Genomic DNA, 47,153 nt, shown 5'->3' on the forward strand with positions numbered 1-47,153 from the left:
GGGCTGGAGTTGCCTGCGGCAACCCAGCCCGCAGGGCACCCCCAGCCCCGCCGGCGTTTGAGGCGCGGGGTCTGGGCGGAGCCCCCCACACGGCGGAGCCGCATATCAGGTACCGCGGGAAGGGGCGGGGAGGGGAAGGCCCCGCAGGGGGCCGCCCCGAGCGGCGGCCCCCTGTCAGGTCAAATCAGGTCAGAGCTTCTTGGCCTCGGGCTTCGCGTCCGCCACGGGAGCCTCGGCTTCGGCATCAGCCGGCTTCGCGTCCGCCGGCTCGGCGGAGTCGGCGGATTCGGCGTAGTCGGCGGAGTCAGCGGCCTCGGCGGCGTCGGTCGAGGCGGCAGCTTCGGGGTCGGACGGCTTCGCGTCGGCGGCATCGGCGGAGGCGGCGGCGGAAGCAGGCGCGTCCGAGGCCGGCTTCGGGGCCGTGCGGTCGGGTTCCACCACCGACTCCCGCCCCGGCCTCAACCTCGCCGAGAGGACGAAGTACGTCACGGCGAGCAGGAACACCACGATCGAGGTCCACACGTTCAGCCGCAGCCCGAGCACGTGGTGCGCCTCGTCGACCCGCATGTACTCGATCCAGCCGCGCCCCACGCAGTACGCCGCGACGTACAGCGCGAAGGCCCGCCCGTGGCCCAGCCGGAAGCGGCGGTCCGCCCAGATGACCAGGAGGGCGACGCCGATGCACCACAGGGACTCGTACAGGAAGGTCGGGTGGTAGATGCCGGCCACCCGGTTCGGGCCCTCGCTGATCTCCAGGCCCCAGGGCAGGTCGGTCTCCCGGCCGTACAGCTCCTGGTTGAACCAGTTGCCCCAGCGGCCGCAGGCCTGGGCCAGCGCGATGCCGGGGGCCAGGGCGTCCGCCCAGGCGGGCAGCGGGATGCCGCGGCGACGGCAGCCGATCCAGGCGCCGACCGCGCCCAGCGCGATCGCCCCCCAGATGCCGAGGCCGCCCTCCCAGATCTTGAAGGCGTCGACCCAGTTCTGGCCCTCGCCGAAGTAGAGCTGGTAGTCGGTGATCACGTGGTAGAGCCGGCCGCCGACCAGGCCGAACGGCACGGCCCAGACGGCGATGTCGGCCACCGTGCCCGGCTTTCCGCCGCGCGCGATCCAGCGCCTGTTGCCGATCCAGACGGCGAGGAAGACGCCGATGATGATGCAGAACGCGTAGCCGCGAAGCGGGATCGGTCCGAGATGGATCACGCCGGTCGACGGGCTGGGGATGTAAGCAAGGTCCATGGCAGGACCGACGCTACCTTGCCGGGCGGCCGGTACCGCAACCCGCCCGGCAAGCCGAAACCAAAACGTCGCACGGCGCGGCCGCCCGGCCGGCGGTCAGCCCCCGGCGGGCTTGGCGGGCTTGGCGGCCTTCGCGGCTGCTTCCACCTTCTCCTTGAGCTTCTGCGGGGTCAGCGGGTTGGCCTGGTCGGCGAAGATGTCCTTCCCGTCCAGCAGCACGGTCGGGGTCCCCCGGAACTTGCCGCCCCGGAAGGCTTCGTACGACTTGGCGACCCAGCTGTTGTGGGTGCCCTCCTCCACGCAGCTGCGGAACCCGGGGGTGTCCAGGCCCTCGACCTTGGCCGCCAGCTCCAGCAGCTTCGCGTTGTTGCCGTAGGCGTCGTCGGTCTCCTGCGGCTGGTTCACGAAGAGGAGGTCGTGGTAGGCGGGGAACAGGCCGGCGTCCTGGGAGCAGGCGGCCGCGTTGGCGGCCTTGAGGGAGCCGCTGCCGCCCATGTTGTTGTCGATCAGGGTGACCAGGTGGTACTCGACCTTGAGCTGCCCCTTGGCCTCCAGCTCGTGGATGACGCTCCGGTAGGCGTCCTCGAAGGACTTGCAGGCCGGGCAGCGGAAGTCCTCCCACACGGTGAGGGTGGACTTGGCCTCGTCCTTCCCGGTCTGGATCGCGAGCGCGTCCTTGCCGGTGGCGCCGGAGGGGGCGACCACCGGGCCGGCCGTGGACTTGCCGCCGTCCTTGCCGGTGTTGGCGGCGATCACGCCGACGACGGCCGCCAGGCCGAGTACGCCGGCCACCGCGGAGGCCACCAGGATGGTCCGCCGGCGCTTGTCCCGGGTCTTCTGCCGGTCCCGCTCGGCTTGGAGCCGCTCGCGGGCCGATCGTTTCGCATCGCGGTTCGCACCGTCGTTCTTCTCGCTCACGTCCCGCCAAACGAAGCGGGGAGGCACGCCAGTGCCTCCCCGCCGCCACATCCACCCGATCGGGCTACGGAACCCCTCGCGGGGTCAACGCCCGTGGACGTTTCTTCAGCTCCTGCGTACGCCTTCCGCAAGCTCGCCCGCCAGGGCGCGGACCGCGTCCAGGCCGGCCGGCAGGTCCGGCGCGTCCAGCAGCAGCTTCACGAAGGCCGAGCCGACGATCACGCCGTCGGCGAAGGCGGCCACCTCGCGGGCCTGCTCCGGGTTGGAGACGCCGAGGCCCACGCAGACGGGGAGTCCACGACGGGCACCAGCCGTGCGGCGGGTGCGCTCGACGAGCTCCTGGGCCTGGTTGCCGACCGATTCGCGGGTGCCGGTGACGCCCATCAGCGAGGCCGCGTACACGAAGCCGCTGCCGGCCGCCGTGATGGTGGCGAGCCGCTCGTCCTTGCTGGAGGGGGCGACCACGAACACGGTGGCCAGACCGTGCTTCTCGGCCTGCTCCCGCCACAGGGCGGACTCCTGGACCGGCAGGTCGGGCAGGATGCAGCCGGCCCCGCCGGCCGCCGCGAGCTCCTCGGTGAACCGCTCGACGCCGTAGCGGTCGATGGGGTTCCAGTACGTCATGACCAGGACCGGCGCGCCGGTGGCGGCGTGCGCCTCGCGGACGGTGCGCATCACGTCGGCGATCTTCACGCCGCCGCGCAGCGCGATGTCGTCCGCGGTCTGGATGATCGGGCCGTCCAGGACCGGGTCGCTGTGCGGCAGGCCGACCTCGACGATGTCGGCGCCGCCGGCGAGGACGGCCTTGACCGCCTCGATGCCGCCGTCGACGGTCGGGAACCCGGCCGGGAGGTAGGCGACCAGGGCCGCGCGGTCCTCGGACTTGGCCTTGGCCAGGGTGTCGCTCAGGAGCTGGATGTTGCCGGTACTCACTTCGACTCCCCCTCGGTGCCGTCGTACAGCCCGAAGTAGCGGGCCGCCGTGTCCATGTCCTTGTCGCCGCGGCCGGACAGGTTGACCACGAGCAGGCCGTCCTTGCCCAGTTCCTTGCCCAGGTCGAGGGCGCCGGCCAGGGCGTGCGCCGACTCGATCGCCGGGATGATGCCCTCCGTACGGGAGAGCAGGCGCAGGGCCTGCATCGCCGCGTCGTCGGTGACGGCGCGGTACTCGCCGCGGCCGCTGTCCTTGAGGAAGGCGTGCTCGGGGCCGATGCCCGGGTAGTCCAGACCGGCCGAGATCGAGTACGGCTCGGTGATCTGGCCCTCCTCGTCCTGGAGGACGTAACTGCGGGAGCCGTGCAGGATGCCCGGCTCGCCGGCGGTCAGGGTGGCCGCGTGCTCGCCGGTCTCCACGCCGTGGCCGGCCGGCTCGAAGCCGACCAGGCGGACCGACGCGTCCGGGATGAAGGCGTGGAACAGGCCGATGGCGTTGGAGCCGCCGCCGACACAGGCCGCGACCGCGTCCGGGAGGCGGCCGGCGCGCTCCAGGATCTGGCGGCGGGCCTCGACGCCGATGACCCGGTGGAAGTCGCGGACCATGGCCGGGAAGGGGTGCGGGCCGGCGACCGTACCGAAGAGGTAGTGGGTCTGGTCCACATTGGCGACCCAGTCGCGGAACGCCTCGTTGATGGCGTCCTTCAGGGTCCGGGAGCCGGACTTCACCGCGATGACCTCGGCGCCCAGCATCCGCATGCGGGCCACGTTCAGGGCCTGCCGCTGGGTGTCGATCTCGCCCATGTAGATGGTGCAGTCGAGGCCGAACAGGGCGCAGGCGGTGGCCGTGGCCACGCCGTGCTGGCCGGCGCCGGTCTCGGCGATGACCCGGGTCTTGCCCATGCGCTTTGTGAGGAGCGCCTGCCCCAGCACGTTGTTGATCTTGTGCGAGCCGGTGTGGTTCAGGTCCTCGCGCTTGAGGAAGATGCGCGCGCCGCCCGCGTGCTCGGCGAACCGCGGCACCTCGGTGAGTGCGCTGGGCCGGCCGGTGTAGTTGACGAGGAGATCGTTCAGCTCCGCCGCGAAGGCCGGGTCGTCCTTGGCCTTCTCGTACTCGACGGCGACCTCGTCCACGGCGGCGACCAGCGCCTCCGGGATGAACTTGCCGCCGAAGTCGCCGAAATAGCCCTCGGCGTTGGGGACGTGACCCTCCGGGTCGGGAATGAAGAACTGCTCGCTGGACATGGCCAGAACTCCTACGGAAGCGACGGTTGATGACAACGATTGCGCCGTCGGCCCGTGCGGCTGAGGCCCCGGTGGGGCGAACGCGGTACGGGCGGAGCAGCCTGCGGCCCGGCGGTCGGTTGCGACCGGATCCGGCGGCAGGCGGAGTGCATCAGCCGGACGGTACGCCTCGCGTACCGTTCCGCGGCTGCGCTACGGCGCGCCTCCGGCGTGCCATCGCATGCCGTTGACCTGACCCGGCTCGGAGCCGATCACGTAGCGCACCCGGCGGCCGAGGACTCGGCGGGCCGGCGCCCGGCAGCCCCGCGGCTTGCGGCCGCGTGCCAGGGACGCGTGCGGATCACGGGCCTGCAGTCCCGCCGCCGCGACCGCGGGCACACCGCCGGCCGGCCCGGCGGGTACGAGACCCTCGGGGCGGCGGCTGGCACCGGTGCGGACGGCGGGCTGCTGGGGCTTCATGGTGCTGGTTCAGCTCCGGCCGTGGCGCAGAGCGGGGTGGGCGCCGGCGGCGACCAGGTCGGCGACGGCGGCCTTGGGGTCGCGGCCGGTGACCAGGGACTCGCCGACGAGCACGGCGTCGGCGCCTTCGTTGGCGTACGCGATCAGGTCGTGCGGTCCGCGGATGCCGGACTCGGCGACCTTCACGATGTGCGCCGGGATCTCGGGCGCGACCCGCTCGAAGGTGGCACGGTCCACCTTCAGGTCCTTCAGGTTGCGGGCGTTGACGCCGATGATCTTGGCGCCGGCGGCGACGGCCCGCTCGGCCTCCTCCTCGTCGTGGACCTCGACGAGCGGGGTGAGGCCGATGGACTCGGCCCGCTCGATGAGGGAGACCAGGGCGTCCTGGTCCAGGGCCGCGACGATCAGCAGGGCGAGGTCGGCGCCGTAGGCGCGGGCCTCCCAGAGCTGGTACGCCGTGACGATGAAGTCCTTGCGGAGGATCGGGATGTCGACCCGGGCCCGGACGGCCTCCAGGTCGGCCAGCGAGCCGCCGAAGCGGCGCTGCTCGGTCAGGACCGAGATGACGGAGGCGCCGCCCGCCTCGTAGTCCGCTGCAAGCCCCGCCGGGTCGGCGATCGCGGCCAGCGCACCCTTGGACGGGCTGGAGCGCTTGACCTCACAGATCACCTTGACGCCGTCGCCGCGCAGGGCCGCGACGCCGTCCTTCGCCCGGGGCGCCTTGGCGGCGCGCTCCTTGAGCTCGTCGAGGCTGACGCGCGCCTGCCGTTCGGCAAGGTCTTCGCGGACCCCTTCGATGATCTCGTCGAGCACACTCACGCGAGCGGCCCCCTTCCGGGTCTGGTCGGCTGATTCAAGTCGTTTCAAGTGGTTCAAGGTCAGCACTCAAATGGTATCCGCAGGAGGCGTTGTGCCCGACATGCGGTTGACGCCATCCCACCACCCGGACACGCGGAATCAAATGTTCAGGTCGTGGTTCACGGCGCCGGCCAGAACCCGAAGGGCAGGTTCCGGACAGTGGCGAAAGCCAGTCCGATGACGCCCAGGGCCCACCAGTACTGGGTTTTCAGGCTCGGACGCGGCGCCGGCCGGCCTTGGTAGGCGCGTTTCAGCCACAGCGCAATGTAGCCCGCGAAAAGGAAATAGCCGATCACCGCGAGTGCATTCGCACCCGCCGCTTGGATCAAGTCGCCGTGTGCAAAGGCGTGCGCGCTGCGCAGTCCGCCGCACCCCGGGCACAGCACACCGGTCAGCCGCAGCAGCGGGCAGACCGGATAGTGGCCGGGTTCGTTCGGGTCCACGGCGCCGACGTACGCGAAGGCGGCCGCCGCGGCGGCCAGGGTGAGGACGGGGGCCGCCAGCCGGCGGGCGGGCCCTGGGGGCGCCACCGGGGGGCCGTGCAGCGCCTGCGGGCCCTGGAGCGGATCCCGCAGCGGCTGCGGGGCCCGTGGGGGCTCAGGGGCCGCGGGGACCGAAGTGGCCCCGGCGGGCGGCAGCGGCGGCGTGGGAGAGGCGGCCGAGGCCTTCGAGGCGTCCATCCGGCGATTGTCTCCGCCCATGGCAAAAGGCGCAGCCCGACCGGGCCGCGCCTTTCGAAAACCGCCGTGCCGGAGCGGGCGCCGTCAGGCGGCCCGGGCGGCGATGACCTCGGCCAGGTCGTGGTGCTCCGGCTTCTTCGCACCCATGCCGGCGGCCCTCATCGCCATGCCGACGACACCGCCGATGGCGACGACCACCAGGCCGGCCCAGAACCCGAGCGGGTTGGCCAGCACCATGAAGGCGCCGGAGACGCAGAAACCGATGAAGGCGATGATGACACCGGTCCAGGCGGCCGGGGTGTGTCCGTGGCTGCTGCCCGCCATGAGTTGCTCCTCGTTGCTCTGTCGAACGTGCTGTGTCGAACGCTCGGAAATCATTCTCCCGTACCCCGCGGAACCGGGCTCCGGCGGGTCCGCATTCAGCCGGTCGGGTCCTCGCCCCGGTCCAGGGCCTTCCACAGGTCCTCGGGGCGGTCCGTGTCCCCGGCATCCGCGGCCTTGCGGGCGCGGGGGCTCGGCCCGCCCTCCCGCTCGTACCGGCCGCCCATCGCGGGCCAGCTCCGCCCGTACCGCAGGGCCAGCAGCCCTGCGGCGAGTATGAGGATCCCGCCGGCGGCGGTGATGTACGGCCACGGGGTGTGCGTGAGGGCGCCCACCCGGGCTGCCGTGTCGGCGGTGGTGCTGGCGGCCTGGTCGTCCAGGGCCGCCCGGTCCGAGGCACCCGCCAGCGCGGCCAGCGCGGCACCCAGGCCGCTCAGTGCCAGCAGTCCGGCCACCAGCAGGCGGCCCTTGCTGCGCACCGCGAACACCGCCACCAGGGCGGCCAGGCCGACGATGGCGAGGGCGGCCGGCACACCGGTGACGGCACGGCCGTCGGCGGTCAGCTGCATGGAGCCGCCCGCCACGGCCGCGGTGCCGCGGGCCCAGACGCGGCCGGAGGCCAGCAGGACGACGGTGGCGCCGAGCGCGCCGCACAGCAGGGCGATCGCGACGCTTCGGCGGCCGGCGCGCGCCGCCGCCTCGGCGGCTTCGGCAGCGGCTTCGGCGGCGGACTCGGCCTCGGTACGGGGCTGGGGTACGGCACTCACGTACCCCACTATCCCCTACCGGCTCAAGAGCTGTGCAGCCGGTTGGCCGCTCCCACCGCGCGCAGCACCGCGGCGGCCTTGTTGCGGCACTCGTTGTCCTCCAGCTCGGGCACCGAGTCGGCCACCACCCCTGCCCCGGCCTGCACGTACGCCGTGCCGTCCCGCAGCAGCGCGGTACGGATGGCGATGGCGGTGTCGGAGTCCCCGGCGAAGTCGAGGTAGCCGACGCAGCCGCCGTACAGCCCGCGGCGGGAGGGCTCCAGCTCCTCGATGATCTGCATGGCCCGCGGCTTGGGCGCACCGGAGAGGGTGCCGGCCGGGAAGCAGGCGGTCAGCACGTCGAAGGCGGTCTTGCCCTCGGCGACCCGGCCGGTGACGGTCGACACGATGTGCATCACATGGGAGTACCGCTCGATCGACATGAAGTCGACGACCTCGACGGAACCCGGCTCGCAGACCCGGCCGAGGTCGTTGCGGCCCAGGTCGACCAGCATCAGGTGCTCGGCCCGCTCCTTGGGGTCGGCCAGCAGCTCCTCGGCGAGGTCGTGGTCCTCCTGCGGGGTGGCGCCGCGGTGCCGGGTGCCGGCGATCGGGTGGACCATGGCCCGCCCGTCCTCGACCTTGACCAGGGCCTCGGGGCTCGACCCGACCACGTCGAAGCCGTTCTCGAACCGGAACAGGTACATGTACGGCGACGGGTTCGTGGCCCGCAGCACCCGGTACACGTCCAGGGCGGAGGCCTTGCACGGGGTCTCGAACCGCTGCGAGGGCACCACCTGGAAGGCCTCGCCGGCCCGGATCCGCTCCTTGATGTCCTCGACGGCGTCCTGGTACTTCTTCCCGCCCCACAGAGCCGAGAACTCCGGCAGCTCGGAGGCGGGCAGCGGGGTCGGGGCGTACGGCGCCGCGCGGCCCAGGTCGGCCTCCATGGCGTCGAGCCGGGCCACCGCGTCCGCGTAGGCCTCGTCCACGCCGGTGTCGAGGTCGTTGTGGTTGATGGCGTTGGCGATGAGCAGGACCGTGCCGTCCCAGTGGTCCAGGACCGCCAGGTCGGAGGTGAGCAGCATGGTCAGCTCGGGGAGCTGGAGGTCGTCGGTGCCGTGCTCGCCGATGCGCTCCAGGCGGCGGACGATGTCGTAGCCCAGGTAGCCGACCATGCCGCCGGTGAACGGGGGCATGCCGGCGGCCAGGTCGCGGGGGGTGTGCAGGGTCTCGACGGTGCGGCGGAGCGCCTCGAGCGGGTCGCCGTCGACCGGGACGCCCACGGGCGGGGTGCCGATCCAGTGGGCCTGGCCGTCGCGGACGGTGAGGGTGGCATCGGACCGCACCCCGACGAAGGAGTAGCGGGACCAAGAGCGGCCGTTCTCGGCGGACTCCAGCAGGAAGGTGCCGGGTCGTTCGGCGGCCAGCTTCCGGTAGAGCCCTACCGGGGTGTCGCCGTCCGCCAGCAGCTTGCGGCTGACGGGGATGACACGGCGGTCGTTCGCGAGTTTGCGGAACGTCTCAAGATCCATGAGCTGGGACCTTACCTGTGGGAGATCGGCAGTACGTCGGCGTCGAAGCAGGTACGGGCGCCGGTGTGGCAGGCGGCGCCGACCTGGTCGACCTTGACGAGGAGGGTGTCGGCGTCGCAGTCGAGCGCCACGGACTTGACGTGCTGGACGTGGCCGGAGGTGTCGCCCTTGACCCAGTACTCCCGGCGGCTGCGGGACCAGTAGGTGCAGCGGCCGGTGGTCAGGGTGCGGTGCAGGGCCTCGTCGTCCATCCAGCCGAGCATGAGCACCTCACCGGTGTCGTACTGCTGGGCGATGGCGGGCACCAGGCCGTCCGCGGACCGCTTGAGGCGGGCGGCGATGGCGGGGTCGAGGTTGCTCGGGCGGGGGGTGGTACTCATGCGGGCCATTGTGCCGCGCGGTGGTGCCGGGTACGGCCGGCTGTCCGCCTGATGAGCGGGCATCTGTCAAGTCGCCGCCGTAGGCTTGGCCCCATGTCGACCCATGCGAAGCGTGAACGCCTCCTGCTGGCGGACCTGTTGGAGGCGGCCGGCCCGGAGGCCCCCACGTTGTGCGACGGCTGGACCTGCCGTGAGCTGGCCGCGCACGTGGTGGTGCGGGAACGGCGGCCGGATGCGGCGGGCGGGCTGCTGCTGGGGGTGCTGAAGGAGCGGCTGGACCGGGCGATGGCGGAGTACGCGGCCAAGCCGTACGAGGAGCTGATCCAGCTGATCCGGACGGGGCCGCCGAAGCTGTCGGTGTACGCGCTGAAGCAGATCGACGAGGCGGCGAACGCGGTGGAGTTCTACGTCCACGCGGAGGACGTCCGCCGGGCCCAGCCCGACTGGTCGCCGCGCGAGCTGGACCCGGTCTTCTCGGACGCGCTCTGGTCCCGCCTGGAGAAACTGGCCCGCCTGACCGGGCGCCGCTCGCCGGTGGGGCTGGTCCTGCGGCGGCCGGACGGGCGGACGGCGGTGGCGCGGAAGGGGGTGCCGGTGGTGACGGTCACGGGTGAGCCCGGGGAGCTGACCCTCTTCTGCTTCGGGAGGCAGGCGGCGGCGAGGATCGAGCTGGAGGGCGAAAAGCAGGCCATCGCAGCCCTGACCACCACCAAACTCGGCATCTGACCCCCGCGGGGCCATTTCAGCCCCGCCGGGCACTTCCCCGCTGGCCCTGCCGGCTGGGTTGCCGCGCAGCGGCAATTCCAGCCCCGCCGGCGATTGAGGCGCGGGGGCCCGGGGGCCGGCCCCCGGCAACGGCGCCGCACCCGGCAGGGCACCTCCAGCCCCGCCGGGCACCTCCCCCCGCCAGGCCTTACGGCTGGGCTGCCGCAGGCAACTCCAGCCCCGCCGGCGATTGAGGCGCGGGGGCCCGGGGGCCGGCCCCCGGCAACGGCGCCGCACCCGACGGGCGGCAGCTGCGCGGAGCCTTCCCCCACCCCGCCCCTTCCCGCAGTACCTGATACGCGGCTCCGCCGCGTGGCGGGCTCTGCCCGGACCCGCGCCTCAAACGCCGGCGGGGCTGGAAAGACCTGGGGCTCCGCCCCAGACCCCGCTCCTCAAACGCCGGAGGGGCTGAAATGCCAAACGCCGGCGAGGCCAGAGGGTGTCCCGGCTGACGGGACATGGGGGTGGGGGGCCTGGGGCGCAGCAGGAGGGCTAGCGGACGGGGTGGCCTGCCTGGCGGAGGGTGTCCTTGACCTGGGCGATGCGCAGGTCGCCGAAGTGGAACACGGAGGCGGCCAGCACCGCGTCCGCGCCCGCCGCAATGGCCGGCGGGAAGTCGGACAGCTTGCCGGCCCCGCCCGAGGCGATCACCGGGACGGTCACGTGCTTGCGGACCGCCGCGATCATCTCCACGTCGTACCCGTCCTTGGTCCCGTCCGCATCCATCGAGTTGAGCAGGATCTCGCCCGCCCCCAGCTCCGCCGCCCGGTGCGCCCACTCGACCGCGTCGATGCCGGTGCCCTGGCGGCCGCCGTGCGTGGTGACCTCGAAGGAGCCGGAGGCGGTGCGCCGGGCGTCGACCGACAGGACGAGCACCTGGCGGCCGAAGCGCTCGGCGATCTCCCGGATGAGGTCCGGGCGGGCGATGGCCGCCGTGTTGACGCCGACCTTGTCCGCGCCGGCCCGCAGCAGCTTGTCCACGTCCTCCGGGGTACGGACGCCGCCGCCCACGGTGAGCGGGATGAAGACCTGCTCGGCGGTGCGGCGCACCACGTCGTAGGTGGTCTCGCGGTTCCCGGAGGACGCGGTGATGTCGAGGAAGGTCAGCTCGTCGGCGCCTTCGGCGTCGTACAGCTTGGCCATCTCCACCGGGTCGCCCGCATCGCGCAGGTTCTGGAAGTTGACTCCCTTGACGACCCGGCCGTTGTCCACGTCCAGGCAGGGGATCACCCGTACGGCGAGGGTCATGAGGACTCTCCTCGGTAGGCCTCGACCTCGACCTCGACGACCAGGTTGGGGTCGACGAGACCGGCGACGATGACCATGGTGGTGGCGGGGCGGGCGGCGTCGAAGAGCTCCTTGTGGGCGCGGCCCACCTCGTCGACGTCCCGCGCGTGGGTGAGGTACATGCGGGTCCGGACCACGTGTTCCGCGCCGAGGCCGATCTGCTTCAGGGCGGCCAGGGCCACGTTGAAGGAGTTGACGGTCTGGTCGTACGGGCCGCCCGGGACGACCTGCCCGTCGACGACCGAGGTGCAGCCGGACACCAGCACCATGCCGTTGGGCAGCTCGACGGCGCGGGAGTACGCGATCACGTCCTCCCAGGGACCGCCCGAGGAGATGCGCTTGAGCTCGCTCACGCCGAGACCACCTCCAGCGCCTCCTGCAGGGTGAAGGCCTTGGCGTACAGCGCCTTGCCCACGATGGCGCCCTCGACGCCGGCCGGGACCAGCTGGGCCAGGGCCCGCAGGTCGTCCAGCGAGGAGACGCCGCCGGAGGCGACGACCGGCTTGTCGGTGGCGGCGCAGACGTTGCGGAGCAGCTCCAGGTTGGGGCCGGTCAGGGTGCCGTCCTTGCCGATGTCCGTCACCACGTACCGGGCGCAGCCCTCGGAGTCCAGCCGGGCCAGGGTCTCGTACAGGTCCCCGCCCTCGCTGGTCCAGCCGCGGCCCTTGAGGGTGGTGCCGCGCACGTCGAGGCCGACGGCGATCTTGTCGCCGTGCTCGGCGATGACCTTGGCGACCCACTCGGGGGTCTCCAGGGCGGCGGTGCCCAGGTTGACCCGGGTGCAGCCGGTGGCGAGGGCCTTGGCGAGGGAGGCGTCGTCGCGGATGCCGCCGGACAGTTCCACCTTGATGTCCATGGCGCGGGTGATCCCGGCGACCAGGTCGCGGTTGTCACCGGTGCCGAAGGCGGCGTCCAGGTCGACCAGGTGGAGCCATTCGGCGCCGGCCGCCTGCCAGGCCAGGGCGGCTTCCAGCGGGGAGCCGTACGAGGTCTCCGTGCCGGATTCGCCGTGGACGAGGCGGACCGCCTGGCCGTCGCGGACGTCCACCGCGGGGAGCAACTCGAGCGTCTTCGAGGACTCGGGCATCACAGGGTCTCGATCCAGTTGGTGAGGAGCTGGGCGCCGGCGTCACCGGACTTCTCGGGGTGGAACTGGGTGGCCCACAGGGCCGCGTTCTCGACGGCCGCGACGAACGGCTCTCCGTGGGTGGCCCAGGTGACCTTGGGGGCGCGGATCGCCGGGTTGGTGACCTCCAGGCTCCACTCGCGCACGGCGTAGGAGTGCACGAAGTAGAACCGGGCGTCGGCGTCCAGGCCGGCGAAGGCCTGGCTGTCGGCCGGGGCCTCGACGGTGTTCCAGCCCATGTGCGGAACGATCGGGGCCTTGAGCGGCTCGACGGTACCGGGCCACTCGTCCAGGCCCTCGGTCTCCACGCCGTGCTCGATGCCGCGCTCGAAGAGGATCTGCATGCCGACGCAGATGCCCATGACCGGGCGGCCGCCGGAGAGCCGGCGGCCGACGATCCAGTCGCCGCGGGCCTCCTTGAGGCCCTGCATGCAGGCGGAGAAGGCGCCGACGCCGGGGACGAGGAGGCCGTCGGCGTCCATCGCCTTGTCGTAGTCGCGGGTGATCTCGACGTCCGCGCCGACCCGCGCGAGGGCGCGTTCGGCGGAGCGGACGTTGCCGAAGCCGTAGTCGAAGACCACGACCTTCTTGGTGGGGCGGGCTGCGCTCATTCCCAGATTCCTTGGATTCGCAGGACTCCGGCGACCAGACACATCGCGGAGCCGAGGGCGAGCAGCACGACGACCGACTTCGGCATCTGCTGCTTCTGGAAGGAGTAGACGCCGCCGGCCAGGAAGAGGCCGACGACGATCAGGACGGTGGAGAGGCCGGTCACGACTACAGGGCGCCCTTCGTGGAAGGCAGGATTCCGGCCGCGCGCGGGTCGCGCTCCGAGGCGTAGCGCAGGGCCCGGGCCAGGGCCTTGAACTGGCATTCCACGATGTGGTGGGCGTTGCGGCCGTACGGGACGTGCACGTGCAGCGCGATCTGGGCCTGGGCCACGAAGGACTCCAGGATGTGCCGGGTCATCGTGGTGTCGTACTCGCCGATCATCGGCGCCATCTTCTCGGGCTCGGTGTGCACGAGGTAGGGGCGGCCGGACAGGTCGACGGTGACCTGGGCGAGGGACTCGTCCAGCGGAACGGTGCAGTTGCCGAACCGGTAGATGCCGACCTTGTCGCCGAGCGCCTGCTTGAAGGCGGCGCCGAGCGCGAGGGCGGTGTCCTCGATGGTGTGGTGGGAGTCGATGTGCAGGTCGCCCTCGGTCTTGACGGTGAGGTCGAAGAGGCCGTGGCGGCCGAGCTGGTCGAGCATGTGGTCGTAGAAGCCCACGCCGGTGGAGACGTCGACCCTGCCGGTGCCGTCGAGGTCTATCTCGACGACGACCGAGGTCTCCTTGGTGGTCCGTTCGACCCGTCCGATGCGGCTCATGCCTGCTGCTCCTTCTTCAGTGCGCGAACCGCTTCCAGGAACGCGTCGTTCTCGGCCGGGGTGCCGGCGGTGACCCGCAGCCAGCCCGGTACGCCGTTGTCCCGGACCAGGACGCCCCGGTCGAGGATCTGCTGCCAGGCGGTGTGGGAGTCCTCGAACGTCCCGAACTGCACGAAGTTCGCGTCGGACTCGGTGACGTCCCAGCCGATCGCGCGCAGTTCGGCGACCAGCCGGTCCCGCTCGGCCTTGAGCTGCTCGACGTAGCCGAGCAGGGTGTCGGTGTGCTCCAGGGCGGCCAGTGCCGTCGCCTGGGTGACGGCTGACAGGTGGTACGGCAGGCGCACCAGCTGTACGGCGTCCACGACGGCGGGGTGCGCGGCGAGGTAGCCCAGGCGCAGGCCGGCCGCGCCGAAGGCCTTGGACATGGTCCGGGAGACCACCAGGTTGGGCCGGCCCTCGATGAGGGGCAGCAGCGAGTCCCGGTGGGAGAACTCCACGTACGCCTCGTCGACGACCACCAGGGACGGCTTGGCGGCCTGGGCGGCCTCGTAGAGGGCGAGGACCGTTTCGGCCTCGACCGCGGTGCCGGTGGGGTTGTTGGGCGAGGTGATGAAGACGACGTCGGGGGCGTGCTCGGCGATGGCCCGGGCGGCCGCCGTCACGTCGATGGTGAAGTCGGCGTTGCGCGGGCCGGAGATCCAGCCGGTGCCGGTGCCGCGGGCGATCAGGCCGTGCATCGAGTACGAGGGCTCGAAGCCGATCGCGGTGCGGCCGGGTCCGCCGAAGGTCTGCAGCAGCTGCTGGATGACCTCGTTGGAGCCGTTGGCCGCCCACACGTTCTCGCGTCCGACCGGGTGCTTGCCGGTGCGGGTCAGGTACTTCGCCAGCTCCGTGCGCAGCTCGACCGCGTCCCGGTCGGGGTAGCGGTTGAGGCCGCGGGCGGCATCGGCGACCCGCTCCGCGATCCGCTGCACGAGCTCCTCGGGCAGCGGGTACGGGTTCTCGTTGGTGTTCAGCTGGACGGGCACGTCGAGCTGCGGGGCGCCGTACGGGGACTTGCCGCGCAGTTCGTCCCGGATGGGGAGGTCGTCGATGCCGATGTCGGTCATGTCGGTCATGCGGTGGGCACCTTCCAACCGAAGCGCGCCTTGAGGGCGGCTCCGTGCGCGGGCAGGTCCTCGGCCTCGGCCAGCGTCACCACGTGGTGGGTGACCTCGGCGAGGGCGTCGCGCGTGTAGTCGACGATGTGGATGCCGCGCAGGAAGGACTGCACGGACAGGCCGGAGGAGTGGCAGGCGCAGCCGCCGGTGGGCAGCACGTGGTTGGAGCCGGCGCAGTAGTCGCCGAGCGAGACCGGGGCCCACGGGCCCACGAAGATCGCGCCCGCATTGCGGACCCGGGCGGCCAGGGCGGCGGCGTCGGCGGTCTGGACCTCGAGGTGCTCGGCGCCGTAGGCGTCGACCACCTTCAGGCCGTCCTCCAGGTCCGCCACCAGCACGATCGCGGACTGCTTGCCCGCCAGGGCCGGCTTGATCCGGTCGTCGACGTGCTTGGACGCGGCGACCTGGGTCTCCAGCTCGGCCTCGACGGCCGCGGCCAGCTCCGCGGAGTCGGTGACCAGCACGGCGGCGGCCAGCGGGTCGTGCTCGGCCTGGCTGATCAGGTCGGCGGCGACGTGCACCGGGTCGGCCGTGGAGTCCGCGAGGATCGCGATCTCGGTCGGGCCGGCCTCGGTGTCGATGCCGATCTTCCCGGTGAAGTAGCGCTTGGCGGCGGCCACCCAGATGTTGCCGGGGCCGGTCACCATGTTGACGGGCGCGCACTCGTCGGTTCCGTACGCGAACATCGCGACGGCCTGGGCGCCGCCTACGGCGAACACCTCGTCCACGCCGAGCAGCGCGCACGCGGCCAGGATGGTCGGGTGCGGCAGCCCGCCGGCTGGGTCTCCTTCAAAAGCGGGCTTCTGCGGCGGGGACGCGAGCGCGATGGACTCCACGCCCGCCTCCTGCGCCGGGACCACGTTCATGACCACGGACGACGGGTACACCGAGCGGCCGCCGGGCGCGTAGAGGCCCACGCGCTCCACCGGAACCCACTTCTCGGTGACGGTGCCGCCGGGGACCACCTGGGTGGTGTGTTCGGTGCGGCGCTGGTTGCGGTGCACGATCCGGGCGCGCCGGATCGACTCCTCGAGGGCGGCGCGGACGGCCGGATCGAGCTCGGCGAGGGCCTTCTCCAGGGCCTCGGCGGGCACCCGTACCTGCTCCAGGGTGACCCCGTCGAACTTCTGCGCGTACTCGATCAGCGCCGCCGTGCCACGATGATGGACGTCCTCGCAGATGGGCCGCACCTTGTCCAGGGCGGCCGCTACGTCGAACTCGGCACGGGGAAGCAGATCGCGCAGGGCGCCGCCCTCGGGGAGGGCGTTGCCGCGCAGGTCGATACGAGAGATCACGTCCCAATTCTCTCAGACCGTCTCCCGCCACCGTTCGCCCGTATCACTGGCTGATACACGTCCCGGCTGTCACACCCGGCCGATAGCGTTCGAGTACAGGTGGGGACGAGCGGAGGGGGGCCGCGTTGACCGAGGTGCGCGCCGGCGAGGAGCCGGCGGATCTCACCGCGCCCGAACGGCGCATGTGGCAGGCGTTCCGCACGGGCAGCGTCTGCGACCTCAGCGCGCGGGCCGCCGGGGTCGACGACCCGTTCGGGGACCGCGGCTGGGGGCCGGACCGCAGCGTCCGGGCCCAGGTGGTGGCGCTGCTGCTGCTCCACGGCCCGCCGCCGGTGCCGGGCCGGGTGTCCTCGCTGAAGCTCCGGGGCGTCCGGATCACCGGCCGCCTCGACCTCTCCGGGGGCACGGTGGAGCCGTACGTGGAACTCCAGGCCTGCCGCTTCGACAGCGAGATCCAGCTGCCCGAGGCCCGGTTCACCACGCTCCGGCTGGTCCGGTGCGCGATCCCCCGGCTGGACGCGGCCCGGCTGCACACCGAGGGGGACCTGCACCTGCCGCGCTGCCGGGTGGCCCGCGGGATCCGGCTGACCGACGCCCAGATCGGCACGGACCTGCTGATCAGCCAGGCCGTCGTACAGCGGGACTCCAAGGGGCGGGCCATAGCCGCCGACGGGCTGGCCGTCGCCCAGGACCTGCAGGCCGAGATGCTCGAGGCGTACGGGGAGGTGAGCATGCGCGGCGCCAAGGTCGGGGTGTCGATGAGCCTGCGCGGCGCGAAGCTGGTCAACCAGTGGGGGCGGCGGGCGCTGAACGCCCCGCAGCTGACCGTGGAGCGGACCTTGTACCTGACGTCGATCGCCGTGGACCCCGCCACCCTCGACCCCTCCTCCACACCCCCGTACGGCATGGGCAATACCCCCACCCGGGGCGGGCCGGCCCGGCACTTCGAGTGCCGGGGCGAGCTGCGGCTGGACGACGGCCGGTTCGGGGACGCCGTCGACTTCTACGGGGCCCGGTTCCGGCTGACCGAGGAGCAGGAGGTCTCGCTGCGGCGGATCCAGACGCCGGAGCTCCGGTTCGTCGGCGAGGCGCCGGACCGCGGCCGGGTGGTGCTGTCCGGAGCCAAGGTGGTCAAGCTGGTCGACCTGACCACCAGCTGGCCGGGGCCCGGCCGGATGGCCATCGAAGGGTTCGTCTACGAGAACCTGGCGCCCCGCGGCCACTTCCCGCTCATCCGGCGGCTGGAGTGGGTGACGGCCGCCACCGTCGAGTACTCCCCGGAGCCGTACGAGCGGCTGGCCGCCGTACTGCGGGCCAGCGGGGAGGACGCCGACGCCCGGGAGGTGCTGCTCGCCAAGCAACGCCGGCGGCGCGGGACCCTGCCGCCCGCCGCCAAGGCCTGGGGATACCTGCAGGACTGGACGGTGGCGTACGGGTACCGGCCGGGCCGGGCCGCGCTGTGGATGCTGGTGCTGTGGGCGGCCGGCGCTGTGCTGTTCTCCTCCCACCACCCGGCGCCGCTCAAGCCGGGCGAACACCCGCAGTGGAACGCGGTGCTGTTCGCCGTCGACCTGCTGCTGCCGGTGATCGATCTCGGCCAGCAGGGCCACTGGAAGCTGGTCGGCGGCTGGCAGTGGGCGGCGGCGGCCCTGGTCATGCTGGGGTGGATCCTGGCCACCACGGTGGCGGCGGGTGCGTCGCGCCTGCTGAGGCGGGGGTGACGGCTCCGGGCCCGCGGCCATTACCCTGTGGCTCGTGACCACCGTTCGCCTGCCGCTGTTCCCGCTGAACACGGTGCTGTTCCCGGGACTCCTGCTCCCCCTCAACGTCTTCGAAGAGCGTTATCGCGCCATGATGCGCGAACTGCTGAAGGCGGGCGAGGAGGAGCCGCGCCGCTTCGCCGTCGTCGCCATCCGCGACGGGCGGGAGGTCGCCGCGACCGCACCCGGCATGCCGGACGAGACGGCCCTGCCGGACCGGGGTCCGGCGGCGGGCTTCGGCGCGGACCCGATCCAGGCGTTCCACCGGGTGGGCTGCATCGCGGACACCGCGTCCGTCCGAGAACGGGAGGACGGCAGCTTCGAGGTGCTGGCCACCGGCACCACCCGGGTCCGGCTCCTCTCCGTCGACGCGAGCGGCCCCTTCCTCGTGGCCGAGCTGGAGGAACTCCCGGAGGACCAGGGAGAGGGCGCGGGAGCACTGGCCGAAGGGGTCCTGCGGGCCTTCCGGAACTACCAGAAGCGGCTGGCGGGCGCCCGCGAGCGCACCCTGACGACCGGGGTGGAGCTGCCCGACGACCCGTCCGTGGTGTCCTACCTGGTCGCGGCGGCGGCGGTGCTGGACGTGCCGGCGAAGCAGCGGCTGCTCCAGGCGCCGGACACGGCGACGAGGCTGGCGGAAGAGCTGAAACTGCTGCGCACCGAATCGGCGGTGATCCGGCACCTGCCGTCGCTCCCGGCGGTGGACCTGACCTTCGCCCCGACGAGCCCGAACTGAGGTCACCTCGATGGCGAAGAAGCCGAAGCAGGGCGGCTCGGCCGGCACCCCCGCGCTGACCGCGGTCGGCGCGGCCGGCATCCCCCACACGGTGCACAGCTACGACCACGATCCGGCCCACGCCTCGTACGGGGAGGAGGCGGCGCAGGCGCTGGGCGTCTCCCCCGACCGGGTCTTCAAGACCCTCGTCGCGGACGTGGACGGCGAACTGACGGTGGCGGTGGTCCCGGTGGCCGGTTCACTGGACCTGAAGGCGCTCGCCGCGGCGGTGAACGGCAAGCGGGCCGCGATGGCGGACCCGGCCCTGGCCGAACGGACCACCGGCTACGTCCGGGGCGGCATCTCGCCGCTCGGCCAGCGCCGCCGGCTGCGCACCGTTCTGGACGCGTCGGCGTCCGCGCACCCCACCATCTGCGTCTCGGCGGGGCGCCGCGGCCTGGAGGTCGAACTCACTCCGTCCGACCTGGCGGCCCTCACCTCGGCGGTGCTGGCGCCGATCGGGCGGGCCTAGCTCCTCCCGGGCTCCGGCCACCTGGCACGATGTGGGGGTGACCGAAGCCGTGACCCCGCAACCTTCCGCCGACCCCTTCCGGCCGCCGGCCTCCCCGGACGGGGATCCTGCCGACGCCTCGACCACCGCCTCGGCGGGCACCACCCCCGCGGACATCCGCGACGCGGCGGCCGTCGCGCTCGCCGTCGGCGTGGCCGGGGTGCTGCTGGGGCTGCTGTGGGTGTGGCTCGCGCCCCGGGCGCAGTACTTCTCCAACGGGGAGGCGGTGTTCCTCAAGGACACCGAGAGCGAGGCCAGGATCGGGGCCGACGCCACCTTCTTCCTGCTGTCCCTGGGGCTGGGCGTGCTGAGCGCGGTCGCGGTGTTCCTGTGGCGCCGGCGGGGCGGCGTCGCCCTGGTCGTCGGCCTCGCCCTCGGCTCGGTCTTCGCGTCGCTGGCGGGCTGGCGGGTCGGCCTGTGGCTGGGGCCTTCGCGGGACCTGGTCGCGTCGGCGAAGGCGGCGGGCAAGGGGGTGCCGTTCGATGCGCCGCTGGAGCTGCTGGCGCACGGGGCGCTGCTGGTGTGGCCGATGGCAGCCGTCGCCGCCCACCTGGCCCTCACGGCCCTCTGGTCCCCCCGCACCCCCCAACCGGACCCTCCGGCCGCCTACCCCCCTCCCCACGTCCACGACACCCCTCCGACGTAGGCGCCATTCCAGCCTCGCCGGCCTTCGAGGCGCGGGGTCTGGGGCGGAGCCGGGGCCGGCCGCGCGGCCTAGGGCCGCTGCGCGGGGCTGTCCCCACCCCGCCCCTTCCCGAAACTGGGGGCAAGCCCCCAGCCCCCCGTCCGGCGCTCCGCGCCGGGTGCGCTCAAACGCCGCGCGGGCTGCATTCAGCTTCGCCGGGCGGTACTTCCCAGCCCCTCCGGCGTTTGAGGAGCGGGGTCTGGGGCGGAGCCCCAGTTCGGGAAGGGCCGGGGTGGGGAAAGGCTCCGCGCAGCGGCCGCCCGTCGGGTGCGGCGCCGTTGCCGGGGGCCAGCCCCCGGACCCCCGCGCCTCAAACGCCGGCGGGGCTGGAGGGGGCTCAAGTACCGGCGGGGCCGGGGTGGCTCAAGCGGCGGCGGGCCGGGGTGGCTCAAGCACCATCGGGCCGGGGTGGCTCAAGCGGCGGCGGGGCCGGTCAGCGGGTGGCGGCTCGGCGGTAGGACCAGGTGGCTGCTGTCAGGGAAGCGATCGCCACCGCCGCGCAGACCCCCAGGTCGACGGCGACCGCACCCCAGTCGGGGTGCGGAGCGAAGGTCCGGGCGAAGGCCTCCACGCCGTAGGTGGAGGGGAGCAGGTCCCGGGCCCAGACGATCGGCGTCGGCATGCGTTCCGGCGGCAGCACCCCCAGCAGCAGCGCCGCCGACATCCCGAGCTGCCCCGCCAGCGTGGCCAGCTCCTGGCGGGGGGCCAGCAGTCCCAGCGCCGCGCCCAGGCCGGCCAGGGCCGCGCCGGCCAGTGGCACGACGGCGGCGAGGATCCACAGCCCGCCCATCGGGAGGTCGAACAGCACGCACCCGAAGACCGCCGTCACCAGCGTGCCCGGCAGCGTGAACGAGGCGTACGCCGCCGCCGCGCCCAGCACCACAGAGGCGGGCGGCACCGGCAGGGTGGCGTAGTGGTCGAGGCCGCCGGATGCCCTGAGCTGGCCGAAGTACTGGGCCAGCAGGTTGAGGGCGACGAAGGCGACGACCAGGACGGACGAGCCGGCGACCACGGCCCGCGCCTCCGTGCCCGACCCCCCGTCGACGACCCCGCGCATCAGGATCATGATCCCGACGGACTGGAAGGTGGCCACGAACAGCAGCGGTATCCGGGCCACCCGGGCCCGGGAGAGCTGTGCCCTGTACACGGCGGCGAGCGCGGGCAGCAGCTTCGCCCGCGGCGCCAGCGGAGCCGGCCCCGGCGCCGCCGACGCCGCCCCCGGCTCGACCGGCACGGGCGGCACGCTCGTACGCGCGGTCATGACTTCACCAGGCCCTTCATGCGGCCGCCGAGGGCCAGGTACACGTCCTCCAGGCTGGGCGTCGCCAGCGTGAAGTCGTCGAGTGCCGCGAAGGCCGGCCCGCCGGTGACCGCGGCGACGGCGGCCCGCGCCTCCTCCGGGCCCAGCCGCAGCACCCACTTGCGCCCGGCCTCCGCGGCCAGCGGCGCCAGCGCCGCGACGTCCGGCACGTCCAGCGGAGCCCGCTCGCGCCAGACCAGCTCCAGCCGGACCTCGTCGGAGAACTGCGCCTTCAGTCCGGCGGGGGTGTCGCAGGCGATGACCCGGCCCTGGTCGACGACCGCGACCCGGTCCAGGACGGTCTCCGCCTCGATGACGTTGTGGGTGACCAGCACCACCGTGCTGCCGCATTCCGCCCGCCGCCGGTCCACCGCGGCCCAGACGGCCCGCCGGGCCACCGGGTCCATGCCGGTGGTCGGCTCGTCGAGGACGAGGAGCGGGCGTTCGCCGACCAGTGCGGCGGCGAAGCAGGCCAGCCGGCGCTGTCCGCCGGAGAGCTTCTTCAGCGGCCGGCCGGCGATGCCGGTCAGGCCGAGTTCGTCCAGGACCGCGTCCCGGGCCGCGCGGGCGGCCGGCGCGGACAGTCCGCGCAGCCGGCCGGTGGTCTCGGCGGCGAGGGCGACGGTGAGCTCGTCCAGGGCGGTGGACTCCTGCCCCAGGTAGGCGAGCAGCCGGGCGGCCCGTTCGGGGTGGCGTACGAGGTCGTGGCCGAGCAGGTCGACGGAGCCGGCGTCCGGGCGCAGCAGGCCGGTCAGCTGGCGCACGAGGGTGGACTTGCCGGCGCCGTTGGGGCCGAGCAGGCCGAAGATCTCGCCGCGCTGGACCTCCAGCGAGACGCCGTCGGTGGCGCGGGTCTCGGGCAGCGCCGGGGCGCCGCGCCGGGCGCGGACGGCCGGGTAGGTCTTGACCAGGTCGCGGACCACGCAGACAGCGTCGGCCCCGGCGGCTCCTGCCGTGCCGTGTTCCGCCCCTGCCGTGCCCGTACTCACGAGGGAGCAGCCTACGGGGTTACGGCGCCTCCCCGGCCCCCGGGGTCACCGGCGCGGCGACGTGCTCGGCGGCGGCCCGTACGTCGATCTCGCGCCAGAAGCCGGCCCGGATGGCGTAGCGGTCGTGCTCGTCGATCTGGTCGTCCTTGTGGGCGAGCAGCCCGAACCGAGCGGCGTAGCGGAGCAGCTCGCCGTCGATGCGGTGCGGGATCCGCGGGTACAGGGTGGAGAGTTTCTGCACGTGGACGGTCTCGGGGAGGCGTTCGATCCAGCGGCGGGCGAAGACCTGGCCGACCTCGAAGGGGTCGCCGCCGACGGTGGTGATGTCCTCCTCGCGGTCGGCCCAGCGCTGTTCGGCGCTGGTGAGCTGGGCGAGGGTGGGCAGTGAGGCGGTTTCGGCGGGTTCGCCGAGCGGGCCGGCCCGGTCGATCCAGCCCTTGTCGGAGGACCAGCGCAGCGCGCTGCCGGCGGGCGGCTGCCCGTTCGCCGGGGCGGCTCCCGGTCCGGCGGGGGCGGGGGCGGCGGCCGCGCGGAGCCCGGCGAGGTCCTTGGGGGTGGGGACGGTCCGGCCGGCTCCGGCCGCCGTGGCCGCGCCGGTTCCGGCGGGTTCCGGGACGGTGGCGGTGTCGTTCCGGTCCGGGGTGCCGGGGCTGCTGGGGCTCTCGGGGCGGCCGGGGAGTCCGGGGCCGGCCGGGACGGAGCCGTTGCGTGCGGCTTCGGCGAGGGCGGCCTCCGGCAGGGGCGCGGAGAGGATGGCGGCGATCTCGGGGCGGGGGGCGGGCGGTGGCGGGCAGAGCCCGGTGAGGTCCTTGGCGCGGACGGCCCGGGTGATCCAGGACCGGTCGAGGACCCGGCGTTCGTCGGCTTCGGCGACGAGGTCCTCGGACTGGTTGTAATCCCCGTCGGCGGCCTGGACGGCCCACAGGTGGACGGCGACCCCGTGCTCCTTCGCGGACATCAGCCCGGGCAGCAGGTCGCCGTCGCCGGTGACCAGGACCACGTCGGAGCAGGCGCGGTTTCTGGCCAGTTCGGTGAGCTCGGCGTGCATGGCCGCGTCCACGCCCTTCTGGGCCCAGCGGCCGTCGCTGCGGGTCAGGGCGCCCAGCCGGACGGTGACCCGGGGCATCACGCGCAGCCGCCGGTGTTCGGGCTGCGGCACCCGGTCGGGTGCGCCGTCGAACCAGTAGATGCGGAGCAGGGGCTGTTCGGTGTCGGCTTCGGCCCGTTCTCGCAGGCCCTGGATGAGGGCGGCGTGGTCGACGGTGATGCGGGAGCGGGAGGGCTCCCCTGCGAGAAGACTCGCGGCGGCGCCCAGCAGATAGCCGGCGTCCACCAGGACGACGCAGCGGTCCACGCTTTCCACCCTCTTCCGTGAGAGCCCTGCTTTTCCCCGAGTCTGCCCGACCGTAAGGGTGTTGACGTCCGGAACTCGATCATCGGCGTGGCGGATCCCGCGGACGGCCGGAGAAAGCACCTCGGCTACGCACGGTAATGATCCAAAATGCGGGTTTTCTGGCGGTGTGTGAGTGTGAAGGCGGCCCTGGCCCCTACACCCTTCTCAGGAGGCTTCACCATGGCCAAGAACAAGAACCGCCAGCAGCCCTCGAAGCAGCAGTCCCGCCCCTCGGGCCAGGACGCGAAGAGCTCGGCGGAAACCTCTGCCACGCCCTCTTCCTCGGCTCCGAGTCCGATCGAGATGGCGCACAAGCGCAAGGGGAAGAAGTTCGGCCACAACTGAAGGCCTGCTTGCGCAGTGCGCGAAGGGCGCCCCCGTCACGTATCGGGGGCGCCCTCGCATGCGCGCGCGTCCGTATGGGCGTACGGACCTCGCAGTACGAACGTCGCAGTAAAGATGTCGCAGTACGGACGTCGTGCGTACGGCCGTCAGCCGGCCAGGCAGGACGGGCCGAGCAGCACCTTCAGGTCGCCGAAGAGGGCCGGGTCCGGCTGGACCCGGTGCCGGTCGAGCCGGAGCACGGTCGTGGTGCGCGGCCCCTGGAGCTTGATCCGGACCTCGGTGTTGCCCTTGTGGTGGCGCAGGATCTCACCGAGCCGCGTGACCATCGGGGGGGTGACCTTGACGGTGGGGATGGTGAGGACGACCGGGGCGTTGGTGCCGGCCGAGGACAGGTCGGGGACCATCATCTCCATGGCGACCAGCCGGGGGACGTCCTCGCGCTTGTCGAGGCGGCCCTTGACGAACACGACCGTGTCCTCGACCAGCTGGGTGGAGACCAGCTGGTAGGTGGCCGGGAAGAACATGCACTCGATGGAGCCGGCCAGGTCCTCGACGGTGGCGATGGCCCAGGCGTTGCCCTGCTTGGTCATCTTGCGCTGCAGGCCGGAGATGATGCCGCCGATGGTGACGACCGCGCCGTCGGAGTGCTCTCCGCCGGTCAGCTGGGAGATGCCGGCGTCCGTCTTGTCGGAGAGGACGTGCTCCAGGCCGAAGAGCGGGTGGTCGGAGACGTACAGGCCGAGCATCTCGCGCTCCTGGGCGAGCAGGTAGGACTTCTCCCACTCCACGTCGGAGAACTCGACGTCGAGGCCGAAGCCGGGCTCGCTGCTCTCCTCGTCGCCCATGCCGCCGAACAGGTCGAACTGTCCCTCGGCCTCCTTGCGCTTGACCGCCACCACGTTGTCGATCATCGATTCGTGGTGGGCGACCAGGCCCTTGCGGGTGTGGCCCATCTCGTCGTAGGCGCCGGCCTTGATCAGCGACTCGATGGTCCGCTTGTTGCAGACCACGGCCTCGACCTTGTCGAGGAAGTCGGGGAAGGAGGTGTACTTCCCCTTCGACTTCCGCGTCTTGATGATCGAGTCCACGACGTTCTGGCCGACGTTGCGCACCGCGGTGAGGCCGAAGAGGATCACGTCGTCGCCCTGGGCGGCGAAGTTCGACTCCGACTCGTTCACGTTCGGCGGCAGCACCTTGATGCCCATGCGCCGGCACTCGTTCAGGTAGATCGCGGACTTGTCCTTGTCGTCCTTGACCGAGGTGAGCAGGCCGGCCATGTACTCGGCCGGGTAGTTCGCCTTGAGGTAGGCGGTCCAGTACGAGACCAGTCCGTAGGCGGCGGAGTGCGCCTTGTTGAAGGCGTAGCCGGCGAACGGGACCAGCACGTCCCAGAGGGCCTTGATGGCCTGGTCGCTGAAGCCCTTCTTCTTCGCGCCGGCCTCGAAGATGACGAAGTTCTTCGCCAGCTCCTCGGGCTTCTTCTTGCCCATCACGCGGCGGAGGATGTCGGCCTCGCCGAGCGAGTAGCCGGCGATGATCTGGGCGGCCTTCTGCACCTGCTCCTGGTAGACGATCAGGCCGTAGGTGACGTCCAGGACCTCCCGCAGCGGCTCCTCCAGCTCCGGGTGGATCGGGGTGATCTCCTGCTGCTTGTTCTTGCGCAGCGCGTAGTTCGTGTGCGAGTTCATGCCCATCGGGCCCGGCCGGTAGAGGGCCGACACGGCGGAGATGTCTTCGAAGTTGTCGGGCTTCATCAGGCGCAGCAGGGAGCGCATGGGCCCGCCGTCGAACTGGAAGACACCGAGGGTGTCGCCGCGGCCGAGCAGCTCGAAGGTCTTGGGGTCGTCGAGCGGGAGGGCCAGGAGATCGATGTCGATCCCCTTGTTGGCCTTCACCATCTTGACGGCGTCGTCCATGATCGTGAGGTTGCGGAGGCCCAGGAAGTCCATCTTCAGCAGGCCGAGCGACTCGCAGCTCGGGTAGTCCCACTGGGTGATGGTGACGCCGTCGGTGTGCCGCACCCAGACGGGCACGTGGTCGGTGATCGTCTCGCTGGACATGATCACGCCGGCCGCGTGCACGCCCATCTGGCGGACCAGGCCCTCGACGCCCATGGCGGTGTCGATGACCTTCTTCACGTCCGGCTCGTTCTCGTACATCCCGCGGATCTCGCCCGCCTCGCCGTAGCGGGGGTGCGAGGGGTCGAGGATGCCGGAGAGCGGGATGCCCTTGCCGAGGACGTCGGCGGGCATGGCCTTGGTCAGGCGGTCGCCCATCGCGTACGGGTAGCCCAGGACGCGCGCCGAGTCCTTGATCGCGTTCTTGGCCTTGATGGTGCCGTAGGTGCCGATCATGGCGACCTTGTCCTGGCCGTACTTCTCCGTGACGTACCGGATCACCTCGACGCGCCTGCGCTCGTCGAAGTCGATGTCGACATCGGGCATGGAGACGCGCTCGGGGTTCAGGAACCGCTCGAAGATCAGGCCGTGCGGGATCGGGTCGAGGTCGGTGATGCCCATGGCGTACGCGACGATCGAGCCGGCCGCGGAGCCTCGGCCGGGGCCTACCGCGATGCCCTGGTTCTTGGCCCACATGATGAAGTCGGCGACCACGAGGAAGTAGCCGGGGAAGCCCATCGAGATGATGGTGTCCATCTCGTACTCGACCTGCTTCATGCGGTCCTCGGGGATGCCCCCGGGGAAGCGGCGGTGCATGCCCCGCATGGTTTCCTCGCGGAACCAGGTGACCTCGGTGTAGCCCTCCGGGATGTCGAACTTCGGCATCAGGTTCCGGAACTTGAACATGCCCTCGGTGTCGATCTGGTCCGCGACCAGCTTCGTGTTGGCGCAGCCCTCCTGCCAGGCGTCCGAGGAGTCGATGGCGTACATCTCCTCGGTCGACTTCAGGTAGTAGCCGGAGCCGTCGAACCGGAAGCGGTCCGGGTCGGAGAGGTTCTTGCCGGTCTGGATGCAGAGCAGGGCGTCGTGGGCGGCGGCCTCGCTCGCGTAGGTGTAGTGCGAGTCGTTCGTCACCAGCGGCGGGATGCCGAGCTTCTTGCCGATCTCCAGCAGGCCGTCGCGGACCCGGCGCTCGATCTCGATGCCGTGGTCCATCAGCTCCAGGAAGTAGCGGTCCTTGCCGAAGATGTCCTGGTACTCGGAGGCCGACTTCAGGGCCTCGTCGAACTGGCCGAGGCGGAGCCGGGTCTGCAGCTCGCCGGAGGGGCAGCCGGTGGAGGCGATCAGCCCCTCGGACCACTGGCTGATGGTCTCCTTGTCCATCCGGGGCCACTTGGTCAGCCAGCCCTCGGCGTAGGCGTCGGAGGACAGCCGGAAGAGGTTGTGCAGGCCGGTGGCGTTCGCCGCCCAGATGGTCTTGTGGGTGTAACCGCCGGAGCCGGAGACGTCGTCCCGCTTCTGGTGCGGCTGGCCCCAGGTGATCCTCCGCTTGTTCCGCCGGGACTCGGGCGCGACGTACGCCTCGATGCCGATGATCGGCGTGACCCCGGCCTTCTGGGCGGAGTGGAAGAAGTCGTACGCACCGTGCAGGTTGCCGTGGTCGGACATCGCGATGTGGGTCATGCCCATCTCGTTGCACGCGTTGAACATGTCCTTCAGCCGCGCGGCACCGTCCAGCAGCGAGTACTGGGTGTGGACGTGCAGGTGCGTGAACGGCGTCTTGGTCACGACGGCAGACCTCCGGGAAATGCAGCGGCGCGAAGCGCCCCGATGAGGGGCGGTGGTCGGGCGACGGGTGGGCGTGGGGACAGCTTCGAATCCTACGTCGAGCGGGTGACTGATCGCGGGCACGGAACGATAGCGTCGGGCGTTGCAAGAGCCAGAAGACCCGCGCACCAGGAGGCACCACCCATGGCGGTCCCCGAGACGACAGACGAGCAGCGCGCCGAGCAGATCCTCGACGTGTTCGACACCGCGTTCGGTGAGCTGCTCGCCGCCGACCCCGCTGCCTTCCAGGTGAAGTTCCGGAAGATGGCGGCCTCCGCTTTCGCCTTCTACCGGGGCACCGCCTGCCTGTTCTACGCCGACCTGGAGCGCGACCGCCACGGCGGCCCCTACCTGGACGAGCGGACCGGCCGGGTGTGGATCCACGGCGACCTGCACGCCGAGAACTTCGGCACGTACATGGACGCCAACGGCCGGCTGATCTTCAACGTCAACGACTTCGACGAGGCGTACGTCGGCCCCTTCACCTGGGACCTGAAGCGGTTCGCCGCCTCCATCGCCCTGATCGGCTACACCAAGGCGCTCAGCGACGAGCAGATAAGCGGTCTGGTGCGGGTCTACGCGGCCGCCTACCGGGAGCGGATCCACCGGCTGGCCACCGGCGCCAAGCACGAGGAGGTTCCCTCCTTCACCCTGGACACCGCCGACGGCGCGCTGCTGGAGGCCCTGCGCGCGGCCCGCTCGCGGACCCGGTTCTCGCTGCTCGACTCGATGACGGAGATACGGGACTACGAGCGCCGCTTCTCGGCGGGGGGCGGCTCGATCGAGCTGGACGCGGCGACCCGCTACAAGGTCCTCGCGGCCTTCGACGGGTACCTGGAGACGCTGCCGGAGGAGTCCCTGGTCCGGCCCGACTCCTACCGGGTCAAGGACGTGGTCGGCCGCCGGGGCATCGGCATCGGCTCGGCCGGCCTGCCCTCGTACAACATCCTGCTGGAGGGCCACAGCGACGCCCTGGAGAACGACGTCGTGATCTACCTCAAGCAGGCGCAGGTCCCGGCGGTGTCCCGGCACATCACGGACCGGGCGGTCCGCGAGTACTTCCGGCACGAGGGGCACCGCACGGTGATCTCCCAGCGGGCGCTTCAGGCGCATGCCGACCCGTGGCTGGGCTGGACGGAGCTGGACGGGGCCGGGCAGCTGGTCGCCGAGGTCTCCCCGTACGCGGTGGACCTGGACTGGTCGGACATCGACGACCCGGAGGAGATCGCGGCGGTGGTCGCGGACCTGGGGCGGGCGACGGCGACCATGCACGCGTCGGCGGACGAGCACGGCAGCGGCCACTCGCTGGTGCCGTTCTCCACGGAGCGGGCCATCGACGCGGCCATCGCGGCGGACGAGGAGGGGTTCGGCGGGCTCCTGGTCGACTTCGCGCACGCCTACGGGGCCCGGGCCCGCGCGGACCACCAGATCTTCGTGGACCTGTTCCGCAACGGCCGGCTCACCCCCCGACCGCGGCCTCTGACCGGGACCTGACACCGTCCTTCACAGGGACTCGTGGCAAACTCGCGGCGATGGACATATCAGGGGTACGACTGAGGGCCGTGCGGGCCGCGCTGTTCAGCGCGCTCGTCGTGCTGCTCTCGGCCGGCTCGCACGTCCTGATGTCCCGGGTGCCGCTGCCGCCCTCGCTGGTCCTCGGCGCCTTCGCGGCGGTCTTCGCGATCGCCTACGCGCTGGCCGGCCGGGAGCGGGGCTTCGGCGCGATTGCCGGGCTGCTGGTGCCGCTGGAGCTGGCGGCGGACACGGCCTTCACCGTCGGCCAGCACGTCTGCTACGGGCCGGCGGGCGGCCCGGTCGCCGGGCCGCTGCGGGCCCTGGGGCTGGACGGGCTGTGCGGCGGGCCGCCGCTGGGCGGCCCGCTGGCCGAGGTGGCCGGGCCCGTCGGCGACCCGGCGGCGCTGCTCGCCGCCCCCGGCCCGTGGACCCCCTGGCTGCTGCTGGCCGTCCACGTCTCGGTGGGCCTGCTGGCCGCACTGTGGCTGCGGCAGGGCGAGCGGGCGCTGGGCCGGCTCCTGCGGGCGGTGGGCGCACTGGCGTTCCGGCCGCTGCTGCTCGCCGTCGCCGCCGGTTCCGCGGCGGTCACCGGCCCGGCCCGGCGGGCCGTCCGGCCGGCCCCGGCGGGTGCGTGGACCCGTAGCCGGTTCCCCGCGCACTCCGTGGGACGGCGGGGTCCTCCCGTACCGGTCGCGGCGCCGTCCGGCGCCTGACGGACGTACGGCAGCACCCCACCCCTCATCTGAATCACCCACGGAGTACCACCATGAGCGCACGCAACAACAAGGCCAACAAGGCGGCTGCCCGCGAACGGCTGCGCCAGGAGCGCGAGCTGCAGGCGAAGAAGGACAAGGCCCGCCGGCAGGCCATCGTGGCCGGCTCGGTCGTCGGCGTGCTCGCCCTGGCGGGCGGCATCGGCTACCTGGTCATGGAGATGACCAAGCCGGACGCCTGGGAGAAGGCCGCCACGGCGGAGCTGGTCAAGCCGAAGAACTCCGAGGGCGAGAACGGCACCACCGTCGTCATCGGGAAGAAAGACGCCAAGAAGACCCTGGAGCTGTACGAGGACTCGCGCTGCCCGGCCTGCGCCTCCTTCGAGCAGGCGGTCGGCGGCCAGATCAAGCAGGACGTCGACGCCGGCAAGTACAAGCTCCGGTACGTCGGCGCGACCTTCATCGACAAGGCCGCCCCCGGCGAGGGCTCGAAGAACGCGCTGAGCGCGCTGGGCGCGGCGCTCAACGTCAGCCCCGAGGCGTTCATGGAGTACAAGGCGGCGCTGTACTCGAAGGCGAACCACCCGGAGGAGACGGTCGACAAGTTCGCCAAGGACGACTACCTGATCAAGGTGGCGGACGGGGTGGCCGCCCTGAAGAACAACGCCGAGTTCAAGACGGCGGTGGAGAACGGCACCTACGACCGGTGGGCGCTGGAGATGTCGAAGACCTTCGACGCGGCCGGCGTCGGAAGCACGCCGTCCCTGCGGATGGACGGCAAGAAGCTCGAGGTTCCGCAGACGCCGGAGGCGTTCACGGCCACCGTCGACGCGGCGCTCAAGGGCTGACCGAACGGGCTGAACGAAGGCTGGCCAGCGGCCTGAACGGCGGCTGGACGACGGGCCGAACGACACGTTCAGGCCAACGGGCGGGCGGACTCGGAGAGTTCGCCCGCCCGTTGCCGTTCGAGGGGTGTTCGGGTGGCCATACCGGTCGGTAATATGATCATCCGTGACCAGTCAACTCCCCCTTTCTTCCGCGGCTTCGCCGCGCCGCCGTACGGTCGTCCTGGCCGCGGCGGCCACCGCCGCCCTCGCCCCGCTGACGCTCGCCGGCGGGACGGCCCGCGCGGCCGAGAACGCCCCGGCGTTCCTGCACGGTGTCGCCTCCGGCGACCCGCTCCCCGACGGGGTCCTGCTGTGGACCCGCGTCACCCCCACCGCCGAGGCCGTTCCCGGCTCCGGCAAGGGTCCCGACATCCAGGTGGGCTGGGAGGTGGCCGAGGACAAGGCCTTCTCCCGGATCGTCGCGAGCGGCAGCCTGACCGCCTCCGCCGCGACCGACCACACCGTCAAGGCCGACGTACGGGGACTGCGGCCGCAGACGGGGTACTTCTACCGCTTCACCGCGGGCACGTCGGGCTCGGTGGTCTCCCCCACCGGCCGCACCCGCACCACTCCGGCGCACGACACCACCACCTCCGGCGTCCGCTTCGGCGTGGTGTCCTGCGCCAACTGGGAGTCGGGCTACTTCTCGGCCTACCGCCACCTGGCCGCCCGTAGCGACCTGGACGCGATCCTGCACCTGGGCGACTACATCTACGAGTACCAGACCGGGGGTTACCCGGAGGCCAAGTACGTGGTGCGGCAGCACGAGCCCAAGCACGAGATCACCACGCTCGCCGATTACCGGTCCCGGCACGGCCACTACAAGACGGACGCCGACCTCCAGGCGCTGCACGCGGCCCACGCGGTCGTCGCGATCTGGGACGACCACGAGTTCGCCGACGACACCTGGTCCGGCGGCGCCGACAACCACACCCCGGGCACCGAGGGCGACTGGGCGGCCCGCGCGGCCGCCGCCAAGCAGGCCTACTTCGAGTGGATGCCGGTCCGCACCTCCATCGCCGGCACCGTCTACCGCCGCCTGCAGTTCGGCACCCTGGCCGACCTGCACCTGCTGGACCTGCGCTCGTTCCGTTCGCAGCAGGTCAAGACCGGCAGCGGCTCGGTGGACGACCCGGAGCGCACCATCACCGGCCGCGCCCAGCTGGACTGGCTCAAGTCGGGTCTGGCGGGCTCGCAGGCGACCTGGAAGCTGGTCGGCACCTCGGTGATGATCTCGCCCGTGGCCTTCGGCTCGCTGCCCGCGCACCTGATGGCGCCGCTGGCGAAGCTGCTCGGCCTGCCGCAGGGCGGCATAGCCGCCAATGTGGACCAGTGGGACGGCTACACGGACGACCGCAAGGAGCTGCTGGGCCACCTGACCTCGCAGAACATCAAGAACACGGTGTTCCTGACCGGCGACATCCACATGGCGTGGGCGAACGAGGTCCCGAACAACATGGCGACGTACCCGAAGTCGGGCACGGCGGCGACGGAGTTCGTGGTGACCTCGGTGAGCTCCGACAACCTGGACGACATCCTGCACGTGCCGGCCGACACGGCCTCGCTGGTCGCGGAGACGGCCATCAAGGGCGCCAACTGGCACGTGAAGTGGCTGGACATGGACGCGCACGGCTACGGCGTGCTCGACGTGACGGCGGAGCGGTCGCAGATGGACTACTACGTGGTGTCGAACAAGGCGAAGCAGGACGCCACCTCGGCCTGGTCCCGGTCGTACCGGACGCTGAACGGTACCCAGAAGGTGGAGCGGGTGAACCAGCCGGTGCGGTGATCATTTACTGACGCACCGTCAATCTTGCGGCCACAGCGGCGTTCGGACACAGTCCGGGCGCCGCTGTGCATTTTCGGCAACAAATCTTTTACGGCAGACGTCTTGACGGCTTGATGACATGCCCACGTAAGCTTCGCGCCAGTTGAGGAGATCATTCTCCGCCACCCCCACTTATTTCCGCGAGGAGCACACGTGCGCGCTGTTGCCCGCATATCCCCCCTTCTCCGCCGCCGCCTGATCGGTGCGACCGCTCTGGCCGGCGCCCTGGCGCTGTCCCCCCTCTCCGGCCCGACCACGATCGCCGCAGCCAAGACCCCCGCCGAGGTCTGCGTCGAGGAGGCCGACGCTCCGGCCAACGCCCGGGTGGCCCGCCCCAAGGACCACCACGTTGCGGAGCCCAACGAGGTCACCGAGGCCCAGGCCAAGGCCATGGACGCGGACCTCAAGGTCAAGCTGGACAAGGCCCTGAAGCAGCAGCAGCCGCGCAGCCTGCGCGCCGCCGAGGCCCTCACCACCATTCCGGTCTACTTCCACGTCATCCACTCCGGCACCGCCGGCAAGCTGACCGCGACCGACGTCAACAACCAGCTGGCCGTGCTCAACTCCGCCTTCGGCGGGCAGGGCACCGGCAACGTGAACAGCGGCTACCAGTTCTCCCTGGCCTCGACCGACTACACGGACAACGCCTCCTGGTACAACCTGGCTTCCGGCTCCACCGCCGAGAAGACCATGAAGAGCACCCTCCGCAAGGGCGGCGCGGGCGCGCTGAACATCTACACCGCCAACCTCTCCGGCGGGCTGCTCGGCTGGGCCACCTTCCCGAGCTCCTACACCTCGCAGCCGAGCATGGACGGCGTGGTGCTGCTCGACTCCTCGCTGCCGGGCGGCTCCGCGGCCAACTACAACGAGGGCGACACCGGCACCCACGAGGTCGGCCACTGGATGGGCCTGTACCACACCTTCCAGGGCGGCTGTAACGGGAACGGCGACTCCGTCGCCGACACCCCGGCCGAGAAGAGCGCCGCGTACGAGTGCCCGACCGGCCGCGACTCCTGCGCCAGCAAGACCGGCGCGGACCCGATCCACAACTTCATGGACTACACGTACGACGCGTGCATGTACCAGTTCACCGCCGGCCAGGTGGCCCGCATGAAGAGCCACTGGACCGCGTACCGCGCAGGCTGAGCGAAGACCCTCCCGTCTCCTCTAACCTGGCGCCATGAGCGCGCCGGGGGACGTGATCGACGGACGGTTCGAGCTGCTTGAGCGGCTCGGCAGCGGTGGAATGGGCACGGTCTGGCGCGCGCTGGACCGTGCCCTGCACCGCGATGTGGCCGTCAAGGAGGTCCGGCCGCCGGTCGGCCGGGACGATCCGGAGACCCTGCGGGTGCTCCGCGAACGGGTGTTGCGGGAGGCCCGGGCGCAGGCCCGGATCAGCCATCCGCACGTGGTCACCATCCACCACATCGTGGACGAGGACCCGCACCCCTGGCTGGTGATGGAGCTGCTGCCCGGCAACTCCCTCCAGCAGCAGCTGGAACAGGGCCCGATGCGGCCCGCCGAGGCCGCCCGCATCGGCCGCGAGGTGCTTTCCGGACTGCGGGCCGCGCACACCGCCGGCATCCACCACCGGGACGTCAAACCAGCCAACGTACTGCTGCGGTCGGATGGTTCCGCCGTACTGACCGACTTCGGCATCGCCGCCCTGCAGGACGCCACCTCGCTCACATTGACCGGCGAGGTCATCGGCACACCCGAATACCTGGCGCCCGAGCGGATCCGGGGCGCCGATCTGCCCGCCTCCGACCTGTGGTCTCTGGGCATGATGCTGTACGTGTGCGTGGAGGGCGTCAGCCCGATGCGCCGGGCCACCACCCTGGCCACCCTCGCCGCCGTGCTCGACGACCCGGTGCCCGCGCCGCTCCGGGCCGGCCCGCTGGGGTCCGTACTGGCCGCCGTCCTCGTCCGGGATCCGGCGCAGCGGCCGGACGCGGAACGGCTGGACGCGATGCTGGCCGCGGTGGCCGGGGGCGGCGCGCTGCCGCCGGAACCCACCCGGGTCGACCGGGCCTCCGATCCGCGGCAGCAGCCGGGCGGCCGGTTCGCCCCGCCGCCCGCCCTGCCTCCCGGCCCGGCCCCGCGCCCGCCGCAGCCCCCGGCCACCCCGCCGGCCACACCCTCACCCGTGACCCCGTACGACACCACGCCCCGGGACTCCCTGCCGACCCTCGGCACCGGCAACTCCGGCGGCTCCAGTAGCTCCGGCGGCGCCGACGGTTCGGGCGGCTCCGGCAGCGGCCCCTACGGCACCGGTCCGGCGGCCGGCCGGGCCGGGCAGCGGATGACCCCGCTGGCCGCGGCCGCCGCCGTGCTCGCCCTGGCGCTGCTCGGCGCCGGCGGGTACGCACTGTTCAAGCCGGGCGCGGAGGGCGGCGACGACGGCCGGAACCGGACCGTCTCACCGGCGGCCTCCACAACCCCGGGCCACAGCCCGACCGGCAGTCCGGCCGGGAGTCCGACAGGGAGTCCGAGCGGGGACCCGATCGGAGCCCCGAACCCGACACCCCCACCGTCCCCTTCCCCTACGCCCTCGCCCACACCGACACGAACAGCCGCGCTGACGCCCGCTCCTTCGGCCACTCCCCCGCCGGCCGGACGCTGGATCGCCCAGCTGTACTCGGAGCCGGAGAGCTCCGGCACCGCCGCCCGCGACCGGCGGCTGGCGGCCGTCCGTGCCACCGTCCCCGAGGCGCAGCTGCTGCGCAGCGGGGACTACGGCTCCCTGAACCCCGGCTACTGGGTGGTCTACGCCCCCGGCCCCTTCTCCGACGGTCGGGCGGCCCTCGCCTTCTGCGCCCAGCGCGGCCGCACCACCGCCAACCAGTGCATCGGCCGCTGGCTCAGCGGGAGCAGGGCCGACTACGGCTACCAGTGCACGCCGCCGGCCACCGCACCGGGCGGCCGCTGCCGGCACGACTGAGCGACGGACCGGCGGGCGACTAGGAGTTGTCGGCCTCGATGGACTCGATGGAGTCGAGGAAGCCGAGCGCGATCCGCCAGGTCTGCTCGGCGGCCTCCGCGTCGTAGTCCGGCAGGTCCGGGTCGGTGAACAGGTGCCCGGCGCCCGGGTAGCGGTGGACCTCCACGTCCGCGCCCGCCCGCTGCATCCGCAGGTACCAGGCGGTCAGCCAGTCGTGCGGCTCGAACACGTCCGGGTCCGCGATGTGCAGCTGCACCGGCAGCTCGTCCACCGCCGCGTCCTCGGCGATGTCGGCGGTGCCGTGCAGCAGGAGCAGCCCGCGGGCCTTCTCGTCGGCGAGCGCCAACTGCTGGGCGACCGAGCCGCCGAAGGAGAAGCCGGCGTAGACCAGGCCCTGGTCGGAGTGGGGAGCGGCGGCGAGCACCGCCCGCTTGAGCAGCTCGTCGCGGCCCACCTCTTCCTGGAATTCCATGCCCTCCCCGACCGTCTCGAAGACCCGGCCCTCGAAGAGGTCGGGCACCTGCACCCGGTGGCCGGCGGCACGCAGCCGGTCGGCGGCCGCGTGCACGGCGGGCCGCAGCCCGTACGTCGAGTGGAAAAGGATGATGTTCATGTGCCCATCGTGCCAGCAGCCGGTGACGGCGGTCGGCTACGGTCGGAGGCATGGAGACCGTGCTCCGTTCGCTGCTGCTCCGCCGTAGTCTGCCTCCGCTGCTGCTCCTCGCCTGCGCCGCGGGAGCCAAGGGGTTCCTCCGGGACCCGGGCAGACTCGGACAGCTGCTGACCCTGGTGGTGATCGGCGCGGCGGCCTGGCTGCTGCTGCGGATCGCCGACACCGTCGTGGAGGCCTCGTACGCCAGGTATGCGGCCGGCAACACGGACGAGGCGCGGGTGCGGCGGGTCCGCACGCAGGTGGAACTGATCAAGCGGGTGCTGACCGCGATCGTGGTGGTCGTGGCGATCGCCGCGATGCTGCTGACGTTCCCCACGATGCGGACGGTCGGCGCGTCCATGCTGGCCTCGGCCGGTGTGCTGGGCATCGTGGTGGGCATCGCGGCCCAGTCGAGCCTCGGCAACCTGTTCGCCGGACTGCAGATCGCCTTCGGCGACACCGTCCGCATCGGGGACACCGTGGTGGTGGACAAGGAGTGGGGCACGGTCGAGGAGATCACCCTGACCTTCCTGGTGGTCCGCACCTGGGACGAGCGCCGGATCACCATGCCGGTGTCCTACTTCACATCGAAGCCGTACGAGAACTGGTCGCGCGGCGGGGCGGAGATGACGGGGACGGTGTTCCTGCACCTGGACCACCGGGCGCCGATCCCGCTGATGCGGGCGAAGCTGGAGCGGATCCTGAAGGACCTGCCGGAGTGGGACGGCCGGTCCAGCGGGCTGGTGGTCACCGACACCACCCCGCACACCGTCCAGGTGCGGGCGCTGGTCACCGCGAAGGACGCGGACGACCTGTGGACGCTGCGCTGCGCGGTCCGGGAACGCCTGATCGCCTGGCTGGCGGCGGAACACCCGTACGCCCTCCCCCGCATCACGACCTCCCCGGCCCCCGACCCCGGCACTGCCCCCGACCCCGGCACTGCCCCCGGCCCCGGCCCCGAAGGCCGCCCGGAATAGCGCCCTTCGGCTCGTAGGGGGACGGTGCCTCCGGGTTTCAGCCCAGGAGCGCGGCCGTGCTCTCCTCGGTGAGCTCCTCGGCGTACGGCGGCAGGGGCTCGCCGGCACGCAGGTGCCGTCGGACGACGGAGAGCGGCAGGTCGACCACGGCGAGGGCGACGCGTTCCTGCTCCCGCGGGTCGCGCGCGCCGAGGGCCTCGGCCAGGGTGCCGAGGGAGGCGAACACCCGGCCGTTGCCGGCGTCGGCGCGCCGGGTGTGCTCCTCGGACCAGTCGGCGCGGCCGAAGTCCCCGGGGCCGTAGAGGAGCAGGGCGGCCTCGTCCGGATGTGCCCGGCTCCATGCGACGACGTGGCGGGCCGCCGAGCGGGCGGCCCTGCGCGGGTCGGTCTGATCGCGGAGCGCTGCGAAGTAGCCCTCCTGGAAGCGCTCCACGGTCCGCAGCCACACCTCGGCAAGGAGGGCCGTGCGGCCGGCGAAGCGGTGGTAGACGGAGCCGCTCGGAGCGCCGACCGCCTGGGCGACCGCAGACATGGTGACGGCGGACGGTCCGCCGGCGGTGGCGAGGCGGAGGGCTGCGTCGAGAAGTTGGTCGGTGTCGAAGCGGGGTGGTCTCGCCATGAATCAGAGAGTACCCTCCAATTAATTAGAGAACTCTCTCTAATACGAGCGGAGGGGAGGACGCATGGGCGTCTACAACGTGCACGAGCGCCTGCTGACGGCCGGGGCGAGCGAGGTCGGTGCACTCATCGACAGCCTGGCCGGCGGGGACGAGGACCGGTTGTGGCCCGGCCTGGACTGGCCCCGGATGGAGTTCGACGGCCCCCTGGCCGCCGGCGCGGCCGGCGGCCACGGCCCGGTGCGCTACACCGTCGACGCCTACGTGCCCGGCACCTGGATCCGGTTCGCGTTCAGCGGGCCGCGCGGATTCGACGGCTTCCACGAGTTCGCCGTCCTGCCCGTCGACGCGGAGCGCACCGTACTGAGGCACACCCTGGCGATGACCACCAGCGGCCCGGCCCGCATCACTTGGCCGCTGGCCTGGCGGCCGATGCACGACGCCTGCCTGGAGGACAGCCTGGACCGCGCCGAACTCGCCTGCACGGGAACGGTGGCCCGCCCGGCCCGCTGGTCACCGTACGTACGCCTGCTGCGGGCACTGGCCGCTTGAGGGGTCCGGTGGACACCCCCGGCGTTCAGCGCAGGCTGCGGACGTCGAGGTAGCGCAGGACCCGGTCGACGATCTCCGGGTCCGCGCCCGGTTCACTGCGGGCCGAGAGGACCTCGTGGCGGGCCGCGGACATCAGCTCGCGCTGGATGCGCTGGATGTCGCGGAGCCGTTCGACCCGCTTCGCGTACGCCTCCCGGCGTTCCTCGTCGACCATGTCGGGGCTGATCCGCGCCCCCACGTCGTACGCGCGCCGGTGGAGCTGCTCGACGAGGTCCTCGGGGAGGTCCTCGGCCTGCTCGATCTCCTTCAGCCGCTGCTTCGCCGCCTTGGCCGCGCGGATCGCGAGGTGCCGCCGGAACTCCCGCTCCGCATCGGTGTCGGCCTCCACGCCCAGCAGCCGCACCAGCCACGGCAGCGTGAGGCCCTGCACCACCAGCGTGGCCATGATTACCGCGAAGGCGATGAAGACGATCTCGTCCCGGGCCGGGAAGGCTTCCCCGCTCTCGGTCCGGAACGGGATGGCCAGCGCCAGGGCCACCGAGGCCACCCCGCGCATCCCGGCCCACCACATCACCACGCTCTCCCGCCAGCTCAGCGGGATCTCCTCGTCGTAGTCGCGCCGCTTGTGCAGTTTCTTCGCCAGCCAGGACGCCGGCAGCAGCCACAGCAGCCGTACGCCGACCACGACCGCGACCACGGCGGCCGCCCAGCCGGCCATCTCGCCCCAGCGCTCGTCCGCCGAACCGAACACGTTGTGCAGCTCCAGCCCGATCAGCCCGAACGCCACACCGGTGACCAGCATGTCGACGACCTCCCAGAACGTGTGCCCGGCCAGCCGGCCGAGGACGTCGTCGGCGTCGCTCGCGTACTCGGCGAGGAACAGTGCGGTGGTGAGCACGGCCAGCACCCCGGAGCCCTGCAGCTCTTCGGCGAGGACGTACGACACGAACGGCACCAGCAGGGTCAGCCCGATCTGCAGGGTGGCGTCGTCGAGCCGGCCCATCAGCCGGTTCGCGGCCCAGCCGAGCGCCAGTCCGACGGCCACCGCGACGACCGCGGACAGCACGAACTCGCCGAGGGCGGCGGGCCAGGAGAAGCTGCCGCTGACGGCGGCCGCGATGGCGACGTGGTACAGCACGATCGCGGTCACGTCGTTGAACAGGCCCTCGCCCTCCAGGATCGACACCATGCGCCGGGGCAGTCCGAGCGAACCGGCGACGGCGGTGGCCGCGACCGGGTCGGGCGGGGCGACCAGCGCGCCGAGCGCCACCGCGGCGGCGAGGGGCAGACCCGGCACCACGGCGTGGGCGACCGCGGCGACCGCGGCGGTGGTGACGAAGACCAGGGCCACGGCCAGCAGCAGGATCGGCCGCACATTGGCCGCGAACTGCCGCCAGGAAGTCCGCTGTACGGAGGCGTAGAGCAGCGGCGGCAGCACCAGCGGCAGGATGTAATCGGGCGGGATGTCGACGTTCGGCACCACCGGCACCAGGGCCAGCACCACCCCGGCGATGGTCATCAGCACCGGCGCGGGCACCCCCAGCCGGTCCCCGAGGGGCACGGTGACCACCGCGCCGAGCAGCAGCACGAAGAGAAGCAGAAGCTGATCCACTCCCCCACCCTGCCAGGCGTGCCGGGTTCGCTCGCTCACATGAGGGTGCTACGCGAGGGTGCGCCGCATCGCGCGGTGCGGCATGCCCGCGTCCTCGAACTCCGGGCCGTACGCCACGTAGCCGAGCCGCTCGTAGAAGCCCAGCGCATGCGTCTGGGCACCGAGGTCCACCGCGGTGAGGCCCAGCCGGGCCGCCTCCGCCTCGATCGCGCGGACCAGCGCCGCGCCGACCCCGAGGCCGCGGGCGGCCTTCAGTACGGCCAGCCGGCCCAGCGAACCGACCTCCGGGGAGCCGGTCTTGCCGCGGGCGGCCTCGCCGTACAGCAGCCGGCCGGTGCCCAGGGGGCCGTCCGGGCCGACGGCCAGCACATGGACGGCCTGCGCGTCGTAGGCGTCGTACTCCACCGCCTCCGGAACGCCCTGCTCGACGACGAAGACCTCGGTGCGGACGGCGAAGCAGGCCGCGAGGTCCGCGTCACCGGCGGCGACCCGGACCTCGAAGGGGACCGTCACTCGCTCTCTGCGCGGATCACGTCCAGCGCGTTCTGGAGGTCCGCCGGGTAGTTGCTCTCGAACTCCACCCACTGCCCGTCGGAGGGGTGCTCGAAGCCGAGCCGGACCGCGTGCAGCCACTGCCGGGTCAGGCCCAGCCGCTTGGCGATGGTCGGGTCGGCGCCGTAGGTCAGGTCGCCCACGCAGGGGTGCCGGTGCGCGGACATGTGCACGCGGATCTGGTGCGTGCGGCCGGTCTCCAGCTTGATGTCGAGCAGCGAGGCGGCGCGGAAGGCCTCGATCAGGTCGTAGTGGGTGACCGACGGCTTGCCTTCCTGGGTCACCGCCCACTTGTAGTCGGCGCTGGGGTGACGGCCGATCGGCGCGTCGATCGTGCCGCTCATCGGGTCCGGATGCCCCTGGACGAGGGCGTGGTAGCGCTTGTCCACGATCCGCTCGCGGAACTGGTTCTTCAGCGAGGTGTAGGCCCGCTCGGACTTGGCGACGGCCATCAGGCCGGAGGTGCCGACGTCCAGGCGGTGCACGATGCCCTGGCGCTCGGCGGCGCCGGAGGTGGAGATCCGGTAGCCGGCGGCGGCCAGGCCGCCGATGACGGTGGTGCCGGTCCAGCCGGGGCTGGGGTGCGCGGCGACCCCCACCGGCTTCATGATCACGACGATGTCATCGTCGTCGTGGATGATCTCCATGCCCTCGACGGGCTCGGCGACGATCTCCACGGGGCGCGGGGGCGCGGGCATCTCGACTTCGAGCCAGGCGCCACCGTGCACACGCTCGGACTTCCCGACGACACTGCCGTCGACCGACACCTTCCCCGCGGCCGCGAGCTCGGCCGCCTTCGTCCGGGAAAAACCGAACATACGGGCAATGGCGGCGTCGACGCGCTCGCCTTCGAGGCCATCGGGAACGGGCAGGGTGCGGATCTCGGGAATCGTACTCACCCGTCGAGTATGCCTTGTCAGTCCTTGTGGACGGTCCCGTCCGGGTCCAGGCCCCGGAACGACAGCAGCACGATCAGGATGCCGCCGCACACGATCGCCGAGTCGGCGAGGTTGAACACGGCGAAGTGCGCGGGTGCGATGAAGTCGACCACCGCGCCCTGGAAGACGCCGGGCGAGCGGAAGATCCGGTCGGTGAGATTGCCGAGCGCACCGCCGAGCAGCAGGCCCAGCGCGATGGCCCAGGGCAGGCTGTAGAGCTTCCGGGCCAGCCGCACGATCACCACGATCACGGTGGCGGCGATGCAGGTGAAGATCACCGTGAAGGCCTCGCCGAAGCCGAAGGCTGCACCGGGGTTCCGGATCGCCTCGAACTTCAGCAGGTCACCGATGACCTCGATGGGCTGCTGGTGCTCCAGCTTCGCGACCACCAGCATCTTGCTGCCCAGGTCGAGCAGGTAGGCGAGCAGGGCCACGACGAGCAGCGCGGCGATCCGCCGCCGCCCCTTGGGCTGCGGGGACTCCGGCTGGGAATCCTCCCCGCCCTCCGGCGTACCGATGATGCGCTCCGCCTCTGCCACGTGCGTCCCTCGTCCTGGCTCGACAACTGAAGACGAGGGTACGTCACGCCCTCCGGCGGCGCCCCGGGGTGCCAGGGGTACCCGGAAGCACCCGGGACCCGTCCTAGTGCCGCCGCTCCTGCTTCTGCTTGCACTCCACGCACAGGGTGGCCCGGGGAAAGGCCTGCATCCTGGCCTTGCCGATGGGCTGCCCGCAGTTCTCGCAGAGCCCGTAGGTGCCCGCCTCCAGCCGCTCCAGGGCCCGCTCGGTCTGCTCCAGCATCTCCCGTGCGTTCGAGGCGAGGGCGATCTCGTGCTCGCGGGTGATGTTCTTGCTGCCGGTGTCGGCCTCGTCGTCGCCGGCGCCACCGCCGCCGTCGCGCATCAGACCGGTGATGGCCAGCTCGGAGGCCTCCAGCTCGGCGTTCAGCCGCTGCACCTCGCCCTCCAGCTCGCTGCGCGCCTCCGCCACCTCGGCGGGGCTCCACGGGTCCTCACCCGGCCGTACGGCGAGCTCCCCGGGTGCCCCGGCGGCGACCACGGCCCGGGCCTTGGGCAGCCCGCTGGTGGCCGCGGCGGCGGTCTTCCTGGCCTTGCTCGTGCCCGTGCTCTTCTTGGCAACCACGTTCCCGGCTCCCGTCTGGGTCGTTTCCCCGGCCACATCGGCAGGGGCCGCATCTTCGGCCGCCGTCTTGGCGGGGGCCGCCTTCTTGGCCGGCTTCTTGGCCACAGCCTTGGCCGGAGCCTTGGCATCGGCCTTGGCCGGAGCCCGCTTGGGCGGGGCCTTGGCCTCGCTCCTGGCCGGGGCCTTGGCCTCACCCTTGGCAGGGACCTTGGCGTCGGCCTTGGCCGGAGCCTTGGCATCGACCTTGGCCTCAGCCTTGGCCGGGGCCTTGGCCTCAGCCTTGACCGGAGCCTTGGCCGATGCCTTGGCCGGGGCTTCGTCGACTGCGGCAGCCTTCTTCCCGGCGGCAACCTTCTTCGCTGCCACGGCAACCTTCTTCCCTGCCGCGGCCGCGGCCGCACGCTTGGGCGCCGCCGTGCCGTCGGCCCGGGCCGTCTTCCTGGCCGGGGCCGCCCGCTTGGCGGCAGGGGCCGAGCCGGCCACCGCCCCCGCCGGCTCCGCGTCGAGCCGCTTCTTGGCGGCCGGGGCCGGCTTCGTACCGGGGACCGCCCCCCGGGCGGCCTTGGCCGCCGTCGACTGCTTCTTCGCCACCATGGCTGCGGCCCCTTCACATATGGTGATCTTGCACGCAAATCGTGCTGGGACGATAAATCGACTCCAGCCCCGCGGCAACGGGGCACGCGTCCAGCCAGGCCGACCTGCAACCGTTGTGCCCAGCTCCGCGCCCGGTAATCCGCGCCACAACCCCGCCGGCCCCATCGGCCCATTCGGGTCAGCGGAAATCCGGTCTGCCGAGCCGCCACCGGGCCCGTACACTGGGCCCAGCGAAAGGCATGGATGGGGACGAGTAGCTTCGTACGCAGCCAGGAGCGACCCGGGGACGGTGAGAGCCCGGGGGCGAGCGCGATGTGAAGGATCACCCCGGAGCCGCCGGAAGAACGCCCACGGACATCCCACGGGCCAGTAGAACCGGCTCGCGCCCCTAATGAGGGGGTCACCGGCGCGCGCAGGCGCACGGCGGCCAAGGAGGGTGGTACCGCGGGAGCAGCTCGGCTCTCGTCCCTCCGACGGACACACCACGCCGCCGGAGGAAGAGCCCAGCCTCATGACCACACCGCCGCAGTACCGCCCGGTACCCGCCCAGGTCGATCTGCCCGCCCTGGAGCACGCCGTCCTGGAGTTCTGGCAGGAGAGCAAGACCTTCGCCAAAACCCTGGAGCAGTCCGAGGGCCGCCCGGAATGGGTCTTCTACGAAGGCCCGCCGACCGCCAACGGCATGCCCGGCGCGCACCACATCGAGGCCCGCGTCTTCAAGGACGTCTTCCCCCGCTTCCGCACCATGCGCGGCTACCACGTGGCCCGCAAGGCCGGCTGGGACTGCCACGGCCTGCCGGTCGAGCTCGCCGTCGAGAAGGAGCTCGGCTTCAGCGGCAAGCAGGACATCGAGGCGTACGGCATCGCCGAGTTCAACGCCAAGTGCCGCGAGTCGGTGACCCGCCACACCGACGCCTTCGCCGAGCTCACCACCCGCATGGGCTACTGGGTGGATCTGGACGACGCCTACCGGACCATGGACCCGGAGTACGTGGAGTCCGTCTGGTGGTCCCTGAAGGAGATCTTCAACAAGGGCCTCCTCGTCCAGGACCACCGCGTCGCCCCCTGGTGCCCCCGCTGCGGCACCGGCCTCTCGGACCACGAGCTGGCCCAGGGCTACGAGACGGTCGTCGACCCCTCCGTGTACGTCCGCTTCCCGCTGACCTCCGGCCCGCTGGCCGGCGAGGCCGCGCTGCTGGTCTGGACGACCACCCCGTGGACCCTGGTCTCCAACACCGCGGTCGCCGCCCACCCCGAGGTCACGTACGTCGTCGCCACGAACGGCGAAGAGAAGATCGTGGTCGCCCAGCCCCTGCTGGAGAAGGCCCTCGGCGAGGGCTGGGAAGCCACCGGCGACACCTTCACCGGCAAGGAGATGGAGCGCTGGACCTACCGGCGTCCCTTCGAGCTGGTCCCCTTCGACGCCCCGGCCCACTTCGTGGTCAACGCCGAGTACGTCACCACCGAGGACGGCACCGGTCTGGTCCACCAGGCCCCGGCCTTCGGCGCCGACGACCTCGCGGTCTGCCGCGCGTACGGCCTGCCCGTCGTGAACCCGGTCCGCCCCGACGGCACCTTCGAGGAGGAGGTCCCGCTGGTCGGCGGCATCTTCTTCAAGAAGGCCGACGAGAAGCTGACCGCCGACCTCGACGCGCGCGGCCTGCTCTTCAGGCACATCGCCTACGAGCACAGCTACCCGCACTGCTGGCGCTGCCACACCGCGCTGCTCTACTACGCGCAGCCGTCGTGGTACATCCGCACCACCGCCGTCAAGGACGCGATGCTGCGGGAGAACGAGAAGACCAACTGGTTCCCGGACTCGGTCAAGCAGGGCCGCTTCGGCGACTGGCTGAACAACAACATCGACTGGGCGCTGTCCCGCAACCGCTACTGGGGCACCCCGCTGCCCATCTGGCGCTGCGAGGAGAACCACCTCACCTGCGTCGGCTCCCGCGCGGAGCTGTCCGAGCTCTCGGGCACCGACCAGTCGGCGCTGGACCCGCACCGCCCGTACATCGACGACATCACCTTCACCTGCACGCACGAGGGCTGCTCCCTGACCTCGGTCCGCGTGCCGGAGGTCATCGACGCCTGGTACGACTCGGGCTCGATGCCGTTCGCGCAGTGGGGCTACCCGTACAAGAACAAGGAGATCTTCGAGAAGCGCTACCCGGCGCAGTTCATCTCGGAGGCCATCGACCAGACCCGCGGGTGGTTCTACACCCTGATGGCTGTCGGCACCCTCGTCTTCGACAAGTCCTCGTACGAGAACGTGGTCTGCCTGGGCCACATCCTCGCCGAGGACGGCCGCAAGATGTCCAAGCACCTGGGCAACATCCTTCAGCCGATCCCGCTGATGGATCAGCACGGCGCGGACGCGGTGCGCTGGTTCATGGCGGCCGGCGGCTCCCCGTGGGCGGCCCGCCGGGTCGGCCACGGCACCATCCAGGAGGTCGTCCGCAAGACCCTCCTCACGTACTGGAACACGGTCGCCTTCCAGGCTCTGTACGCCCGTACGTCGAACTGGGCGCCCTCGGCCTCCGACCCGGCTCCGGCGGACCGCACGGTCCTCGACCGCTGGCTGCTCTCCGAGCTCCACACCCTCGTGAGCGAGGTCACGGAGGCGATGGAGGCGTACGACACCCAGCGCGCCGGCAAGCTGCTGTCCTCGTTCGTGGACGACCTGTCCAACTGGTACGTCCGCCGCTCGCGCCGCCGCTTCTGGCAGGGCGACGCCTCGGCCCTCCGCACCCTCCACGAGGTCGTCGAGACGGTCACCCGGCTGATGGCCCCGCTGACCCCCTTCATCACGGAGCGGGTGTGGCAGGACATGATCGTCCCGGTCACCCCGGAGGCCCCGGAGTCGGTCCACCTGTCCTCGTGGCCGGTCGCGGACACCGCGGCGATCGACCCGACCCTCTCCCAGCAGATGCTGCTGGTCCGCCGCCTGGTGGAGCTCGGCCGGGCCACCCGCGCCGAGTCCGGCGTCAAGACCCGCCAGCCGCTGTCCCGGGCGCTGGTCGCCGCGACGGGCTTCTCGGCCCTGTCCCCCGACCTCCAGGCCCAGATCACGGAGGAGCTCAACATCTCCTCCCTGGCCTCCCTCTCCGAGGTGGGCGGCTCGCTGGTGGACACCACGGCCAAGGCGAACTTCCGGGCACTGGGCAAGCGCTTCGGCAAGGGCGTCCAGGACGTGGCCAAGGCCGTGGCCGCGGCGGACGCCGCCGCCCTGTCCCTGGCCCTTCGCTCGGGCGAGGCCTCGGTGGACGTGAACGGCTCGCCGGTCACCCTCACCCCGGAAGAGGTCATCATCACGGAGACCCCGCGCGAGGGCTGGTCCGTCGCCTCGGACTCCGGCGCGACGGTCGCCCTGGACCTGGAGATCACTCCGGAGCTGCGGCTGGCGGGGCTGGCGCGTGACGCGATCCGGCTGATCCAGGAGGCCCGCAAGAACTCGGGCCTCGACGTGGCCGACCGCATCGCCCTGCGCTGGTCCTCCTCCGACCCGGAGCTCACGACGGCTCTGACGGACCACGCGTCGCTGATCGCGGACGAGGTCCTGGCGACGGACTTCGCATCGGGCGAGGCCGACGCCTCGTACGGCGCCCCCTTCACGGACGCCCCCCTCGGACTGACCTTCCGCCTCCGCAAGGCCTGACCCAGCCCCGTCCCGTGGCCCGGCCCACCCCCACCCCGGGGGCGCGCCGGGCCACCGGCGTTCCCGCTGCGCGGAGCCTCTCCCCTCCCCGCCCCTTCCCGAACTGGGGGCAAGCCCCTGATTCAGCCCCTCCGGCGTTTGAGGAGCGGGGACAGGGGCGGAGCCCCAGTTCGGGAA

45 protein-coding genes are annotated in these 47,153 nt (G+C 72.1%); 15 read left to right on the forward strand and 30 right to left on the reverse strand.

The features are described 5' to 3' along the window. Positions 1–189 precede the first annotated feature (189 nt). The 11 genes from lgt to hisI all read right to left on the reverse strand — a co-directional run bounded on the left by lgt (position 190) and on the right by hisI (position 9,319). A complete protein-coding gene (gene lgt, locus AB0447_RS31980; RefSeq protein ID WP_366480368.1) occupies positions 190–1,236 on the reverse strand; it encodes a prolipoprotein diacylglyceryl transferase in 1,047 nt (348 codons plus the stop codon). A 96-nt stretch (positions 1,237–1,332) separates the two neighbouring features. After that, on the reverse strand, positions 1,333–2,154 hold the full coding sequence (locus AB0447_RS31985; protein WP_366480369.1) for a thioredoxin domain-containing protein: 822 nt from the start codon (positions 2,152–2,154) through the stop codon (positions 1,333–1,335). Positions 2,155–2,259: 105 nt separating this feature from the next. Next, positions 2,260–3,087: a tryptophan synthase subunit alpha gene (gene trpA / locus AB0447_RS31990; RefSeq protein ID WP_366480370.1), complete on the reverse strand. Its 828-nt coding sequence runs from the start codon at positions 3,085–3,087 to the stop codon at positions 2,260–2,262. Beyond that, positions 3,084–4,331, reverse strand: coding sequence for a tryptophan synthase subunit beta (gene trpB, locus AB0447_RS31995; RefSeq protein WP_366480371.1), 1,248 nt, complete (start codon positions 4,329–4,331; stop codon positions 3,084–3,086). Before trpB ends, trpA begins: the two co-directional genes overlap by 4 nt. A gap of 192 nt (positions 4,332–4,523) precedes the next feature. Beyond that, positions 4,524–4,790 carry a hypothetical protein gene (locus AB0447_RS32000; RefSeq protein ID WP_366480372.1) on the reverse strand — a complete coding sequence of 89 codons (267 nt, stop codon included), beginning with the start codon at positions 4,788–4,790 and terminating at the stop codon, positions 4,524–4,526. A 9-nt stretch (positions 4,791–4,799) separates the two neighbouring features. After that, positions 4,800–5,609 (reverse strand): indole-3-glycerol phosphate synthase TrpC, encoded by an 810-nt coding sequence (gene trpC / locus AB0447_RS32005; protein ID WP_366480373.1) that lies wholly within the window; start codon positions 5,607–5,609, stop codon positions 4,800–4,802. A gap of 158 nt (positions 5,610–5,767) precedes the next feature. Further along, the gene (locus AB0447_RS32010; RefSeq protein WP_366480374.1) at positions 5,768–6,328 is read right to left on the reverse strand and encodes a DUF2752 domain-containing protein; all 561 of its coding nucleotides are present in this window, start codon (positions 6,326–6,328) and stop codon (positions 5,768–5,770) included. A gap of 84 nt (positions 6,329–6,412) precedes the next feature. Continuing rightward, positions 6,413–6,652, reverse strand: coding sequence for an HGxxPAAW family protein (locus AB0447_RS32015; protein WP_366480375.1), 240 nt, complete (start codon positions 6,650–6,652; stop codon positions 6,413–6,415). A gap of 95 nt (positions 6,653–6,747) precedes the next feature. Beyond that, positions 6,748–7,425, reverse strand: a complete 678-nt coding sequence (locus tag AB0447_RS32020) for a TIGR02234 family membrane protein (RefSeq protein ID WP_366480376.1) — start codon at positions 7,423–7,425, stop codon at positions 6,748–6,750. 14 nt (positions 7,426–7,439) lie between these two features. Continuing rightward, positions 7,440–8,930 (reverse strand): anthranilate synthase component I, encoded by a 1,491-nt coding sequence (locus AB0447_RS32025; RefSeq protein WP_366480377.1) that lies wholly within the window; start codon positions 8,928–8,930, stop codon positions 7,440–7,442. Positions 8,931–8,941: 11 nt separating this feature from the next. Then, a complete protein-coding gene (hisI, locus tag AB0447_RS32030; protein WP_366480378.1) occupies positions 8,942–9,319 on the reverse strand; it encodes a phosphoribosyl-AMP cyclohydrolase in 378 nt (125 codons plus the stop codon). 84 nt (positions 9,320–9,403) lie between these two features. Between hisI and AB0447_RS32035 the strand changes: the two genes are divergently transcribed. Further along, positions 9,404–10,036 carry a TIGR03085 family metal-binding protein gene (locus AB0447_RS32035; RefSeq protein WP_366480379.1) on the forward strand — a complete coding sequence of 211 codons (633 nt, stop codon included), beginning with the start codon at positions 9,404–9,406 and terminating at the stop codon, positions 10,034–10,036. Positions 10,037–10,567: 531 nt separating this feature from the next. Here AB0447_RS32035 and hisF read toward each other — a convergent pair. From hisF to hisD, 8 genes are read right to left on the reverse strand one after another with little or no spacing between them, the layout of a single operon-like run. Continuing rightward, positions 10,568–11,323 (reverse strand): imidazole glycerol phosphate synthase subunit HisF, encoded by a 756-nt coding sequence (gene hisF / locus AB0447_RS32040; protein ID WP_366480381.1) that lies wholly within the window; start codon positions 11,321–11,323, stop codon positions 10,568–10,570. Next, entirely contained in the window at positions 11,320–11,715 is a 396-nt protein-coding gene (locus AB0447_RS32045; protein ID WP_366480382.1) for a RidA family protein, read from the reverse strand. Before AB0447_RS32045 ends, hisF begins: the two co-directional genes overlap by 4 nt. Then, entirely contained in the window at positions 11,712–12,449 is a 738-nt protein-coding gene (gene priA, locus AB0447_RS32050) for a bifunctional 1-(5-phosphoribosyl)-5-((5-phosphoribosylamino)methylideneamino)imidazole-4-carboxamide isomerase/phosphoribosylanthranilate isomerase PriA (RefSeq protein ID WP_366480383.1), read from the reverse strand. The genes AB0447_RS32045 and priA overlap by 4 nt, the downstream gene beginning before the upstream one ends. Then, positions 12,449–13,099, reverse strand: coding sequence for an imidazole glycerol phosphate synthase subunit HisH (gene hisH / locus AB0447_RS32055; RefSeq protein ID WP_366480384.1), 651 nt, complete (start codon positions 13,097–13,099; stop codon positions 12,449–12,451). The genes priA and hisH overlap by 1 nt, the downstream gene beginning before the upstream one ends. Next, positions 13,096–13,263, reverse strand: a complete 168-nt coding sequence (locus AB0447_RS32060) for a hypothetical protein (RefSeq protein WP_366480385.1) — start codon at positions 13,261–13,263, stop codon at positions 13,096–13,098. The genes hisH and AB0447_RS32060 overlap by 4 nt, the downstream gene beginning before the upstream one ends. Before the next feature lie 2 nt (positions 13,264–13,265). Then, positions 13,266–13,859 (reverse strand): imidazoleglycerol-phosphate dehydratase HisB, encoded by a 594-nt coding sequence (hisB, locus tag AB0447_RS32065; protein ID WP_366480386.1) that lies wholly within the window; start codon positions 13,857–13,859, stop codon positions 13,266–13,268. Next, positions 13,856–14,968: a histidinol-phosphate transaminase gene (locus AB0447_RS32070; RefSeq protein ID WP_366480413.1), complete on the reverse strand. Its 1,113-nt coding sequence runs from the start codon at positions 14,966–14,968 to the stop codon at positions 13,856–13,858. The genes hisB and AB0447_RS32070 overlap by 4 nt, the downstream gene beginning before the upstream one ends. 5 nt (positions 14,969–14,973) lie before the next feature. Beyond that, positions 14,974–16,314 carry a histidinol dehydrogenase gene (hisD, locus tag AB0447_RS32075; RefSeq protein ID WP_366480387.1) on the reverse strand — a complete coding sequence of 447 codons (1,341 nt, stop codon included), beginning with the start codon at positions 16,312–16,314 and terminating at the stop codon, positions 14,974–14,976. A 125-nt stretch (positions 16,315–16,439) separates the two neighbouring features. Between hisD and AB0447_RS32080 the strand changes: the two genes are divergently transcribed. From AB0447_RS32080 to AB0447_RS32095, 4 genes are read left to right on the forward strand one after another with little or no spacing between them, the layout of a single operon-like run. Continuing rightward, positions 16,440–18,035 carry an oxidoreductase gene (locus AB0447_RS32080; RefSeq protein WP_366480388.1) on the forward strand — a complete coding sequence of 532 codons (1,596 nt, stop codon included), beginning with the start codon at positions 16,440–16,442 and terminating at the stop codon, positions 18,033–18,035. Positions 18,036–18,069: 34 nt separating this feature from the next. After that, positions 18,070–18,810, forward strand: a complete 741-nt coding sequence (locus AB0447_RS32085) for an LON peptidase substrate-binding domain-containing protein (RefSeq protein WP_366480389.1) — start codon at positions 18,070–18,072, stop codon at positions 18,808–18,810. A gap of 10 nt (positions 18,811–18,820) precedes the next feature. Continuing rightward, positions 18,821–19,321 (forward strand): Cys-tRNA(Pro) deacylase, encoded by a 501-nt coding sequence (ybaK, locus tag AB0447_RS32090; protein ID WP_366480390.1) that lies wholly within the window; start codon positions 18,821–18,823, stop codon positions 19,319–19,321. A 37-nt stretch (positions 19,322–19,358) separates the two neighbouring features. Then, positions 19,359–20,006 carry a hypothetical protein gene (locus AB0447_RS32095; protein ID WP_366480391.1) on the forward strand — a complete coding sequence of 216 codons (648 nt, stop codon included), beginning with the start codon at positions 19,359–19,361 and terminating at the stop codon, positions 20,004–20,006. A gap of 472 nt (positions 20,007–20,478) precedes the next feature. Here AB0447_RS32095 and AB0447_RS32100 read toward each other — a convergent pair whose 3' ends face one another. From AB0447_RS32100 to AB0447_RS32110, 3 genes are all read right to left on the reverse strand, one after another. Further along, entirely contained in the window at positions 20,479–21,306 is an 828-nt protein-coding gene (locus tag AB0447_RS32100; protein ID WP_366480392.1) for an ABC transporter permease, read from the reverse strand. Next, positions 21,303–22,268: an ABC transporter ATP-binding protein gene (locus tag AB0447_RS32105; RefSeq protein ID WP_366480414.1), complete on the reverse strand. Its 966-nt coding sequence runs from the start codon at positions 22,266–22,268 to the stop codon at positions 21,303–21,305. Before AB0447_RS32105 ends, AB0447_RS32100 begins: the two co-directional genes overlap by 4 nt. Positions 22,269–22,353: 85 nt before the next feature. Further along, complete coding sequence (locus tag AB0447_RS32110) at positions 22,354–23,688, reverse strand: NYN domain-containing protein (RefSeq protein WP_366480393.1); 1,335 nt, start codon at positions 23,686–23,688, stop codon at positions 22,354–22,356. Positions 23,689–23,907: 219 nt separating this feature from the next. Here AB0447_RS32110 and AB0447_RS32115 point away from each other — a divergent pair, with 219 nt between their 5' ends. Beyond that, positions 23,908–24,072, forward strand: a complete 165-nt coding sequence (locus tag AB0447_RS32115) for a hypothetical protein (RefSeq protein ID WP_366480394.1) — start codon at positions 23,908–23,910, stop codon at positions 24,070–24,072. 146 nt (positions 24,073–24,218) lie between these two features. Here the strand turns inward: AB0447_RS32115 and dnaE are convergent, their stop codons facing one another. Further along, the gene (gene dnaE / locus AB0447_RS32120) at positions 24,219–27,758 is read right to left on the reverse strand and encodes a DNA polymerase III subunit alpha (protein WP_366480395.1); all 3,540 of its coding nucleotides are present in this window, start codon (positions 27,756–27,758) and stop codon (positions 24,219–24,221) included. Positions 27,759–27,941: 183 nt separating this feature from the next. On the opposite strand from dnaE, the gene AB0447_RS32125 reads away from it, so the two are divergent. From AB0447_RS32125 to AB0447_RS32150, 6 genes are all read left to right on the forward strand, one after another. Beyond that, a complete protein-coding gene (locus AB0447_RS32125) occupies positions 27,942–29,291 on the forward strand; it encodes a DUF2252 domain-containing protein (RefSeq protein WP_366480397.1) in 1,350 nt (449 codons plus the stop codon). Positions 29,292–29,329: 38 nt separating this feature from the next. Beyond that, positions 29,330–30,025, forward strand: coding sequence for a hypothetical protein (locus tag AB0447_RS32130; RefSeq protein ID WP_366480398.1), 696 nt, complete (start codon positions 29,330–29,332; stop codon positions 30,023–30,025). 53 nt (positions 30,026–30,078) lie between these two features. After that, complete coding sequence (locus tag AB0447_RS32135; RefSeq protein ID WP_366480399.1) at positions 30,079–30,873, forward strand: DsbA family protein; 795 nt, start codon at positions 30,079–30,081, stop codon at positions 30,871–30,873. Between the two features lie 163 nt (positions 30,874–31,036). Continuing rightward, complete coding sequence (locus AB0447_RS32140) at positions 31,037–32,701, forward strand: alkaline phosphatase D family protein (protein WP_366480400.1); 1,665 nt, start codon at positions 31,037–31,039, stop codon at positions 32,699–32,701. Positions 32,702–32,893: 192 nt separating this feature from the next. After that, entirely contained in the window at positions 32,894–33,886 is a 993-nt protein-coding gene (locus AB0447_RS32145) for a zinc metalloprotease (protein ID WP_366480401.1), read from the forward strand. Between the two features lie 34 nt (positions 33,887–33,920). Beyond that, entirely contained in the window at positions 33,921–35,681 is a 1,761-nt protein-coding gene (locus AB0447_RS32150; protein WP_366480402.1) for a serine/threonine-protein kinase, read from the forward strand. Between the two features lie 19 nt (positions 35,682–35,700). Here the strand turns inward: AB0447_RS32150 and AB0447_RS32155 are convergent, their stop codons facing one another. Continuing rightward, on the reverse strand, positions 35,701–36,294 hold the full coding sequence (locus AB0447_RS32155; protein ID WP_366480403.1) for a dienelactone hydrolase family protein: 594 nt from the start codon (positions 36,292–36,294) through the stop codon (positions 35,701–35,703). 50 nt (positions 36,295–36,344) lie between these two features. On the opposite strand from AB0447_RS32155, the gene AB0447_RS32160 reads away from it, so the two are divergent. Next, the gene (locus AB0447_RS32160) at positions 36,345–37,310 is read left to right on the forward strand and encodes a mechanosensitive ion channel domain-containing protein (protein WP_366480404.1); all 966 of its coding nucleotides are present in this window, start codon (positions 36,345–36,347) and stop codon (positions 37,308–37,310) included. Between the two features lie 37 nt (positions 37,311–37,347). Here AB0447_RS32160 and AB0447_RS32165 read toward each other — a convergent pair whose 3' ends face one another. Further along, the gene (locus AB0447_RS32165; RefSeq protein ID WP_366480405.1) at positions 37,348–37,929 is read right to left on the reverse strand and encodes a TetR/AcrR family transcriptional regulator; all 582 of its coding nucleotides are present in this window, start codon (positions 37,927–37,929) and stop codon (positions 37,348–37,350) included. A gap of 64 nt (positions 37,930–37,993) precedes the next feature. Here AB0447_RS32165 and AB0447_RS32170 point away from each other — a divergent pair, with 64 nt between their 5' ends. After that, the gene (locus AB0447_RS32170; RefSeq protein ID WP_366480406.1) at positions 37,994–38,479 is read left to right on the forward strand and encodes an SRPBCC family protein; all 486 of its coding nucleotides are present in this window, start codon (positions 37,994–37,996) and stop codon (positions 38,477–38,479) included. A gap of 25 nt (positions 38,480–38,504) precedes the next feature. Here AB0447_RS32170 and AB0447_RS32175 read toward each other — a convergent pair whose 3' ends face one another. The 5 genes from AB0447_RS32175 to AB0447_RS32195 form a co-directional block, all read right to left on the reverse strand. Next, positions 38,505–40,091, reverse strand: coding sequence for a Na+/H+ antiporter (locus AB0447_RS32175; RefSeq protein ID WP_366480407.1), 1,587 nt, complete (start codon positions 40,089–40,091; stop codon positions 38,505–38,507). 48 nt (positions 40,092–40,139) lie between these two features. Further along, positions 40,140–40,604 (reverse strand): GNAT family N-acetyltransferase, encoded by a 465-nt coding sequence (locus AB0447_RS32180; RefSeq protein ID WP_366480408.1) that lies wholly within the window; start codon positions 40,602–40,604, stop codon positions 40,140–40,142. Further along, positions 40,601–41,542 carry an RluA family pseudouridine synthase gene (locus AB0447_RS32185; protein ID WP_366480409.1) on the reverse strand — a complete coding sequence of 314 codons (942 nt, stop codon included), beginning with the start codon at positions 41,540–41,542 and terminating at the stop codon, positions 40,601–40,603. The genes AB0447_RS32180 and AB0447_RS32185 overlap by 4 nt, the downstream gene beginning before the upstream one ends. Positions 41,543–41,559: 17 nt before the next feature. Then, positions 41,560–42,120, reverse strand: coding sequence for a signal peptidase II (lspA, locus tag AB0447_RS32190; RefSeq protein WP_366480410.1), 561 nt, complete (start codon positions 42,118–42,120; stop codon positions 41,560–41,562). A gap of 103 nt (positions 42,121–42,223) precedes the next feature. Next, positions 42,224–43,318, reverse strand: a complete 1,095-nt coding sequence (locus AB0447_RS32195; RefSeq protein ID WP_366480411.1) for a TraR/DksA C4-type zinc finger protein — start codon at positions 43,316–43,318, stop codon at positions 42,224–42,226. 511 nt (positions 43,319–43,829) lie between these two features. Between AB0447_RS32195 and ileS the strand changes: the two genes are divergently transcribed. Further along, positions 43,830–46,976, forward strand: coding sequence for an isoleucine--tRNA ligase (ileS, locus tag AB0447_RS32200; RefSeq protein WP_366480412.1), 3,147 nt, complete (start codon positions 43,830–43,832; stop codon positions 46,974–46,976). Positions 46,977–47,153: the final 177 nt, after the last annotated feature.

Origin of the sequence: Streptomyces sp. NPDC051211, assembly GCF_040689505.1 — a bacterium.
In the GTDB taxonomy this organism is placed as follows: Bacteria; Actinomycetota; Actinomycetes; order Streptomycetales; family Streptomycetaceae; genus Streptomyces.

What these genes read in the sequence shown, in the direction of transcription:
- lgt (WP_366480368.1), bottom strand. Translation starts at nt 1,236, where the DNA reads ATGGACCTTGCTTACATCCCCAGCCCGTCGACCGGCGTGATCCATCTC.
- trpB (WP_366480371.1), bottom strand. Translation starts at nt 4,331, where the DNA reads ATGTCCAGCGAGCAGTTCTTCATTCCCGACCCGGAGGGTCACGTCCCC.
- AB0447_RS32000 (WP_366480372.1), bottom strand. Translation starts at nt 4,790, where the DNA reads ATGAAGCCCCAGCAGCCCGCCGTCCGCACCGGTGCCAGCCGCCGCCCC.
- AB0447_RS32010 (WP_366480374.1), bottom strand. Translation starts at nt 6,328, where the DNA reads ATGGACGCCTCGAAGGCCTCGGCCGCCTCTCCCACGCCGCCGCTGCCG.
- AB0447_RS32015 (WP_366480375.1), bottom strand. Translation starts at nt 6,652, where the DNA reads ATGGCGGGCAGCAGCCACGGACACACCCCGGCCGCCTGGACCGGTGTC.
- AB0447_RS32025 (WP_366480377.1), bottom strand. Translation starts at nt 8,930, where the DNA reads ATGGATCTTGAGACGTTCCGCAAACTCGCGAACGACCGCCGTGTCATC.
- hisI (WP_366480378.1), bottom strand. Translation starts at nt 9,319, where the DNA reads ATGGCCCGCATGAGTACCACCCCCCGCCCGAGCAACCTCGACCCCGCC.
- AB0447_RS32035 (WP_366480379.1), top strand. Translation starts at nt 9,404, where the DNA reads ATGTCGACCCATGCGAAGCGTGAACGCCTCCTGCTGGCGGACCTGTTG.
- hisF (WP_366480381.1), bottom strand. Translation starts at nt 11,323, where the DNA reads ATGACCCTCGCCGTACGGGTGATCCCCTGCCTGGACGTGGACAACGGC.
- priA (WP_366480383.1), bottom strand. Translation starts at nt 12,449, where the DNA reads ATGCCCGAGTCCTCGAAGACGCTCGAGTTGCTCCCCGCGGTGGACGTC.
- hisH (WP_366480384.1), bottom strand. Translation starts at nt 13,099, where the DNA reads ATGAGCGCAGCCCGCCCCACCAAGAAGGTCGTGGTCTTCGACTACGGC.
- hisB (WP_366480386.1), bottom strand. Translation starts at nt 13,859, where the DNA reads ATGAGCCGCATCGGACGGGTCGAACGGACCACCAAGGAGACCTCGGTC.
- AB0447_RS32070 (WP_366480413.1), bottom strand. Translation starts at nt 14,968, where the DNA reads ATGACCGACATCGGCATCGACGACCTCCCCATCCGGGACGAACTGCGC.
- ybaK (WP_366480390.1), top strand. Translation starts at nt 18,821, where the DNA reads ATGGCGAAGAAGCCGAAGCAGGGCGGCTCGGCCGGCACCCCCGCGCTG.
- AB0447_RS32100 (WP_366480392.1), bottom strand. Translation starts at nt 21,306, where the DNA reads ATGACCGCGCGTACGAGCGTGCCGCCCGTGCCGGTCGAGCCGGGGGCG.
- AB0447_RS32115 (WP_366480394.1), top strand. Translation starts at nt 23,908, where the DNA reads ATGGCCAAGAACAAGAACCGCCAGCAGCCCTCGAAGCAGCAGTCCCGC.
- AB0447_RS32125 (WP_366480397.1), top strand. Translation starts at nt 27,942, where the DNA reads ATGGCGGTCCCCGAGACGACAGACGAGCAGCGCGCCGAGCAGATCCTC.
- AB0447_RS32130 (WP_366480398.1), top strand. Translation starts at nt 29,330, where the DNA reads ATGGACATATCAGGGGTACGACTGAGGGCCGTGCGGGCCGCGCTGTTC.
- AB0447_RS32135 (WP_366480399.1), top strand. Translation starts at nt 30,079, where the DNA reads ATGAGCGCACGCAACAACAAGGCCAACAAGGCGGCTGCCCGCGAACGG.
- AB0447_RS32150 (WP_366480402.1), top strand. Translation starts at nt 33,921, where the DNA reads ATGAGCGCGCCGGGGGACGTGATCGACGGACGGTTCGAGCTGCTTGAG.
- AB0447_RS32155 (WP_366480403.1), bottom strand. Translation starts at nt 36,294, where the DNA reads ATGAACATCATCCTTTTCCACTCGACGTACGGGCTGCGGCCCGCCGTG.
- AB0447_RS32160 (WP_366480404.1), top strand. Translation starts at nt 36,345, where the DNA reads ATGGAGACCGTGCTCCGTTCGCTGCTGCTCCGCCGTAGTCTGCCTCCG.
- AB0447_RS32165 (WP_366480405.1), bottom strand. Translation starts at nt 37,929, where the DNA reads ATGGCGAGACCACCCCGCTTCGACACCGACCAACTTCTCGACGCAGCC.
- AB0447_RS32170 (WP_366480406.1), top strand. Translation starts at nt 37,994, where the DNA reads ATGGGCGTCTACAACGTGCACGAGCGCCTGCTGACGGCCGGGGCGAGC.
- AB0447_RS32195 (WP_366480411.1), bottom strand. Translation starts at nt 43,318, where the DNA reads ATGGTGGCGAAGAAGCAGTCGACGGCGGCCAAGGCCGCCCGGGGGGCG.
- ileS (WP_366480412.1), top strand. Translation starts at nt 43,830, where the DNA reads ATGACCACACCGCCGCAGTACCGCCCGGTACCCGCCCAGGTCGATCTG.